Below are 55340 nucleotides of genomic sequence, written 5' to 3'. Positions count from 1 at the left end.
CAGCTGTCGGCGCTCGCCCCGGCGGATGCGCGGGAGCATCTCCGGGGTCTGCGGAGAGCGCTGCGCGCGCCTCTTGCGTCCGGCGCAGAAGATACAGGCCTCACCGGGGGGCGCGTCCGGGTCGATGGGCGCCCCGGGGTGCTCGGAGCATCCGGAGGCGTTGCGGGGGCGGGAGAGTTCGCGGGCGACGATGAAGGCGCGGTGCAGGTCGTCGGCGATGCGGACGAAGTCCTCGGCGGGCGAGGACAGGCTGAGGTGGAAGCGCTGGTCCTCGACGGTGCGCAGCCAGGTGCGCAGGACGTCGAGGGTGTACGGGGGATCCGGCACGGGGTAGCCGAGCCGGCGCTGTTCCCCGGGGGCCGGGGCGGCGGCCTTGCGGGCGCTGTGGCCGCGCAGTCCGAGGCGGCGCCGGTCGTTGCACAGGAGGCAGCGGCCCCAGCCGTCGGGGGCCTCGGGGTCGAGGGCTCCGTCGGGGTGCTGGGGGCAGCCGGTGTAGCTCCTGGCGGGAGCGAGCCCGGCGGCGGTCCGGAAGGCCACGTAGAGGGCGTCGGCGATCCCGTCGTACTCGGCGGGGTGGGCGCCGTCGTACAGCTCCCGCAGGTGGTCGCCGAGGCTGCCCAGGCTCGCCTGCAGCTCCTTGAGGGCGTACGGCCGCCCGGTGGGGACGGAGTACCCCCTGCTGCCGTGCTGATCCTGTGGACTCATGCGTACGAGCGTCCCATGAACGGCTGACAACGGGGAAAGGCGCAGTACAGGGGCTTGTACGTCAGCGGCCGGGCCCCCGTGCGGAGGGCCCGGCCGCTGACGTACGTCCACCGCGTACCGGCGGCGGGGTGGCGCGTGGGCGCAGCCTAGAAGGCGGCCTCGTCGAGCTCCATGAGGGAGTTGTCGACGACCTCGGCCAGCTGGCGCTGGACCGAGACGCCCGGCAGGACCTGCGACGCGAAGAACTTCGCGGCGGCGATCTTGCCGGTGTAGAAGGGCACGTCCTTCGCGGAGGCCGTGGCCAGCTTCTCGGCGGCCACGGCGGCGCCCTTGAGGAGCAGGTATCCGACGACCACGTCCCCGGAGGCCATGAGCAGGCGGGTGGTGTTCTGGCCGACCTTGTAGATGTTCTTCACGTCCTCGCCGGTGGCGGTGAGGTCGACGATCATCTGGCCGACGATGGCCTCCAGGTCGACGGCCGCCTTGGCGAGCGCGTCGCGCGCCGGGGCGAGGTCGTCGCCGCCGGCCGCCTCGGCCAGGAACTTCTTGATCGTCTCGGAGAGGACGTTCAGCGAGGCGCCCTGGTCGCGGACGATCTTCCGGAAGAAGAAGTCCTGGCCCTGGATGGCCGTGGTGCCCTCGTAGAGGGTGTCGATCTTGGCGTCGCGGATGTACTGCTCGATCGGGTATTCCTGGAGGTAACCGGAACCGCCGAAGGTCTGCAGGGACTGCGCGAGCTGCTCGTAGGACTTCTCCGAGCCGTAGCCCTTCACGATCGGCAGGAGCAGGTCGTTGAGGCCGATCTCCGCGGAGGCGTCCTCGCCGGCGGCCTGCTTGACCTGGATCGCGTCCTGGACGGAGGCGGTGTAGAGGACGAGGGCGCGCATGCCCTCGGCGTACGCCTTCTGCGTCATGAGCGAGCGGCGCACGTCGGGGTGGTGCGTGATGGTGACCTTGGGCGCGGTCTTGTCCATGAAGTTCGCCAGGTCGGGGCCCTGCACGCGCTCCTTGGCGTACTCCAGCGCGTTGAGGTAGCCGGTGGAGAGGGTGGCGATGGCCTTCGTGCCGACCATCATCCGGGCGAACTCGATGATCATGAACATCTGGCGGATGCCGTCGTGCTTGTCACCGATCAGCCAGCCCTTGGCGGGGTGCTGGTCGCCGAAGGTCATCTCGCACGTGTTGGAGGCCTTGAGGCCCATCTTGTGCTCGACGTTCGTGGCGTAGACGCCGTTGCGCTCGCCCAGCTCGCCGGTCTCCCAGTCGAAGTGGAACTTCGGGACGAGGAAGAGCGACAGGCCCTTGGTGCCCGGGCCGTGGCCCTCGGGGCGCGCGAGGACGTAGTGGAGGATGTTCTCCTCCATGTCGTGCTCACCGGACGTGATGAAGCGCTTCACGCCCTCGATGTGCCAGGAACCGTCCGCCTGCTGGATCGCCTTGGTGCGGCCGGCGCCGACGTCCGAGCCGGCGTCCGGCTCGGTGAGGACCATGGTGGAGCCCCAGCGCTTCTCGACGGCTATCTGGGCGACCTTCTTCTGCGCCTCGTTGCCCTCTTCGAAGAGGACGCCGGCGAACGCCGGGCCGGAGGAGTACATCCAGACGGCCGGGTTCGAGCCGAGCAGCAGCTCCGCGTAGCTCCAGATCAGGGAGCGGGGCGAGGTGGTGCCGCCGATCTCCTCGGGCAGGCCCAGGCGCCAGTACTCCGAGTCCATGAAGGCCTCGTAGCTCTTCTTGAAGGAGGCCGGGACGGGCGCGGTGTTGGTGGCCGGGTCGAAGACCGGCGGGTTGCGGTCCGCGTCCTCGAAGGAGGCGGCCAGCTCGTTCTCGGCGAGGCGGGCCAGCTCGGACAGGACGCTCTTGGCGGTCTCGGTGTCCATCTCCTCGAAGGGACCGGTGCCGTACAGCTTGTCGCGGCCGAGCACCTCGAAGAGGTTGAACTCGATGTCGCGGAGATTCGACTTGTAGTGCCCCATGGCGACGGCTCCGTTAAGGCTCGGGGAGACAGGTTCCTCGTACATACCAATCGGTAACGTAATGATGCTACCCGCCGGTAATAAGGGCAACCCTTGCCGGGCAACTGTGACCAGGGTCAAGCCTGGCGCGATTGCGTGCCTGCGGGCCGGGGCCGGTCGGTAGGCTTCGGTCCATGTACGGCTACGACCAGAACGTGAGCGCAGGGCAGCAGTACGCGCCCCCGCAGCAGATGGCAGGGGGGTACGGCGAGCAGCCGCTGTACCCCGAGCCCTCGCCGCCGTCGCTCGCCGACGCGGTACGGGCCTTCACCACCGGGTCGCTCTCGGCCGAGGACTTCCAGCAGATCTTCGCGACGTCGAAGGTCTACTGCCCGCGCGGCGACACCCCGGGCTTCCTGGCCCTGCACAACACGCAGCAGCCGGTCATCCCCATGTTCACCACGCTCAAGGAGCTGCGCCGGTACGCCGGCAAGGAGTCCAAGTACTTCGTGATCACCGGCGCCGAGGTGATCGACCTGCTGCCGACCGGGTACGGCTTCGTCCTCGACATGGAGGGCGACCACCGCATGGTCTTCGACGCTAAGGCGGTCGAGCAGATGGTCGACTACGCGATGCGCCGCATGTACGGCTAGACGCCATGTGCTGCGCAGGCGGCCGGACGGCCTCGTCGCGCAGACGGCGGACACCGTTCCCGCGCCGGCGGATGGGCGGGCCCGACGGCGGGGGGTGATGCGTGCTCAGGGTGCACTTCGGTGCGGAGGACCTGCTCGACGTCACCTTCGCCGCGGAACCGCTGCCGCTGCTCGAACCGAGCCTCGCGCTGGTGGCCGGCACGGCACGGCCTTCGCGGTGCCCGGGCCGCCGCACTTCGAGGCCGGACGGGGCGGCCGGGGGCTGGGCGGGCGCCGCCCCGTCCGGCGGCCCTCCCGGCGGGACCGGGTGATCCTTCGGGCAGGGCCGAAAGGGTGACGGGGGTCCCGGCGGCGGGACGCGGCGTACGCGGCGTACGCCGCGTACCTGCGGGCCCTGCCGGTCAGGCGGGGTCCGGCCGGCCGCCGGCGCGGCCGGCGCGGTGGTGGAACCATGCGGCCTGGCCGATCCAGGCCACGGCGGCCAGCAGTGCGACGGCGGCCCCGGCGGCCAGCGGGTCCGGCTCCGGGCGGAAGCCGAGGGCGAGCCGGGTCCCCATGAAGACCAGCAGGAAGCCCGCCCTGCCCGGTGCGTGGACGGGGATCCTCGCCGCGGCCCCGCGCAGCAGCCCGGCCACGACGAGACCGGCGGCGCCGCACGCGGCGAGCAGGGCCCAGGGGGAGCCCGGGGCGGCGCTGGGGATGCCGTACTCGGGGGGTCCCAGGCGGAAGACCGACGCGACCCAGCCGAGGGCGAGCCCGCAGAGGGTGACGCCCAGGGCGTAGAGGGCGTGCCGCCACAGGGGGCCCGACCTGAGGCCTTCCCCCTGCTCCTCGCGGTCCGTCGTGTCGTCTGTTCCGAGCGGGTCGATCACGACGGGTAGGACGCGGGATCGCACGCGGAGGTTGGGTCCGTCCGGGAATTCTCCCGGCACCCGTCCCGTTGAGCGCAGGTGTGGCAGAAAGTTCGAGTTTCAACTAAACTCGTTGCCAGAAGGAGGTCCTGACCATGCCCGCAGTGACTGTTGAGAACCCGTTGACGCTCCCCCGTGTGGCCGAGCCGCAGGCGGTCGTCCCGCGCAAGGTGCTGGCCGTCACCACCGCTCCCGGTGGGTTCGAGGGCGAGGGATTCCCGGTGCGCCGCGCCTTCGCGGGGATCAACTACCAGTACCTCGACCCGTTCATCATGATGGATCAGATGGGTGAGGTGGAGTACGCGCCGGGCGAGCCGAAGGGAACCCCCTGGCACCCGCACCGCGGCTTCGAGACCGTCACCTACCTGATCGACGGCACCTTCGTCCACCAGGACAGCAACGGCGGAGGCGGCGTCATCAACGGCGGTGACACGCAGTGGATGACCGCCGGGTCCGGCCTCCTGCACATCGAGGCCCCGCCGGAGTCCCTCGTCGTGTCCGGCGGCCTCTTCCACGGCCTCCAGCTGTGGGTGAACCTCCCGGCCTCGGACAAGATGATGCCCCCGCGCTACCAGGACATCGGCGGCGGCCAGGTCCAGCTGCTGTCCACCCCGGACGGCGGCGGCCTGCTCCGCGTGATCGCCGGTGAGCTGGACGGCCACCAGGGCCCGGGCATCACCCACACCCCGATCACGATGGTCCACGCCACCGTCACGCCGGGCGCGCAGATCACCCTGCCGTGGCGGGAGGACTTCAACGCCCTGGTGTACGTGCTGGCCGGGCGCGGCTCGGTCGGTGAGGAGCGCAGGCCCCTCCACACCGGGCAGACCGCCGTCTTCGGCGAGGGCGGATCGCTCACGGTACGGGCGGACGCCTCGCAGGACGCGAACACCCCGGACCTGGAGGTCGTCCTCCTCGGCGGGCGTCCGATCCGGGAGCCGATGGCGCACTACGGGCCGTTCGTCATGAACAGCAGGCACGAACTCCAGCAGGCCTTCGACGACTTCCAGGCGGGCCGGCTGGGCACCGTCCCGACCACCGCCCGCGAGCGGACCAAGTCGGCGGAGCAGCACTCCTAGTAGAGCCCCTCCAGGACCGTTCCCGGCGCCCCTCCCGGGACCGTTCCCGGGACCGCTCCGGGGCCGAATCCGTCACCTCCCCCGGAGGCCCCGCCTCCTGCCCGTCGGGCGGCGGGGGGTGCCGCGGGGCGGACGGGTCCCGCCGTCCTGACGGAACGGCTGCGTCCGCGGGCAGGGCCGGGCCACAATCCGAGGAGAGCCCGTCCCGGAACGCCCCGGCCCTGAGGAGCAGTTGGTGTCTGCGCAGGAAGTCGACGTGACGATCACTCCGCAGCAGGCGGCCCACGGGGTGATCCTCACCGTCACGCTCCCGACCGGCCCGGCGCGGCTGCGCATCCCGTCCGGCACCCGGGACGGCGAACTCGTCCGCGTGCGGGCCGGCGGTGGCGAGGTGCCCGTGCGGGTCAGGGTGTCGGCGCCCGCGGCACCGGCACCCGCAGGGCCGACCCCCGCCCGGCCGGAGCCGAGGACCACTCCCCTCCCGGCGGTGACGCCGACGCCCCGGCCGGCGCCGCCGGGCGGTGGCAATCCGTTCGCGACGCCGACGCAGCCGTCGGCTGCCCGGCCGGGCGGCGGCGACCCCTACGCCACGGCGCCGGCCCCGCCGCGCACAGCCCGCGGCGGCAGGCCCGCCGCCGGGTGCCTGGTGGCGGCCGGCATCTGCGCGGCCGTGCTCACCGGCATCTTCGCGTTCGGCTCCGGCGACGGCGCAGACGGCAAGGCGTCCGGCTCGGCGTCACCCACCTGGTCGGCGAGCCCGGAGCCGTCGGACTCGTCCGACAGCCCTTCCTACAGTCCGGCCCCGGCCCCCGCCCCGCCGACCTACAGCGCCCCAGCCGAGGTGCCCGAGCCGACGCAGGAGGCCGCCCCCACCCCGTACGACAGGGGCACCTGCCTCAACGGCACCCTGCCGGACTCGACGACGGCGCAGCGCGTCGACGACGTGGAGGAGGTGCCCTGCTCGGCCGCCGACGCGCACTACCGGGTCATCGGAAGCATCCCGATGACCTCCGACATGGACCGCTGCGATGACTACCCCAAGACGCAGTACGCCTTCTCCCACCGCTACACCCTCAACGGCTCCGTCATCAACGAATACGTGTACTGCCTGGTCGGCCTCGGTTCCTACGCACGCGACTAGGCCGAGGCGCACCGTCAGGAGTCGGGCCGCTTGGAGCGCTCGTAGAGCTCGAACCAGATGGACTTGCCCTCACCGCGCGGGTCCACGCCCCAGGTGTCGGCGAGCATCTCCATGAGCAGGACGCCGCGGCCGCTGGAGGCCATCTCGCCCGGGTGCCGCTTGTGCGGGAGCTCGTCGCTCCCGTCGGCCACCTCGACGCGCAGCCGCCGCTCGCCCAGCTCGCCCACGGCCTCGGCCACCAGCAGGGCGTCGCCGTCCGTGTGCATCAGCACGTTGGTCACCATCTCGGAGACCATGAGCACCGCCGAGTCCACCTGTTCCGCGTCCGCCCAGTCGTGCAGCAGCTCGCGGATCTGCTGCCGGGCGCCCGCGATCCGTGCCGGTTCCGCCTGGGCCACGGTCAGCATGGTGCGGCGGGCCGGCCGGGACGGGTGCTGCGGGGTGCCGCAGCCGCAGTCCTCGCTCTCGCGCCACAGCAGGACCACGGCTATGTCGTCCTCGCGCCGGTCGGCCAGCGGGCCGGTGGTGTGGTGCGAGGAGGGCCCGTGCACGGCCTGGACCAGCAGGTCGGCCAGCTTCTCCAGGTGCCCGGCCCCGGGCCGCGCGGATTCGGCGTGGCCCGGCTCGCCGTGCCCCGGCGCCGGGCTCCCGGCGCCCGGCGGCTGCGACTCCAGGACGGCGCGCAGCCGGGCCCAGCCCGTGTCGAGGTCGTGGCCGCCGGTCTCGATGAGCCCGTCGGTGCACAGCATCATCGTCTCGCCGGGTTCCAGGGTGAACCGAGTCGTCGGGTAGTCGGTGTCCGGGACGATGCCGAGGGGCAGCCCGCCCGAGGTGGGGCGCATCAGGACGGTGCCGTCCGTCATCCGCACCGCGGGGTCGGGGTGGCCGGCCCGGGCCACCTCCAGGACCCCCGTCTGCGGGTCGCACTCCACGTACAGGCACGTCGCGAAGCGCGGGCTCTGGAAGTCCGCGTCCGCCTCGGCGGCCCCGCGTCCGTTCCCGTACGCGTCGCTCTCCTGGGAGGAGCACAGGCCGGCCAGGAAGCGGGAGGCGCGGGAGAGCACCGCGTCGGGCCGGTGGCCCTCCGAGGCGTACGCGCGCACCGCGATCCGCAGCTGCCCCATCAGCCCCGCCGCCCGCACGTCGTGGCCCTGTACGTCGCCGATGACCAGGGCGAACCGGCCGGAGGGCAGCGGGATCATGTCGTACCAGTCGCCACCGACCTGGAGGCCGCCGCCCGTCGGGACGTACCGGGCGGCGATCGTCATGCCGGGGATCTCCGGGCCGAGCTGCGGCATCATCGAGCGCTGCAGGCCGGTGGTCAGCTCCCGCTCGGACTCCGCCACCCCGGCCCGCTGGAGGGCCTGGGCCAGCATCCGGGCCACCGTCGTCAGGACGGAGCGCTCGTCGGGCGAGAAGGACACCGGGTGCTTGAAGGCGGCCATCCAGGCGCCCATGGTCCGCCCGGCCACGATGAGCGGCAGGAAGGCCCAGGAGGCCCGGCCGAAGCGCTGTGCGAGCGGCCAGGTGGCCGGGAAACGCCGTTTGTACTCCTCGGGCGAGGGCAGGTAGATCGCCCGGCCGGTACGGACGACCTCCGTGGCCGGGTAGTCCGTGTCGAGCCGCATCTCCGCGAAGGGCCCCTCGTCCCCGGGGCCGTGCCCGTGGTGCCCGATGAGCGAGAGCCGTTCCCCGGCCACGCCGAAGACGGCCAGCCCGTCGGGGCTGAAGCCGGGCATGGACAGGGAGGCCGCGACCCGCAGCACCTCGGTCGTGGACCGGGCCTCCGCCAGGGCCCGGCCCGCGTCCAGCAGGAAGGCCTCGCGGGAGCGCCGCCAGTCGCCGGTGATCGGGGTGTGCACGGCCGTGGTCCCCGGCTGTGGCTCCGCGATCTCCTGGATCGTGCCGATCAGCTCGTAGTCGACGCGCCCGTCGGCGGTCCGGTTCTCCAGCGGCTTCGAGCGGCTGCGTACGGTCCGCAGGACCCGCCCGTCCTCGTCCATGATCCGCAGCCGTGCCTCGGCGAGGGTGTCCTCGGCCACGGCGAGGGTGACGATGCCGTTGATCTCGTTCCAGTCCACCGGGTGGAAGCGGGAGCGCACGGCGACCTCCGGCAGCACCACGGGCTCCGCGGGCAGCCCGAGCAGCCGGGCGGCCTCGCCGTCGAGGGTGACCGTCCCGGAGGCGTTGTCCCATCGCCACAGGCCGGTCGCGATGGCGGCCAGGACGTCCTCGGTGCGCACCCGGTCATCTTTACAGGTCATCCCCCCGTGGTGCCTCTCCAGCGGGGCCCGGCGGGCGTGCCCGACCGGCCCCCCGCCCGGACGGTAACCTTGTGAGGGTTGAATCCACCCTGGTATCGCGAAGAACTGGATGACTGATGCATCGGTACAGGTCCCACACCTGCGGCGAGCTCCGCGCCTCTGACGTCGGCTCCGACGTCCGGCTGAGCGGCTGGCTGCACAACCGTCGAGACCTGGGCGGCATCCTCTTCATCGATCTGCGTGACCACTACGGCATCACGCAGCTCGTCGCCCGGCCCGGCACCCCGGCCGCCGAGGCGCTGGACAAGCTCTCCAAGGAGACCGTCGTCCGCATCGACGGCAAGGTCGTCTCCCGCGGCGCCGAGAACATCAACCCCGAGCTGCCCACCGGCGAGATCGAGATCGAGGCCGCCTCGGTCGAGGTCCTCGGCGCGGCCGCCCCGCTGCCCTTCACGATCAACACCGACGACGGTGTGAACGAGGAGCGGCGTCTGGAGTACCGCTTCCTGGACCTGCGCCGCGAGCGCATGCACCGCAACATCATGCTGCGGTCCGCCGTCATCGCCTCCATCCGCTCCAAGATGGTGGCCCTCGGCTTCAACGAGATGGCGACCCCGATCCTCACCGCGACCTCCCCCGAGGGCGCCCGTGACTTCGTGGTCCCGTCCCGTCTGAACCCGGGCAAGTTCTACGCCCTGCCGCAGGCCCCGCAGCAGTTCAAGCAGCTGCTGATGATCTCCGGCTTCGACCGGTACTTCCAGATCGCGCCCTGCTTCCGCGACGAGGACGCCCGCGCCGACCGGTCGCCGGGCGAGTTCTACCAGCTCGACGTGGAGATGTCCTTCGTCGAGCAGGAGGACGTCTTCCAGCCGATCGAGCGCCTGATGACCGAGCTCTTCACCGAGTTCGGCAACGGCCGCGAGGTCACCTCCCCCTTCCCGCGGATCCCCTTCCGCGAGTCGATGCTCAAGTACGGCAACGACAAGCCGGACCTGCGCGCCAAGCTGGAACTCGTCGACATCACCGACGTGTTCGAGGGCTCGGAGTTCAAGGCGTTCGCCGGAAAGCACGTCCGCGCGCTGGCCGTCCCGGACACCGCCGGGCAGCCGCGCAAGTTCTTCGACGGCCTCGGCGAGTACGCGATCTCGCTCGGCGCGAAGGGCCTGGCCTGGGTCCGCGTCGGCGAGGACGGCGCCCTGACCGGCCCGATCGCCAAGTTCCTCACCGAGGAGAACGTCAAGGTCCTCACCGAGCGTCTGGGCCTGGTCCCCGGGCACGCCGTCTTCTTCGGCGCGGGCGAGTTCGACGAGGTCTCCAAGATCATGGGCCCGGTCCGGGTCGAGGCCGCCAAGCGCGCCGGCCACTTCGAGGAGAACGTCTTCCGCTTCTGCTGGATCGTCGACTTCCCGATGTACGAGAAGGACGAGGACACCGGCAAGATCGACTTCTCCCACAACCCCTTCTCCATGCCGCAGGGCGGGATGAAGGACCTGGAGGAGAAGGACCCGCTCGACATCCTGGCCTGGCAGTACGACATCGTCTGCAACGGCATCGAGCTGTCCTCCGGTGCCATCCGGAACCACGAGCCCGAGGTCATGCTCAAGGCGTTCGCGATCGCCGGTTACGAGGCCGAGACCGTCGAGCGCGAATTCGCGGGCATGCTGCGCGCGTTCCGCCTCGGCGCCCCGCCGCACGGCGGCATCGCCCCGGGCGTGGACCGCATCGTGATGCTGCTGGCCGACGAGCCGAACATCCGCGAGACCATCGCCTTCCCGCTCAACGGCAACGCGCAGGACCTGATGATGGGCGCGCCGACGGTGCTCGAGGAGACCCGCCTGCGCGAGCTGAACATCGCCCTGCGCAAGCCGGTGGAGACGAAGGCGTCGGACGCCAAGCCGGTCGCCGAGGCCGTCCACCCGGACGCCGCGCGCTAGACGCCCCGGTCGTGACGAAGGGCCCGGGATCCTGTGGATCCCGGGCCCTTCGTCCGTGTCCGGACTAGAACCGCTCCAGGATGCCCTTGAGGAGGGCGGCGGAGGTCAGTTCGGCCGGGGCGGGGCCGGCGTGGAAGAAGCCGGCGTTGTCGGCGTCCAGCTTGCGCAGGAAGTCGAAGGCCTTGGCGTCGTGGTCGCCGAAGGCGACGAACTGCCAGTGGATGCCGGGGGCGGCGGTCGCCGCCTCGGCCAGGGCCGCCTTGGCGGGCTGGCGGTTGTCGGGGGCGCCGTCGGTCTGGAAGACGACCAGGGCCGGACCCTCGCCGCCGTCCTTGCGGTAGCGCTCGACGACCGCTTCCACGGCCACGTGGTAGCTGGTGCGGCCCATGCGGCCGAGTTCGGCGTGGCGGACCTCGACCCAGGCGGCGTCGTGGCCGCCGAGCGTCAGGTCGGCGGTGCCGTCCAGCTCCGTGGAGAAGAACACCGTGTGGACGGTGGCCTGCTCGTCGAGGTGCGCGGCCAGGGCGAGGGCGTGGTCGGCGAGGTACTGGGCGCTGCCGTCCTTGTAGAACCCGCGCATGGAACCCGACCGGTCCAGGACGAGGTACACCTTGGCCCGCGCCCCGGCCCTGTCCTTGGCCCGCAGCACCTGCCCGGCGGCCTTGTAGGCCCCCGCCACCCCGGGAGCCTCCCGCTTCACCAGGGCCAGCGCGTGCGCCGGCCCGGCCCCGGCGGCGACGGGCTCCGGCTCGGCGACCGGCTCGGCCTCGGCCACGACGGCCTCCGGCTCGGCCACCTCGACGGCCACGGCCGCGACTTCGGCCTCCACGGCGACGGGCTCAGCCTCGACGACCGCAACGGGCTCGGCCACTGCGACGGGCTCAGCCTCGACGACCGCAACGGCCTCATCCGCGACCACGGCAACGGGCTCGGCCTCAGCGACCACGGCGACGGGCTCGGCCTCAGCCTCGACCGCCACGGGCTGGGCTTCGACCACGGCAACCGGCTCGGGCTCGGCCTCAGCGACGACGGCCACGGGCTCGGCCTCAGCGACCACGGCGACGGGTTCGGCCTCAGCCTCGACCGCCACGGGCTGGGCTTCGACCACGGCAACCGGCTCGGGCTCCGCCTCGGCGACGACGGCCACGGGCTCGGCCTCAGCGACCACGGCGACGGGTTCGGCCTCAGCCTCGACCGCCACGGGCTGGGCTTCGACCACGGCCCCGGGCTCCGCCTCGGCCACGGCAACCGGCTCCGCCTCGGCCACAGCGGCCGGCTCGGGCTCCGCAGCGGGGGCCTCGGAGGCCGGCTGCGGGGCGGGGTCGGCGACGGGCTCCGCCGCGGGGGCCGGGGCGGGCTTCGCCGCGGGGGCGCGGCGGGCCTCCGGGACCGTCGGGTCCGCGGTCGCGGCGGGGGCCGGGGCCGTCAGGACCGTACCCGGCTCACGGTCCCGCGGAGCGGACTGCGGCGGAACGGTCGGGTTGTCGAAGGACGCCGCCACCAGTTCGGCGGCCGCGTCCAGCGGGGTGCGGTCCGCCTGGCTCGGCAGACCCGCGGAAGGGGCGTCCGAAGTCTCCGGAACCGGTTCCGGAGACCGTCCGAACACCTTGCGCAACAAGCTCCGAATACCCATGGGCCAGGCCTTTCGCATGAGTGCGTGAGTCATTTGTCCGTGCTGCGCGGATGATCCCTGCCCAGAGTGGACACGTAAGGTTATCGGCCGCCTGGCTGGATCTTCGGCAGGGGCACCTTTCGTGGCGTCCGGCTCCCGAACACCCTCACAGCAGGCCCGCACCGTCTCCCGAACTGTCGCTCCGACGTGCCGGGTTCACCGATCGTTCATCCCCGCGCCGCCGCTTCGGCGCAACCCGCGCCTACCGTCACGGCTGGATCGTTCCGACACGTTGTCGGCGCCCAACGCAGCTACTCGGAGGACATTCGTGCGCAAGCTCCTGCCGCTCATCGGCAACCCGCATGGGGGCGGCCGTTCCGCCCTCACCTGTCGCTACCGCTGTGGCGACGCCTGCTTCCACGAGGTGCCCAACACCAGCGACAACGAGTACGCCGGTGACGTCATAGCCCGCGCCTACTCCCGTCGCTCGATGCTGCGCTCGGCCGCCGTCGTCACGGTCGCCACGGCCGCGGGCACCGCCGTCACCCTCGGCGCCGCGGGCGGCGGGCAGACCGCCGTGGCCACCGAGCCGGCCGGGGGCACCAAGGACGCGGGCCAGGCGGCCCGCGGCCTGCGCTTCAAGCCGGTCGCGCCGAACACCGACGACAAGGTCACCGTCCCCGAGGGCCACGAGCAGAACGTGGTGATCCGCTGGGGCGACCCGATCGTGAAGGGCGCCCCGGGCTTCGACCCCGACCGGCAGACCGCCGCCGCCCAGGCCGGTCAGTTCGGCTACAACAACGACTTCCTCAGCCTGCTCCCGCTCGGCGACGGCTACGAGCGCCAACAGCTGCTCGTGGCCAACCACGAGTACACGGACGAGCAGCTGATGTTCAAGGCGTACGACCCGGCCAACCCGACCCGCGAGCAGGTCGAGATCGCCTGGGCCGCGCACGGCCTGTCCGTGGTCGTCGTGCAGGAGGACCACCGCAGCGGCAAGCTGACCGCGGTCTCCCGCCACCAGCTCAACCGCCGGCTGACCGCCACCAGCGAGTTCCGGATGACGGGCCCGGCCGCGGGCGGCGCCCTGCTGAAGACCTCGGTGGACCCCACGGGCACCAAGGTGCTCGGTACCCTCAACAACTGCGCCGGCGGCACCACTCCGTGGGGAACGACCCTCCACGGCGAGGAGAACTTCAACCAGTACTTCGCCAACGCCGGCCAGGTCACCGACCCGGCGCAGGCGGCCCGTCTGAAGCGCTACGGAGTGAGCGCCGGGGCCACCGAGCGCAAGTGGGAGCGGTTCGACAAGCGCTTCGACGTGGCGCAGGAGCCGAACGAGTCCCACCGCCACGGCTGGGTCGTCGAACTGGACCCGTACGACGTGAACTCCGTCCCGCGCAAGCGCACCGCGCTCGGCCGCTTCAAGCACGAGGCCGCCCAGCCCCGCCTGACCGAGGACGGCCGTCCGGTCGTCTACATGGGCGACGACGAGCGCTTCGACTACTTCTACAAGTTCGTCTCGTCGAAGCAGATGAAGAAGGGCAGCTCGCGGGCGGCGAAGGAGCACAACCTGACGCTGCTCGACGAGGGAACCCTGTACGTCGCCAAGCTGACCGGTGACTCCCCGGCCGCGGCCCTCGACGGTTCGGGCAAGCTGCCCGACGACGGCGAGTTCGACGGTTCCGGTGTGTGGATCAAGCTGGCCACCGGCAACGTCTCGCACGTCGAGGGCATGACCGCCGAGGAGGTGTACGTCTTCACGCGCCTGGCCGCCGACAAGGTGGGCGCCACGAAGATGGACCGTCCCGAGGACGTCGAGCCCTCCCCGCGCACCGGCCGCGTCTACGTCGCGCTGACCAACAACACCGACCGCGGCAAGCCGGGCAAGGAAGGCGCCACCGAGGCCAACCCGCGCAACCTGAACAAGCACGGCCAGATCCTGGAGCTCGCCGAGAACTTCGACGACCCGGCCGGCGACGGGTTCGCCTGGCGGCTGTTCCTGGTGGCCGGTGACCCGAACGACCCGGCGACCTACTTCGCGGGCTTCCCGAAGGACAAGGTCAGCCCGATCTCCTGCCCGGACAACGTGGCCTTCGACCCGCACGGCAACCTGTGGATCTCCACGGACGGCAACCAGCTCGGCTCCCACGACGGCCTGTTCGGCGTCGCGACCGCCGGTGAGCGCCGCGGTGAGCTGAAGCAGTTCCTGACCGTCCCGCGGGGCGCCGAGACCTGCGGCCCGATCATCCAGGACAAGCGCGTGCTGGTGGCCGTGCAGCATCCGGGCGAGCTGGACGGGGCGTCCGTGGAGAAGCCGCAGTCCGTGTGGCCCGACGGCCCCGGCAAGATCGTCCGTCCGGCGGTCGTGTCCGTCTGGCGCAAGGACGGCCGCAACATCGGAGTCTGACGGGTCAGGTCCCGGATCGGCTCCCGCTGACCGGTCCCCACTGACCGTCCGCACCGCCTTCCGGCGGGCCGTGTCCCGCGTGTACCCCGTGTCACGCGGGACACGGCCCGCCGCGGTGCGCGGCCCCCGGCCGAGGCGGTTCACTGCGCGTCCGGCAGACGCCCGACGGGCAGCCGGAGCGTGGTCACGGCGCCCCCGCCGGGGGCGTTCGCGAAGTCGAGGGCGATCTCCAGGACCGCGGCCTGTCCGGCCACGATCGTCAGGCCCAGCCCGTGGCCGCGCCCGCGTCCGGGATCGCCCGTACGGAACCGCTGCGGTCCCTGTTCGATGAGCTCGGGCGGGTAGCCGGGGCCGTGGTCGCGGACGACCACCACCGGCCCCTCCACGGTCACCTCGACGGGCGGTCCGCCGTGTTTGTCCGCGTTGACCAGCAGGTTGGTCAGGATCCGGTCCAGGCGCCGCCGGTCGGTGAGCACCACCGCGTCCCGGACCACCCGTACGGAGGCGGCCACCCGGGTTCCCCCGACGGCCCGTTCCACCGCCCGTCCGAGCTCCACGCGGGCCAGGTCGGCCTGCTCCACGCCCGCGTCGAGCCGGGACATCTCCAGCAGGTCCTCGGTGAGCAGGTGCAGGGCCCTGAGCCGGTCGTTGATCATCTCCTTGGGGCGGCCCTCGGGCAGCAGCGCGGCCGCGGCCAGTGAGCCCGTGAGCGGGGTGCGCAGTTCGTGCGCGACGTCCGCGGTGAAGCGCTTCTCGGCCTCCAGCCGCTCCTGGAGGGAGCCGGCCATCGAGTCGAGCGCCCGCGCCACGTCCCGTACCTCGTCCCGGGACGGGGACGGCCCGTCGGGCCCGTCCGGCGGGTCGGCGGCGTCGGCCGGGAAGTCCACCCGTGCGTCGAGGTCCCCGGCGGTGATCCGGCGGGCCACGGCGGCGGTGGCCGTCAGGCGCCGGCTGATCCGGTTGGCCAGGAAGAGCCCGGCCAGCGCCACCACTCCGGCGGCGACGGCCGCCGAGGCGAGGATCGCGGTGTCGATCTCCCGGAGCCGCGCCCGGGTGTCCCCGTACGGGATCCGCACGGCGAGGGCCTCGTCGTCGGCGGGTCCGGCCGCCCACATGACGGGTTCGCCGCCGTGTTCGCCGACCATGCTGCCGGTCATCCCGCGGGCGACGAGCTCGCGGAGCCGGCGCGGCAGGCCGGGCGGGTCGAGTGCGGCGTCCACGTCGCCGTGCGCGGTGCCGTACTCGTAGTGGCCCAGGGCGTGGTCCAGTTCCGTCTGCGCCTCCTTGCGGACCTCTCCGACGATCTGCCGGGCGACCACGTTGTGCACCAGGATCCCCAGCACGGCGGCGACCGTGCAGCAGACCAGGGTGGTGGTCAGGGCGATCTTCCAGCGGAGGCTGCTCAGCGCGCGCACGGCGACCGGTCCGCACTCAGGGGGGAGTCCGGCAGGGCCCGGCAGTCGTCGAGCGTCAGCTGTTCCAGGTTCATGCTCCCGGTCTCCGGGTCCCACACGTAGTCGGCGACGGCGACGTACTTCGGGTTCGAGGACGGCTCGCGGACGGCCAGGTGCTCGGCGGCCACCTCCACCCCTTCCAGTACGGCGCGCCGGGACAGGATCCGGACGATGCTGCCGTCGTCGCGGGCGGTGTAGACGCGCAGCTCGCTGAGCCGGCCGTCGATGTCCAGAGCGGTGATCAGCTCCTCCCGGCCGTCGCCCGTCAGGTCGTGCAGCACGCGGGGGCGCACGGGGCAGCCGGGGCCGCCGTCCACAGCCTGTGTGCACAGGGCGAGCCGCTGGACCGCCCGGGGGTCGACGAGCCGCCCGGTCCCGCCGTCCTGGGCGGCGGCCGCGGTCACGTCGGCCCGTACGACGTCCAGGGCGTCCACGCCCCGCATGGACCGCTGCGCGACCGCGGGGAGCCCCGGCACGACGGCGGCGGTCCCGGGCTGCTGGCCCCGTTCGGGCGGGGCGGGGCGGAGGTTCTTCCACAGGGTCCGCGGGGCGTGCACCGTGCCGAGGTCGCCCTCGCTCTGCAGCCCCTCCACGTCGGCGCACCCGGTGGCCGGGGCCGCCAGAACGGCGGTGAGGAGGACCACGGCCGGGGTGCGGTGCATGTACCGATGCTCTCCCGCGGGGACGCGCCCGGCCCGGGCACGGGGCCGTCCGGGTGACCCGCGGCGCCCGCCCCCGGGGCGTCCTGCCGGTCGGGGCACCGGCCCCGGGTCAGACCTCCGGGTGGACGACCGCGCGGGCCGCCGCGACCTCCTGGCACACGCGGGCGAGCACGCCGGACCCGTCCACCGGAAGCGCCGCCGCCCGTACCGGGGACGGGCGGCCGTCGCGCACCGCCGCGGCCAGGGCGCGCAGCTGCCGGGTGAGCCCGTCGACCTCGGCCGCCGCGGGCGCCGGCGCCCCGTGGTCGACCCGGACCCGGGCGGCGGTGGTCGCGTCCACGATCCGCTCGACGGCGACCACCAGCGGCCACCAGGCGGCGGCCCGGGCCCCGGTCGGCGGCGGTTCGGTCAGCGCCCGCTGGAACTCGCTGCGTACGCCCGACAGCTCCCGGTAGATCCGCCGCCGGGCCTGGAGGCGGGCGGTGCGCGCCGCGAGGCGGTCGGCTTCGCCGGCGACGGGGGCGAAGGCCCGTTCGAGGTAGTGGGCGGCGTCGTCCACGGTGTCGGCGAGGCGGTCGCCGATGCGGGTGCGCCAGCTCTCCGGCCACAGCAGGTAGCCCGCGACGAGGGCGATGGCGCAGCCGATCAGGCTGTCCAGGAGGCGGGGCCGGATCAGGTCGAAGCCCTGGTGGTTGAGCTGGTCCGACAGCAGCAGGATCACCGGGGTGATCGCGGCGGTCTGGAAGGCGTACCCCTTCGCCGAGAAGGCCGGGATCAGCGCGGCGAGGGCCGCCAGCACGGGCACGTCCCACCAGCCGCGCGGTACCTCGGCGAGGACGGCGGCGGCGAGGACCAGCCCGGCGGCGGTGCCCAGCGCGCGCAGCACGGCCCGGGAGAACACCGAGCCGAAGTCGGGCTTGAGGACGAAGGTGACCGTCAGGGCGACCCAGTAGGACCGCTCGACCTCGATCAGCGAGACCAGCGACTGCGCCATCCCGATGCACACGGCGAGCCGCAGCCCGTACCGCCAGGAGGCCGAGGACAGGACCATCTCGCGCAGTGCGCGGCGGGCCCGGACCCGCAGTGCGGCGGGCCGGCCGAGCTTGTCGTCGACGGCGTCGTTTCCCACTCGGTACACGTCCTGCTCGGTGAGGTGCACGACGGCTGCCGCGTGCCGCAGGGCGGAGTCCATGGCACGCTCCGCCGGGGTCTGCGGCGCGGGCAGGTCGAGGTCGGGGGTGCCGGTGCGGCCCTCCTCGACGGCCGCGGCCAGATCCCGCACGGCGGCCGGGATCTCGGGCGGCAGGGGCCCGCCCCGCAGGTGCAGGGCGGGCGCGGCCTCCACCAGCGGGATCACCACGTTGAGCTGGGCCAGCATCCGCACCAGCGAGCGGCTGCGCCCGTGTTCCCGGGCCCGCCGGCCCAGCACCAGGTCGTAGGCCTGGTTCAGGGACTGGGTGACCTGGCGGCGGCGCTCGTCGTACGCGGGTTCGCCGGCGGCCTGGAGGGCGTCGGCCAGGGCCCGGTAGGTGGCGGCGACGGCGGTGCGCTCGGGACGCCGGCCGCGCAGGGGCCAGCCCAGCAGGGTCAGCGCCAGGACGAAGAGCCCGCCCGCGCTCATCAGCAGGGGGGCCGTCCACCAGGGCTGGGGCAGCGGCAGTCCTGCGCCGATCACGGCGTTGAGCAGGAGCAGCAGTCCGGAGACGGAGGCGATCGTGCCGATGGAGGAGATCATCCCGGAGAGCAGGGCGATGAGGGCGAGGGCGCCGACGGCCAGCCAGCCGTGTCCGAAGACCAGGGTGCCCAGGGTGACGCCCACGGCGCCGAAGAACTGCGGTACGGCGATGTTCAGGATCCGCATCCGGTAGGCGTCGGCGGTGTCGCCGATGACCCCGGACAGGGCGCCCATCGAGACGAGCGCGCCGTACTGGGGCTCGTCCAGGGCGAAGCCGACGGCGAGCGGCGCGGACAGGGCGACGGCGGCGCGCGCCACGGCGGCCCAGGGGATCGGGGCGGTGGCCGGCCGGAGCCCGTTGAGCAGCCAGGAAGGTGGGGCCAGCGGACGGTGCCGGGAGCGCCGGGCCGTCTGTTCGGTGCGTTCGGTGCTCATTCCGCTTCCGTGCCGCCGCTTGCGAATCGGTTCTGCTGGGTTGTTCTGCGTCGTTCTGCCTACGTTGGATACCTTCCGAGCTTATGGGGTGCGGCGTAGCCGCCCGGTCAGCCAGGCGGCGAGTGCGGCCACCAGCCCGGCCGCCAGGATCACCCGGGCGGTGGTGCGCAGGAACGCGGTGAGCGCGTCGTACACCGCTCCGGCGGCCGCCCGGTCGATGTCGGCCGGCAGGTCGTCGAGGGTGAGGCGGCGGCACAGGGCCACCGCGATCCACAGCAGCACGGCCCCGACGGCGAGCCCCAGTCCGGTGGCCACCACGGCGCGCCGCCGGCGGACGGCGACGGCGATGGCCGTCGCGGCCAGGACCAGGGTCAGCAGGGGGAGCCAGACGCCGGCGACCTGGAGCATGCGGAAGCCCTTCCTGAGCGCGCCGAGGCCGTCGTACTCCATCACCTTCACGGAGAGATGGGTCTCCGGGATGCGGTCGGCGAAGGGCACGCCGTCGGCGACGAGGTCGCCCTTGACCGAGGCGATGACGGGGGCGAGGTCGATGGTGACGGCGTCGCCGTGGCCGGTGGTGAGCGCGTCGAGGAAGGCGGCGTGGGCGGCGCGGTTGGCCGCCTCCCAGGCCGTCCGGTAGGCGGGGGTCCCGGTGAAGGAGCGCATGGCCTCGCCCAGGAGCACCTCCACCCCGCCCTGGAAGGGGCCCGCGTCGATCTGCCCGGCGAGGGCCCGGGTGACCTGGGTGACGACCACGCCCTGGACGGCGGGGTCGGAGGCGAGCGGGGACATGGCGGCGGTGTAGCGGTCCGCGTCGCCCAGCTCGCGGTCGGCCCAGTACGCGACGGCGCTCGCGGGCACCAGCAGGGCCACGAGGACGATGAGTACCGCCGACAGGATGGTGCGCACGTCACCAGGGAAAGGGTCCGGGGAACAGGGCGCGAGCGCGGCTGCTGCGTGCGGGTGCGCCGGTTCCCCCGTGCGGGCGAGATCCAGCCCGGGGGGCCGGGGCCGGCCGGGGCCGGACGGGTGATCCACTTGCTGGTCGGGAGCGGCGGGTGTGCCCTGGATGATGGGAGAGAGGAGCCCGTCATGGCACATGCGGCACCCACCGCCTCCCGGCGGCACCACTACCGCTCGACGGCGGACACCGGCCACACCGTCAGGAACGCCCTGACGCGGGCGTTGCTCGCCGGACTCGTCTACGGAGTCTGGGCCGCCTTCATCAAGCGCCAGATGGGCCCGGTCGACGCCGGGAACGTCTTCTACGGGATCCTGTGCGGTGCTCTCTTCGCCGCCTGCATGTTCGTGCTGGGCCGTGTCGGGCCCCGGCTGAAGCGGGAGGTGCACGCCGCCGCCTACGGCGTCTTCGCGGGTATCGCCGCAGGGTACCTGCACAGCCTCACCCACTCGTCCGTGCTGCGGGCCACCGTCATCGGCCTCTTCGTGGGCATCGGCGTCGGCGCGGCCGCCTTCTACCGCTACTACACGCGCGAGGACTGAGCCGCCGGAGCGGTGCCCGGCCGTACTTCCGGCCGGGCAGACTCCGTCCCTCCGGCCGGGGCGGCAGGGCCCTGCGGGGCGGACACTGACAGGGGCGCCGGTTCCCGTGCTCGGTGGTCGTACTTCACGTGACCACAACTCCGTTGCCGAGGGCATGGGAACCGGAGCCTCTTCCACCCCATGGGGAGCGGCTAGTTGGCCGGCTCGGCCGCGGCCCGCTGCGGTTCGCTGTCCGACTCGGCGGAGGCCGCAACCTTCTTCGCGGCGGCGGGCTCGGCCTGGCGGGCCGGCGGGGTGAAGCGGGCGGCCTCGGCGCGGAGCATGGCGTTCAGGGCGGCGTAGGGGTCGATGGGCATGACGGAACCTCACGGTGCTCGGGGGTGTGGGGTACGTGCTGCGGAGCCCGGCGGGGAGCCGGGGCCGGACCCGTCAGCAGCGCAGAACCACACTCCGTACCGCCCGCGGTGACGGCACCGGCCAGGGCGTCCCGAACGGCGTCCGGCAGGCGGGCACGGCCTCGTGTTTCACGTGAAACACCGGCAGGGGCCTCTGCCGTACGCCCGGCACCCCGCGCGCGGCCGGCCGTACGGCGGTCCGCGCCTCGGGGTCCGTCGCCGGATCCGACTGCCCTTCCGTGGGTTCCGCGGGCGCCGTGGAACCCGCACGGGGCTCGGCGGCCGTCGCGCCCGCGGGGCCGGCGCCGAACACGCACAGCAGCAGGACGCAGGCCACGGTCAGGGCCCGGGTCAGCACCGGCCGTGCCGTCCGTGTCGACGTCCGCACGCATCGCGTCGCGCTCATGCCGGGGGTGTGCCCCGACACGCCGGGGCGTTCCCCGAAGCGCCCGCAGAAGCCTCCGACCGGGGGACGAAGACACCCCCGCACGGCAGACACCGCGGGGGCGCGGCAGGGTCCGCCCGCAGGTCACCGGGGTGGGAGACGGGCCGGGGAGGAGCGGGGGCCGGGGCTCAGACCACCACGAGAGTGGCGGCCGCCGCGCCCATCAGCGCGGCGGCGAGGTGGATGGCCGGGTGCCCGTAGTCACCGAACCACAGGTGGCGGGCCAGCCCGCCCAGAGCGGCCAGGGCGGTGATGACGCCCATCTGGGCGAGGAGGGTGACGGCGGTGAAAGGGGCCAGGAGCAGCAGGACGGAGTTCAGCCAGAACGGTGCCGCGCCCGTCCAGCCCCGCCACCGCCAGATCGCCGTCGGCATGTGCTATCGGCCCCTTCATCGTCAACTCATCGGCTGCACAGCCTCCTTGGCTCCGGAGGCGGGCACAAGGGAGCGTTCGGCTAGATAACCGGAGGCCAGGCCGAAAGTCGCCCACAGGGCGGTCTGATGAGGAGACGGCGACCGCGCCACGAAGCCCGCACCGGCGACGGTGCCGGCGTTCCAGTTGCCCACGCGCGGCGCGAGGCGCCGGCCCAGGATCAGCCGGCCCGCGGCCGGTGCCGATGGCCTCGCCGTGGTCGTGGCCGTGCGCGGCGGCCTCCTCGATGGCGATGACCGCGTCCACCTTCGGCTCTCCGAGGAGGTGGGCGACGAGGAAGGCGGCCGGCCGAACCTGCTCGTGGGACGGCCGGACACGGACCGCGGCTGACCGCACGCCTCCGGCCCGGCCGCCTGCCGGGTCTCCGCCCCCCGTTGCCGCACACCGCAACGGACCGCGAACGTTCGTACGGAGAACCGGCGGCTCCGGCTGTTGCGGACGCCTGAACCCGTTCGGCGCAGCGGCGGAGGGCGGCAGGGGTGCCGACGACGGCGGGCGCGAGGCCCGCCGGCCGCGGTCCTGCCACGGGTGCCACGCCCTCGCCCGCCCGCCCTCGTCAACACGGATTGACCGGTGGCCTCCGCAAGGGAGCGTTACGGATATGTCCGGATAAGGCAACACGGGCCGAATTGGCGGCGTTTGAGGATGGTTGGGCGCCAGAGTGTGGCTTCCCGGCAGGACGCCGGGACCGTTCGGAGCCCCCCGGTGCGCACGCGGACCGGGCCGGGCCGACTGTTGAAGGGGTCACGCTCTTGTCTGCTTCTCCCACCCTCCGTCGCGCTCTCGCCGCAGTCCTGGCCGCCGGCGCCCTGGTCGGCGCGACCGCCCTGCCCGCCGTCGCCGACGACCACCGGCGGGGCCACCGGTCCGCGCACTCCCCGCTCGTCATCGGTGACGTCCAGTACGACAGCCCCCGCGGGAACGACCGGTCCAACCGTGCGCTGAACCGCGAATGGGTCGAGGTCAAGAACACCGGCCGCCGCGCCGTCGAGCTGCGCGGCTTCACCCTCACCGACCGTCAGGGCAACCGCTACCGCTTCTCCGGCTTCCGCCTGGACGGCCGCTCCAGCGTCAAGGTCCACACCGGCCAGGGCCGCGACACCCGTCGCGACGTCTACCAGGACCGCCGCCACCAGATCTGGGACGAGCGCGACAGCGCCACCCTCCGCGACCAGCGCGGCAACGTCGTCGACACCGAGTCCTGGGGCCGCCGCGGGCCCCGCTAGGGACCGACGGCAGGCAGGGCAACGGCCCGGACCCCGTGAGGGGGCCGGGCCGCGGTCGTCGGCGGGAGCCGTGCGCTACGCGACGATCCAGTCGGAGGTCGCGATCACCGGCTGCACCCCGTCGCGGTGGATGGTGCCCTCGATCAGGCCGTACATCCGGTCCGCAGCGAAGTAGACCTCGTTGTCGTTCTTCAGCCCGAAGGGCTCCAGGTCGACGAGGAAGTGGTGCTTGTTGGGGAGGTTGAGGCGCACCTCGTTGACCTTGGGGCAGTTGTCGAGCACCCGCTCGGCCATCTGGTTCAGGGTCTGCTGGAGCGAGTACGAGTAGGTCTCCGCGAAGGCTTCCAGCATGTGCTTGCGGACCTTCTTGTACGACTGGTCCCAGTCGTACGAGGCGTCGTCGGCAGCGAGCGCCGAGTGGGCCCAGCGGGCGGTGACCTTGGTCGCCAGGATGCGGTCGTACGCCTCCTGGAGGGTCGTGTACTTGTCCTTGATGTAGCCGTGGAACTCCGAGTTGGTCGAGTTCATCACCGTCAGGTCCTTCAGGCCCGAGATGACCTGGAGCCCGGTGGTCTCGCTGTAGGTGATCTGCGCCGTGCGCACCTCCTGGCCCTTGCGGACGAAGGAGTGCTGCTCCTTGCGCGTCGGGACCGGGATGCGGTCCCACACGTACTCCTCGATGCGGATCTGCGCCTCGCGGATCGGCTGCTGCGAGGAGACGAAGTGCTTGGCGAGCAGGATGCCGAAGGCCTCGGGGGAGTCGATCCCGTGTTCCTTGCCGAAGGCGTACACCGTGTTCTTGGTGGTGTCGGTCGGCAGGCAGTTGCCGTTGTCGCCGCTCAGGTGGACGTCGCGGAACTCGCCGCGGAGCGCGACCGAGACGTTGAGGTCGCGGATCTCGTGCCAGGAACCGTCGTTGCCCTTGCGGGTGACCTTGACGATGCGGTTCTCGGCCTTGCCGTACTGGTTCTGCGCCAGGACGTGCTTGCTCATGCTGTCTTCCTTCGGGTACTCGGGAACACGGAGTCCGGTCGTCTGGATCCCGTACGCCCGGCGTCCAGCGGTCGGCCCGCTCCCCGCCGTTCGGTCCCGGAGGACCGCCCCGGGACTGACGTGCATCCCGGTCCGTAGGTGCTTGGTGCTGGCCTGCGGTTGTTCGTACAGGCCTGCACGGATTGCAGCATGTGTGCGGGGGGTTGACCACCGCACCGATCGTCCGAACACCCGCACCCACGGATTGGGCGACCGTACAGATGTGCAGGTCAGACCGTGTGCGCGTCCGCCACCGAGAGGGCCTCGTCGAGGATCTCCAGCCCCTTGGCGACGTCCTGCGGCGCGATGTTGCAGGCCGGCGCGACGTGGAGGCGGTTCCCGGCGACGAGCGGCCACAGCCCGCCCTTCTTGCAGGCGGCCGCGAACTCCGCCATCGGTGCGTTGTCCGCCCCGGAGGCGTTGTAGGGCACGAGCGGCTCCCGCGTCCGGCGGTCCCGGACGAGCTCCAGCGCCCAGAAGGTGCCCAGGCCCCGGACCTCCCCGACGCAGGGGTGCCGCTCGGCGAGCGCGCGCAGGCCGGGTCCGAGGAGCTCCGCGCCGGTACGGGCGGACTGCTCGATGGTGCCCTCCTCCTCCATGACGTTGATCGTCGCCACGGCGGCCGCGCAGGCCAGCACGTGTCCGGAGTACGTCAGCCCGCCCGGGTAGGGCCGGCGGGCGAAGGTGGCGGCGATGTCGGCCGAGATCGCCACCCCGCCGAGGGGGACGTAGCCGCTGGTCACGCCCTTGGCGAAGCAGAGCAGGTCGGGGACGACGTCCCAGTGCTCGGAGGCGAACCACTTGCCGGTGCGCCCGAAGCCGACCATGATCTCGTCCAGGACGAAGACGATGCCGTAGCGGTCGCAGAGCGCCCGCACCCCGGCCAGGTAGCCGTCCGGGTGGACCAGGACGCCCGGCGCGCCGCCGACCGTCTCCAGGATGATCGCGGCGATGGACTGCGGCCCCTCGAAGACGATGGTGTCCTCCAGGTGGCGCAGGGCCCGCTCGCACTCCTCGGCCGCGGTCGCCGCGTAGAAGGGCGAGCGGTAGGCGAAGGGCCCCCAGAAGTGCACGACGCCGGCGGTGGCGGTGTCGTTGCCGAAGCGCCGGGCGTCCCCGGTCAGGTTGATCGCCGTGGAGGTGGCCCCGTGGTACGAGCGGTACGCGGACAGCACCTTGGGGCGTCCGGTGTGCAGCCGGGCCATGCGGACGGCGTTCTCGACCGCCTCGGCGCCCGCGTTCGTGAAGAAGATCTTGTCGAGGTCGCCCGGTGTCCGCTCGGCGATCAGCCGGGCCGCCTCGGAGCGCGCGTCGACGGCGAAGCCGGGGGCGACCGTGCACAGCCTGGCCGCCTGCTCCTGGATGGCCGCGGTGACCTTGGGGTGCTGGTAACCGATGTTGGTGTAGACGAGCGCGCTGGAGAAGTCGAGGTAGCGGTTGCCCTGGTAGTCCCAGAAGTACGAACCCTCGGCCCCGGCGACGGCGAGCGGGTCGATCAGCTCCTGTGCCGACCAGGAATGGAAGACATGCTTCCGGTCGGCGTCTTTCACGGCGGCGAGGTCGTCGGCTGCTGCGTTCATGAAACGAGGGTAGTTGTCCAGGATGTGGACCCCGGGCTGCCTCCGGCGGGGTCGCCGGGGCGCCCGGGACGGCCGTCGCGGGGCCGTGGGCGCGCGGGCGTCAGACGATGTGCCGGCCGCCGTCGACGGTGAGGACGTCGCCCGTCGTGTAGGCGGCGTTGACGAGGTGGAGGGTGGCGTCGGCGACGTCCTCGGGGGTGCCCACGCGGCGCAGCGGGGTGTTCTCGGTGATCCAGTCGCGGGAGCTCGCCCAGACCTGCTCGGCGTCCTCGTACCAGGGGGTGTCGATGAGTCCGGGGGCGACGGCGTTGACGCGGACGGAGGGGCCGAGCTGCGAGGCGAGGAGGCGGGTCATGTGGTTGAACGCCGCCTTGCTCACGGCGTAGGGCACGGAGCTGCCCAGGGCCCGGGTGCCGGCGACCGAGGAGACGTTGACGACGGAGCCGGCCCCGGAGGCGCGCAGGTGGGGTGCGGCGGCGGTGATCATCTGCCAGGCGCCGATCACGTTGACGTCGAAGATCCGGCGCCAGGTGTCGGCGTCCGCCGCCTCCAGGTCGTCCAGCGGGACGAACCGGGTGACGCCGGCGTTGTTGACGAGGATGTCCAGCCGGCCGAAGGCGTCGACGGCGCTCTGGACGACGCGCCGCGCGTCGGCCGCGTCGGAGACGTCGCCCCGCACGTACACCGCGCCGGGCAGCTCCGCGGCCAGTGCCTGCCCGGCGCTCTCGCTGCGGGCGGAGTTCACGACGACGCGGATGCCCTCGTCGCTGAGCCTGCGGGCGATCGCCGCGCCGATTCCCGAGGAAAAACCGGTGATCAGTGCGACGCGGCTCTCGGCCATGGCTCTCCTCCTGGAGTTCTCGATCCCCCTCGGGCGGGGCGAAGAGGACCGGCGGGGCGAACGGGACCGCAACTTACCGCATCGTGGAAGCTGAGTTCCGTTCTATGGAATGCGACGGGAAATCGTCGGGGGCTCGTGGACGTTCCCGGCGTGTCCGGCCCCTAGGATTGGCCTCCTTCGACGGGGGTAGGCGCGGCGCGGAGACAGGAGGCCCTGTGACCGAGCAGACGCGGAGGCTGGTGTTGGGCGGTGCCACCGCCGGGGTCGTGAGCCGGTGCCGGGACTTCACCCGGCAGGCACTGGCCGACTGGCAGTGGCAAGGACGGCCCGAGGCCGTGGAGGACGTGCTCCTCCTGGTCTCCGAGGTGGTCACCAACGCCTGCCTGCACGCGGGCGGGCCGCGCGAGCTGGTGCTGCGGCACGGCCCGGAGGGCCTGCGCGTGGAGGTCAGCGACGACAGCCCCGAGGCTCCCCGCCGCCGCCCGCCCGGCGACCGGGCGCTGCCGGGAGGCCACGGTCTGATCGTGCTGGAACGGCTCGCCCGGAACTGGGGCTCGGTGCCGTCGGCGGACGGGCGGCCCGGCAAGACGGTCTGGCTGGAGGTTGCGGCGCGGAGCCGCCGGCCGGGCGGTCCCCAGGAGCCGGACCCGCAGCCCTAGTCGTCCGGCCGGGAGCCGTTCCGCCGGGGGCCGCCTCGTCCTGGGCCGACGTGCCCTGGACCCTTGCGCCGTGGGTCGTCGCGTCGTGGGCCGTCCGGCCGGTGGCCGCCGTCCCTTCGGGCTGCTCGTCGTCGGTCAGCAGGCCGGTCCGCAGCCGCGTCAGGGTCCGGGTCAGCAGTCGCGAGACGTGCATCTGGGACAGGCCCAGCCGGTCGCCGATCTCGGACTGCGTGAGCTCCTGCCCGAACCGCAGCGCGAGCAGGGTGCGCTCACGGTCGGGGAGCCCGGCCAGTATCGGCTTCAGCGACTCCAGGCACTCGATGCGGTCGTACGCCTCCTCGTCCTCGCCGAGCGAGGGCCGCGCCGAGGAGGCGTCCCGGTCGGTTCCGTCGTCCTGCACCGGTGCGTCCAGGGAACGCGCGGAGTACGCGTGCGCCGCCTTCCGGCCCTCCGCCAGCTCGGCGGGGGTGACCTGCAGGTGTTCCGCCAGCTCGGCGTCCGTCGGCTCGCGGCCGAGGTCCTGCTCCAGGGCGTCGTGCGCCTTGGCCGCGTCGATGCGCAGCTCCTGGAGCCGGCGGGGGACCTTCACGGCCCAGCTGGTGTCCCGGAAGAACCGCTTGATCTCGCCGCTGATCGTCGGCAGTGCGAAGGAGGTGAACTCCACCCCGCGGGCCGGGTCGAACCGGTTGATCGCCTTGATCAGACCGACCGTCCCGACCTGGACGATGTCCTCCATGGGCTCGCTCCGGCCGCGGAACCGGCGGGCCGCGTACTTCACCAGGCTCAGGTTCAGCTCGACGAGGGTGTTGCGGACGTACGAGTACTCCGCGCTGCCCTCCTCCAGCTCGGCCAGTCTCCGGAACAGGGACACGGACAGGGTCCTGGCCTCGTGGGTTGCGACGTCTGTGAGTTCTGTACGGTGCATGGCCTGCGCTCCTCGGACGGCGGAGCCCCGGCGGTGCCGGGTTGCGTCGTCGCGCTGTCCCAGGGGATATACCCGGACGAACCACCTGGTACCCATGCAAACCTCCAGCCCGCCCGGACCGCCGGACGGGCCGTTCAGGTCAGGGCGTCCCCGTACAGGCGGAACAGCCGCGGGCCTCCGGCGGGGGCGGCGGCCCGGAGCCCCGCCCAGGCCCGCGCGGCGGCCTCCCGGGCCACCGTCCCGGCCCACGGCTGCGGCAGCAGCTCCGGCGGGAGCAGGGGATCCGGAACCATCGCCTCGGACAGCGCGGCCGCCAGCGCCACGGCCCGCGCCACCACGGCCCCGCCCGCGCCGGAGCCGCCCTCGGCCGGGCCGCAGCCGCCCGCCGCCGAGGGGTCCGGCCGGCGCTCGGCGAGGGCGCGCAGGGCCTCGTACCGCTCCGCGATCTCGGCCAGCGGCCACAGCCGAGCCGCCAGGGCGACCGGGCCGGCGGTCCCGCCCACCACGAGGTCGCGGGTGCTGAGGCAGCTCAGCGCCTGCGCGACCCCCAGTTCCGCCGCCCGCGCCCGTACGTACGGCCCGATCGCGTTCGGCGTCACGTACAGCCCGCCCTGCACCGGGGCCGCCCCGAGCCCTGTCAGCGTGTCCCGCAGGGCGTCGCGCGCGCCCCGGGCGGACTCCGGGACCGCGAAGGCGAAGGCGTGCCAGACCCCGTCCCACGGCTCCAGGCCCCTGTCCTGCCGGTAGGCGAGGCGTACGAACTCCACCGCCTCCGGCACGGACGCCGGGTCCGCGCCGGCCGACCCGGCTCCGGCAGGGACGTCCGCGGGCCGCAGGACGGACCTCCGGCCGCGTCCCTCCAGCCGGAAGCGGCCCTCCGCCACCAGCCGCTTGACGCACAGCCGCACCTGCTGGTCGGTCATGCCGAGGAGCCCCGCGACCTCGTACAGCTCGGCCCCGTCCACCGTGCCGTCCTCCCGGACCAGCGCGTGCACGACCATCCGTGTGGGGACCGCCGGAGCTGCCGGGGCTGCCGGGGCTGCCAGGGCTGCGGGGGTCGCCGGGGCAGCCGGGCGGGCCGGGGACGTCGGCGCCGTTCCGTCCGCCGGGGTGGTCGCGTTCACCGCCGCACCGCCTTGTGCATCGTCGTCACGGCCCCGATCCCCAGCACGTCCCGCAGCCACGGCGTCCGCCGCACCTGGACCGCCCGGAACCCGTGCCGTTCGTACAGGGCCTGCGCGCGCGGGTTCTCGGCGACCACGTCCAGCCGGATCCGCCGGCAGCCCTGTTCCCCGGCGATGGCGTCGATCTCCCGCAGCAGCAGGCCGCCGATGCCGCGGCCCCGCTCGGCGGGGTCCACCGCGATGCCGTCCATGACCAGTTCGCCCCGGGCCGGGGTCCGCTCCAGCAGGGCCAGCAGGAACACCCGGTACAGGCCCCTGACCCGCCCGTACGCGGCCCTGACCGCCGCCGCGTCCCCACCGACCAGGCCGCGCCCGGCGAGCTGGTAGCCCGCCACGCCCAGGACCCGGCCGTCCGGGCCGCCGGAGAGCGCGGTCACGGCCCGGTCCGGGTTCAGGTGCCCCGCCAGGAACCGGCGGCCGGCCTCCGCGGGGCCGAGCGCGGCGCCCAGCTTGCCCTCGAAGGCCTCCCAGTACAGCTCGGCGACGCGCGCCCCGGCCCCTTCGGGCACCCCGCGTCGCAGCTCCACGCTCTCTGTCGTCATACGCACAAGCATAATACGTTCATCGACGATACGATCGTTTTTGAAACGAGCGAAATGGGAGTCCTGCATGACCGAGCCCCGCCGCACAGCCCGCCCCCTGCGTACCGCCCTCCTCCTCGGTCTCACGACCGTCCTCCTGCTGGCCGCCGCGCTCACCGGCGTCGTCCTGTGGCAGCACACCTACGACCTGGACGAGCGGCGGGTCACCGTCCCGGCGGCCGGCCGCACCCTTGCCGGCGTTCTCGCCACCCCCGCCGGAAAGGGGCCGGGGCCCTTCCCGCTCGTGGTCTTCGTGCACGGGGACGGCGAGGTCGACGCCACCCACGACGGCTTCTACCGGCCCTACTGGGAGGCCTTCGCCCGCGCCGGGTACGCCTCGCTCTCCCTCGACAAACCCGCCGACTGGCTCGCCCAGTCCATGGACGACCGGGCCCGCGAGACCGCGGACGCCGTCGCCTGGGCCCGGACCCGGCCCGGAATCGACGCCGGCCGGATCGGCCTGTGGGGTGCCAGCCAGGCCGGATGGGTGATGCCCAAGGTGGTGTCGCGGGTCCCCGCCCCCGGCATCCGCTTCGTCATCGCGGTCGGTACCGCGGTCAACTGGGAGCGCCAGGGGGAGTACCACCTGCGCGCCGGACTCCGCGCGGACGGGGCCGACGCCGACCGCACGGCAGCCGCCCTGCGCGTGCGGGAGGCCGGCCTGGCCCTGCTGAGGCGCGGAGCCCCGTACGAGGAGTACCGCGCGAGCCCGGGCGCCGACCCGGAGATCGGCCCGGAGCGCTGGTCGTTCATCAGTCGCAACCACACAGCGGACGCGACCGCGGACCTGGAGGCGATGCCCCCGGTGCCGGTGCTGCTGATCTCGGGCGCCGACGACCTGAACGTGGACGGGGCCGAGACGGAGGCCGTCTACCGGACCCTGCTCGCGCCCGGCACGCTCACCGTCCGCCGCTACCCCGCCGCGACGCACGCCCTGCTCCGCACGGATGTCGAGCGCTCCTCGTGGCGGCTGCCCCTGACGGCCGTGTTCGCCCCGCGCGCGGTCTTTCCTCCGGGTCTCCTCGCCGATCAGCGGGCCTTCCTCGAAGGACTGTCGTAGGGGCCCGGCGGTACCCCTGCGGGAGCGGCCGGCGGACCGGAGACGCGGCTCTCACACCGGGTGGGGGGCCGTGGGCGAGCCGGTCCGGCGAGGCAGTCACGTGTCCGCACGACGGCGACGCCACGGTCAACTGGACGCCCGAGCCGGGTGTTTCACGTGAAACACCGCTCCGGGGGACCGCTCGCCGGTCAGCTGTCGAGGGTGACCCGGGCGAGCTTGCGCAGGCTCCGGTTCCCGCCGCGCCCCGTCGTACCGTCGACCCTGTGGGCCCGGGTACTCCGGGAACTCCGGGTACGCCTCACCGAGGGCGGCGCGCGTGCTGCCCCTCCACCCGCCGTGCGTGGACAGGTCCGGCCCGCCCCGGTCCGCGGCGCCGACCAGCGTCCATGCGACGGCCGGCGCGTGCACCGTGCCCAGCGCGCGCCCCCCGCTTCGGCGCGGGGGCCCGGGAGGCGTGCGTCCCACCTCCGCTCGGCCGCGTCGAGACGGCCGAACGAGCCCAGCGCCATCGCCTCGAAGGCCGGATGGACCGCTACGTCCTGGAGGGCCTCACGAGCCAGGGCGGGTTCGGCCCGGGCCTCGGCCGGCTCCCCTCGCCGGCGCGCCGGTTCGGCCTGGCCGTGGGCGCGCCACAGCGCCCGCGCCTCCCGCAGGGTCCGCGCGGCGGTGGCGGTGTCACCGGCCGGCGAGGCGTGCCGGGCCGAGGCGAGCGGACCAGGTCCACGTCCTCGGGCCGGCCGCAGGCCGGTACCCCGCGGGATGCGACGCGACGTCCACGGCGGGCAGGGCCCGCCGCAGCCGTGAGCCAGGGCCTGCGGGGTGTCGGCCGTGCGGGCCGGGCTACTTGTCGGAGTAGCTGAAGTCCCCGACGGTCCAGGCGCTCACGTCCCTGACGGCGATCCGGTACATCCCGCCGGTCTCCGGGATCCCCAGGGTGCCCTGGAGGATGCGGGCGACGTGGAAGTGCAGGTGGGAGGGGGGCCCCGCCGCGGGCCGGTCCGGGCCTCCCTGTTCGGTGTCCCGGAAGATCCCGGCGAACGGGCCCAGTTGTTCGGAGTCCCGGAGGACCTCGGCCACGCGCTGGCGCCACACGCTCTCGGGGGCCAGCCGGCCGGTGACGACGGCGCCGTGCACGACGACGGTCAGGGACATCTGAGTGGTCTGCTCCGACTCGACCATGGAGGCGATGTCGAGGAGCAGGTCGTCAGGAATGGACATGGGCAGTGACTCTAGCAAGTGGTGCCGGGTGTCAGCCCGGAACGCGACGAGCCGGGGCCCGCACCCTGAAGGTGCGGACCCCGGCCCCTGTGCGCGTCGGCGTCAGGCGGGAACGATGTTCTCGGCCTGCGGGCCCTTCTGGCCCTGCGTGACGTCGAAGGTGACCTTCTGGCCTTCCTGAAGCTCACGGAAGCCGGAAGAGGCGATGTTCGAGTAGTGGGCGAACACGTCCGCGCCGCCACCCTCCTGCTCGATGAAGCCGAAGCCCTTTTCCGCGTTGAACCACTTCACGGTGCCAGATGCCATATGAATTCTCCTTCGGGGCATTGCCCGGAATCGCACCGTGCGATTCCGGAGTCGCTGAGATGTCGCCCCGGCCGGAAATGCACCGGCAAATAAAAAGTGCGCCCACCTGAAATCAGGTGAGAGCACTTGTAAGTTTTTTGGGAACCACAACTGCAACTGGGATCAGAGTAGCACGGGGGCAACCGGTCGGCGCGGGAACTTTCGCGCTCCGGATCCCGGCGCGTCATGAAATTTCTCGGCGCGGCACCGGTAATTCTGTCGCCGCGACGACAGATATGGACGTCGGAAAGTCGTACGAATGAGCCGTCCGTTGGCATGCGGGGGACGCCGGTCCGGTGGTGGTGCGGGCCGTCCCTTCGGCTGGACGGGTGGACGGCCTGCCCCGGTCGGCCGACGGGGGAGGCGCCGCTGCGCGGATCCAGTCAGGTATGCATATTTTGTCGGTTGCGCCCGAAAGATCCTGTGCGTCAGTCTCTGTCCCGTTGAGGAAGGCCCTTCCATGAAGCGATTCCCGGTGATCGGTGTGTTCTGCGTCAGCGCGGTGTTCGGTCTCTCCGCGTGCTCCGACGACAGCTCGCCCGCCGAGGAGGCCACCCAGGCCGCCGCCGATGTGTGCACCGACCTCGGCGCACTCAAGGCCGACAACGCGAAGCTGAGGGCCCTCGATCCGGCCGTAGCGACCAAGGACCAGGTCAAGGACGCGTACGAGGCCGTCCAGAAGGACTGGGACGGGGTCAAGGACAACCTGTCCAAGCTGAGGGAAGCGGAGCAGGCCGCGGTCAAGGCGGCGGCCGAGGACCTGAAGAAGGGGTACGAGGGTCTGCCGGGCGACACCACCGGCCAGGACGCGCTCACGAAGCTCCAGCCGCAGATCATGAAGCTGGACGAGACCACGGCCGCCGCGTCCACCGGCCTCAAGTGCTGACAGGCCCTGCCGCGGCCGGGGCTACGGAACCCTGGCCGCGGTCTTCGCCGCGCGCCCGGGCGGCAGCAGCTCGCTGACGACGAAGGCGACCACGGCCGCCAGGATCACCACGGGCATCATGGCGGAGCTGCCGAGGACCAGCGTCACGAGGACCACGCTGCTCACCGGCAGCCGCATCACGGCGGCGAGCGCCGCGGCCATGCCCGCCGCGAAGCCGGGTACGACACCCAGTCCCGGCAGGGGCGACAGGAGCACGCCGGCCGCCGCCCCGAGGAAGAGCGCCGGGAAGATGGGTCCGCCGCGCAGGCTGCCGAGGCAGAGCGTGTACGCGGCGCCCTTGAACAGCAGGACGGCGATCAGCGCCCCGATGCCCCAGGAGTGCGGGTCCGTCGCCAGCCCGCCGAGCGCGGCCTGCCCGGAGGAGGCGACCTCGACGGGGGTGCGGCCGGTGGTCAGCGCGTAGAGGGCGGCGCAGGCCGCGGCGCCGAGGGCGCACTGCACGGTGCGGGCCAGCGGCCTGCCGTGGACGTACGAGGCCACCGACCGCGCCCCGGCCAGGACGAAGTGCAGGACCACGGCGAGGGCCACGGCGATGACCAGTGCCCAGAGCACGTCCCCGACGTCCAGAGGGGGGTCGGGGAGGGCCGAACCCAGGGAGAGGTTGCCGGTCGGCAGGCCGGTCCAGTGTCCGAGGCCGGTGAACACCAGCGAGCCGATGCCGCTGGACAGCAGGGCGGGCAGCATGACGGCGAACAGCTGGGGTCCCCCCACGCCCGCCACCTCGATCAGCAGCACCGCGGCGATCAGCGGGTTGCCGAAGATGGCGGCGATGGCGGCCGCCGCCCCCGCCGCGCCGAGGAGGGCGGTGCTCTGCGCGGTCGCAGGCGCCTGCGCCAGGTCCCGGAACAGCAGGGCCAGGCCGCCGCCCAGCGCGATCAGCGGAGCCTCCGGACCCAGCACCGCGCCGAAGGGCAGGGCGGCCAGCGCCGCGACGATCACCCCGGGCAGGGCGGCCGGGGACGCGCCGCCGGTGTGGAGTCCGGCGGCGGGGACGTGCCCGCCCGCCCCGGGCAGGTGGGCGACGACCAGCCCCACGACGGTTCCGGCGACGAGCAGCAGCGGCAGCGGCCACCACCAGGGCGGTGCGTCCCAGCCCAGCGCCTCCGGGAGGTCCGCCCACAGGACGTGCTCCAGTTCGTGCAGCACGACGAGGAACCAGAAGGCGGCGAGGGAGACCGGGATGCCGATCAGCCCGCACAAGACGAGCACCTTGAGGTAGCCGGGCCCGCGGAGCACGTCCCGCAGGACGACCGCTTCCTGTGGCCCGGCCCCGCTGACGGGCGGGGGATCGGATCGAGGGCGCGGCTCCGTCATGGGCACCTCCCTTTCCTCACGATGTTCCACCCGGACGGGTGCCTTTGCCGCCGGGGCGGGCGGGGCGGAGGGGGCCGTTCACGGTTCGTCCTCCCCGGGCGGGGGAGGGGTGCCGCGCCTGCGCATCCCGACCCGGACCGCTCCGAAGAGGGCCTTGCCGATGAGGCCCACCACGATCAGGTCGGCGGCCATCTGCACGGTGGCCAGCGCCCGGCCCGTCTGCGTGAGGGGCACGATGTCCCCGAATCCGACGGTCGCGAACACCGTGACGGTGAAGTACAGCGCGTCGGTCCGGTCGAGGGGCTCGGAGAAGGTCTGCGGAACCGCCTCGGCCAGCAGGAAGTACGTCGCGGCGAACAGCACCAGGAACAGCGGGACGGCGGTGGCCAGTGCCTCGACGGCACGCAGCCTCGGATACTCCGCCCGGGTGATGGCCAGGGCCTGGAGGGCGACCGCCGCGCCGAAGACCAGCAGGCCGAGCAGGAGCAGGACGACCGTGAGGACGCCGAACCCGCCGTCCAGCGGGGCGAGGTAGAAGAGCGCGGTCAGCAGGACGACCGAGGCGGTCGAGCGGAGCAGGCATCCCACGACCGCGGCCCGGCGGCCGCGGGCCGCCGGGCCGGCCGGGGCTCCCCGTCCGGGTGCTGTGGGATCCATGGCTTCAGAAGAAGGCGGCGGGCCGCATTGCGCGACCGGAGACCCGGTTTCCGGGCCGCGGCGGGCGCCGGCTCGGAATGCGTACCCCTTGCACCGGCGGTATGAAGGAAGGACCGCCGTCATGATCGGAGCCGGGCATGGACGATTACCCCCTTCTCAACCTCTTCTGGACGATGTTGTGGCTCTTCCTGTGGATCATGTGGTTCTTCCTGCTCTTCAAAGTCGTCACGGACGTCTTCCGCGACCACGAACTCGGAGGCTGGGGGAAGGCGGGCTGGCTCGTTCTCGTCCTCCTGCTGCCGTACCTGGGCGTGCTCGTGTACCTCATCGTGCGCGGCAAGAGCATGGGCCTGCGGGAGGCGAAACAGGCCAAGGAGCACGAGGCGGCCTTCAAGGCGTACGTCCAGCAGGCGGCCGGGGGCGGCGGCGGTTCGGCGGACGAGCTGCACAAACTCTCCGCCCTGAAGGACAAGGGTGATATCACCCAGGAGGAATTCGACCGGGCCAAGGCCAAAATCCTGGCCTGAATTCCCGACCCGGGAGCCGCGGGCCCCGTCCTGTCCGGGCGGGGCCCGTTCCGGTGCCGCGGCGGCCGGGCGCAGGATCCCGTACGGACGCATACTGGGCCATATGAGGCCTGATCGTACGGTGTTGGTCTGCGTCGCCGCCCTTCTGGCCACGGTCTTCCCGGCCGGGGCGGCCACCGCCGTTCCGTCCGCTGCCGTTCCGTCCGCCGCCGTTCCCGCCGGGCCGGCGGGAACGTACGCAGCCCCGCAGGACTGCGTCAGTTCGCCGGTGCCGGCCCCGGCGGCGGATCAGGGGGCGGCCGGACAGGTGCTCGCCGTCGCCCGGCAGGCCCAGCGCGAACTCGGTCTGAACGCCGTGGTCCTGCGCGTCGAGTCCGGTGGGGAGCAGGTCCTCACCGCCGCACTCGGCACGTCGGTGACGGGCGTCCCGGCCCGGCCCGACATGCACTTCCGGTCGGGATCGGTGGCCATCGCGTACATGACGACCGTGCTGCTCCAACTCGTCGACGAGGGGCGGGCGGAGCTGGACGACCCCGTCGCGCGCTGGCTGCCGGACCTTCCGCACGGGTCCGAGATCACCCTGCGCATGCTCGGCAGCTCCACCTCCGGCCTGCGCGACTACGTCACGGACCCGAAGTTCCTCGCCGAGCTCGAAGCGGCCCCCTTCCGCCAGTGGACTCCGGAGCAGGTCACCGGGATGGTCACGGGCCGCCCGCTGCTGTACGAGCCGGGCACCAACTGGAGTTACTCGCACGCCAACTTCCAGTTCCTCGGAGCGGCCCTGGAGAAGATCAGCGGCCGCCCCCTGGGCGAGCTGCTCACCGAACGGGTCATGGGCCCGCTCGGACTGGACCAGACCCGCAACGGCGTCACCCCGGAGATCCCCGTGCCCGCGCTGCACTCCTTCACCTCCGAGCGCGGCCCGTACGAGGAGTCCACCTACTGGAACCCGTCGTGGACCACCGCGCCCGGCGCCGTGCAGACCACCGACATCTGCGACCTGGCCCGCTCCGCGCGGGCCATCGGCACCGGGGAACTGCTCTCCCCCGAGGCGTTCAGGACGCAGCTCGACCCGGGCACCGTCGGACTGGGGACCCCCACGGACGACTGCCCCGCCGCCGTCTGCCTGAAGAACACCGAGGCCCGGCACTTCGGGCTGGGCGTCCTCGTCGTCGACGGCTGGATCCTGCAGAACCCGTCCTTCTCCGGCTACGCGGCCCTGCAGGCCTACCTGCCGGAGCGGCAGCTCTCCCTCGCGGTCACCACGACGGCGGGTCCCGGGAGCCCCGAGGGCAACACGGCCCAGACGGTGGCGGAACGCATCAGCGCGGTCCTCGCCCCCGGGAACGTGCTGAAGATGAAGTGACCCGTCCCGGAGCGGGTGTCAGGCGCCGGCCGGACCCGCGGCGGTGGCCGGGTCGAGGGAGTCGACGTCCTCCATGAAGCCCAGCATCCGGGCGTTGACCAGGTCCGGGTGGTCGATCTGCGGTCCGTGCCCGGTCGCGGCGACGATCTCGGCACGGGCCCCGGGGATCACCCGCGGGATGCGCTCCAACTGCCGCCGGGGGTGCACGAGAAGACTGCGCTTCCCCATGATCAGGTAGAACGGCGTCCGGATCGAGCCCAGTTCGGCGTCCGACAGCGGCAGCGGGGCGGGGCGTCGGATCCGGAAGGCCTTGACGCCCGCCTGGATCCAGGCGCGCAGCTCCGGGACGACGATCACCGGCTGTTCCAGCCACTTGGCGAGGCGGGGACGCCACGCCTTGGGGGCGTAGGTGGCGAAGAGGCTGGCGAAGATCCAGACGAAGAAGCGCAGGCCCACCTTCTCCAAGCCGCCCGGGTCGAGGGCGGTGACGGAGGCGAGCCGGCCGGGGCGCAGGTGCACCTGGTTGATGACGAGCCAGCCGCCGTAGGAGGAGCCGACGAGGTGGACGCGGTCGAGGCCGAGGGCGTCGAGCACCTCGTCCATCCACCGGGCGGCGCGCTCGGGCTGCCACATGGGTGCGCGATGGACGCTGCGGCCGGGGTCACCGGGGGTGTCGAGGGCGTAGACGGGGCGGTCGGCGCTGAGTGCGGGGGTGTTGGGGTACCACTGTGCGGAGCAGCCGCCCGAGCCGTGGATCAGGACGATCGGCGTACGGGACTCCGCGGCGGGGTCCGCGGGCCCGTACCGGTAGACGTGCGTGGTGCCGAAGCTGGTCTCGACGTCCGTCTCGGAGCGGGCGGGCGCACCCATGGCGTAGAGCGCGTCGCAGGCGGCGAAGTAGCGGTCGCGCAGGGTGTCGCTGACGTAGTGGCCGATGTCGCGGCGCACACGGGGCGTGGTCTCGGGCACGGGGCACCTCCGGGAAGATCCGTCTTCGTGATACGACCGTACCATGATGTTGATACGGCGGTACCATGAAAGGGTCCGGGGCAGGCCGGACCGTGAATCCACCACCGACGGGCGGAGACCCGCTTCATGCCCAAGCGCGTTGACCACGAGGAACGGCGCGTCCAGATCGCCGAGGCGCTCATCCGTGTCGCCGGGCGGCGCGGACTGCACGCGGTGGGGATGCGGGACGTGGCGGCCGAGGCGGGCGTGTCGCTCCGGCTCGTCCAGTACTACTTCCAGACCAAGGAGAAGCTGCTCTTCTACGGGCTCCAGCACCTCACCGCCCGCTTCACCGCACGGGTGGGCGCCCGCCTCGCGGCCGCCGGACCGGACCCGGGCCCCCGGGCGACCGTCGAGGCCCTGCTGCTGGCCTCACTGCCGACCGACGAGGAGAGCCGTACCTTCCATCTGCTCTACAGCTCGTACGCGATCCTGTCCGTGACGGACGGGGCGCTCGCCGCCCAGCCCTTCGTCGAGAACCCCGACGCCGCCGAGGACGCCCTGACCGGCCTGTTCGTGCAGGCTCAGGAGTCCGGCCTGGCCGACCCGCGGGCCGAGGCGCGCACGGAGGCGATCAGCCTGCTCGCGATGGCGGCGACCCTGGGGACCAGCATCCTGGTCGGCCAGCGGAGTCCGGAGTCGGCCGTCGCGGTGCTCCGCCACCACCTGGACCGCATCTTCACCCCGCCGTCCTGACGGGGGCGCCCGGCCGGCGGAGGGTGTCCGGCGCCGCGCGTGCGGGTCAGGGGGAGGGGTCGGGCGGTGTGGAGGAGGCCCGGCGGTATGCGGCGTTGAGGCGCTGGGCCTCTTCGAGCTGGTCCTCGAGGATGACGATGCGGCAGGCGGCCTCGACCTGCATGCCCTGGTCGACGAGTTCCCGGGCGCGCGCCGCGATGCGCAGCTGGTAGCGGGAGTAGCGGCGGTGGCCGCCCTCCGAGCGGAGCGGGGTGATCAGACGCGCCTCGCCGATGGCACGGAGGAATCCGGGGGTGGTGCCGAGCAGCTCTGCAGCCCGGCCCATCGTGTAGGCGGGGTAGTCGTCGTCGTCCAGTCGGCCGCCGAGGGCGTCATCCGCTGTCATCTGCACCTCTTCCTGGGGCCCTGATGGAATTCAACACCATCGTCCCGCCCCGGTGCGGCGCCGACCTCCCCTTTGCGCCCCCGGCTCCCCGGGACCCCGTGTGCACCACGCACGGGGAGGGCCCCACCGGCACGTGCCGGTGGGGCCCTCCCTGCTGTTCTTCCGCGGCTGCCGCGCAGCCGGACCTGTTGCTCAGACGGACACGGGGGTGCCCAGCATCGCGGACGCCCGCTGGAGCGGGTCGAGGACGCGGGCGGGTGCGGGGGCCTCGGGCAGGCCGCGCAGCGTGAAGCCGAGCTGGGCCATCGCCCGGACGACCTCGCCGACGCTGAAGTCGCGCCGGTCCTGGCGGGTGATGACCTGCCCGACCTGCTTGACGGGGTAGAGGCGGCGGCCGATGATCACCGACTCGCCCACGACGGGTTCGGGCTTGACGCCCTTCATCGATTCCAGCACGCCGGACTTGGTGAGGTCGAACGGGAAGCGGGCGATGACACAGCGCATGGCACCTCACAGGGAGAGGGGGAGGGGAGCCGGACCGGGGGAGGTGGTCCGGCGGGCCGTCGACGGCGCGGGGAGGGCAGGGGAGCCGGGAGGACGCCGGGCGACGGGAGGACGCGACGCGTCACCGGGGCCGGGAGGCCGCCGGGACGCACCGGGCCCGGGGCCGTTCTAGGCCGCGGCGTCGAAGGTCGACTGCGGCCGGCCGGTGCGGCGCGGGGCCTGCGACGGGCGCCGCCGGCCGCGGGAGGCGGCGCTGCGCTTGGGACGCTCGCTCACCGGCGCCGTGATGACGACCGGGACGCCGGAGGGGGTGCGGGCGCCGGTGATGCGCTGGAGGTCGGCCTCGCCGGAGCGGACCTGGGTGGTCAGGGGGGTGATGCCGGCGGTGGCCATGAGGCGGGTCATGTCGCGCCGCTGGTTGGGGGTGACCAGGGTGACGACGCTGCCGGACTCGCCGGCCCGCGCGGTACGTCCGCCGCGGTGCAGGTAGTCCTTGTGGTCGGTGGGCGGGTCCACGTTGACCACGAGGTCCAGGTTGTCGACGTGGATGCCCCGGGCGGCGACGTTGGTGGCGACCAGCACGGTCACGTGACCGGTCTTGAACTGGGCGAGGGTGCGGGTGCGCTGCGGCTGGGACTTGCCGCCGTGCAGGGCGGCGGCCCGTACGCCGCTGTTCAGCAGGTCCTGGGTCAGCCGGTCGACGGCGTGCTTGGTGTCCAGGAACATGATCACGCGGCCGTCGCGGGCGGCGATCTCCGTCGTCGTGGCGTGCTTGTCGGCGCCCTGGACGTGCAGGACGTGGTGTTCCATCGTGGTCACCGCGCCGGCCGAGGGGTCGACGGAGTGGACGACGGGATCGCTGAGGTAGCGGCGCACGAGCAGGTCGACGTTGCGGTCGAGGGTCGCGGAGAACAGCATGCGCTGCCCGCCCGGACGCACCTGGTCGAGCAGGGCCGTGACCTGGGGCATGAACCCCATGTCGGCCATCTGGTCGGCCTCGTCCAGGACGGTGATGTCCACCTGGTCGAGGCGGCAGTCGCCGCGCTCGATGAGGTCGGCGAGGCGCCCGGGGGTCGCGACGACCACTTCGGCGCCACCGCGGAGCGCGCCGGCCTGCTTGCCGATCGACATCCCTCCCACGACCGTGGCCAGCCGCAGCTTCACGGAGCGGGCGTACGGGGTGAGGGCGTCGGTGACCTGCTGCGCGAGTTCGCGGGTGGGGACGAGCACCAGGGCCAGCGGCTGGCGGGGCTCGGCGCGCCGGCCGGCGGTACGGGCCAGCAGGGCGAGGCCGAAGGCGAGGGTCTTGCCGGACCCGGTGCGCCCGCGACCGAGCACGTCACGGCCCGCGAGGGTGTTCGGCAGGGTCGCGGCCTGGATCGGGAACGGGACGCTCATGCCTTCCGCGCCGAGCGCCGCGAGGAGCTGGCCGGGCATGTCCAGATCGGCGAACGCCTCGGTCGGGGGCAGCGCGGGGGTGACCGTCACGGGCAGGGCGAACTCGCCCTGGACGGAGGAGGGCCGGCGGCCGTAGCCACCGGAGCGGGACTGCCCGCCCGACCGCGGCTGACCGCCCGAGCGGCCGGAGGCCGGGGAGGCATAGCGGTTTCCGCGCCCCGAGGCGGCGGAATAGCTGCCGCCGGCGCGGGGGGAGCGGTTGTTCGTGCGTGTGCGGTTCATGCGGAACCTTCCTCGATGCGGCGCATATCAAGGAATTCCCGCAGCAATGAGCGGCACGGAGAATTGCGAGAATGGGCCGAATGGAATGCAAGAGCGAAACTGGCCGGCGTAAGCAGATGCGGGCACAGGTGGTGTGACGGGTGACACGCTGCGGATGTGTATCCGGGTGTCGGGCGGGATGCGGCCGACAGGCCGCAGAATCCTCGGTCCGTCCCGCAGGTGGACCCACTGCGGGGGAAATGCGTGCAACTGAGGCCCGCACCCCGAGGGATGCGGGCCCCAGCTACGAAGTACGCGTCAGCGTCAGGCGGGAACGATGTTCTCGGCCGTCGGGCCCTTCTGGCCCTGCGCGATGTCGAAGGTGACCTTCTGGCCTTCCTGGAGCTCGCGGAAGCCGGAGGCGGCGATGTTCGAGTAGTGGGCGAACACGTCAGCGCCGCCACCGTCCTGCTCGATGAAGCCGAAGCCCTTTTCTGCGTTGAACCACTTCACGGTACCAGCAGCCATGTTTTTCTCCTTTGGGGCAGTAGACCGTGATCCGCACCGTGCGGACCTCGGGTCGCCGCGATGATTGCCCCGCCGGAAATATGACCGGAAATTCACAAGCCCTCTCAGTGGCGTGAGCCGACTGGGTGCCTGAAGTTTTGGGAACCACAACTGCAACTGAGATCGACAGTAGCACGCCATGACGCCGGGAGTGCGTGCAACATTTCCATCCTCTTCGACACCATAAAAACCCTCAGTGCGCGGCCCGTTAAATTCTCACCCCGCTGGCACAGATATCCGGTCAGCCCGTGAGTGTCGCGTCCGCCGGCCGGCGGGACGTTCTGGATCGAGGAGCTGACCGACGGGTGCGCCCGGCTCACGGGCGTAGCCGGGCCCGGGGAGGGGGCGGGGCGCGGGGAGGGACCGGTCGTCGGCGGCGGGCAGGGACGTCCCCGCCGGTCCGGGCGGGGCGAACAGCCGCTCCCGGAACTGCTGGGCCAGGGGACGGCCGCCCGCCTTCTCGGCGACGAGGCCCAGGAGCACGTCATCGGTGTTGCTGTACTCGTAGGACGCGTCCGGCGCGAAGTCGGGCGGCTGCCGGAAGGCGAGCGCCGGCATCTCCTGTGGGGCCCGGACCTTCCCGGCTCGGCGTCCATGCTCGCCGCGAGCTCGCGGGAGTCGGTGCAGTCGTAGAGCCCGCTGCGCATCTTCAGCAGGTCGGCGACGGTGATGCGGTCGCCGTCGGGCACTCCGCAGACGTACGCGGACGCCGGGTCGTCCAGCCGGACCCTGCCGTCCTGGGCGAGGAGCATGATCAGCGCCGAGGTCATGGTCTTGGTGTTGGAGGCGATCCGGAAGTGGTCGGCGGTGGTGGGCGGTTTCCTGGTGTCCAGTTCGGTCGTGCCGGCGACCGCCCGGAAGGTCCCCTGCGGGGTGCGGAGCAGGACGGCGCCCCCGGCGATCAGCAGGGCGGCGCACGGGGCGAGCAGTGCGGCGCGGCGGGCGGCGCGCGATGCCGCGGAACGGCCGTCCCCGTGGTGCGCCCGGTGCGGGGCGCCGTCAGTGGGTGCCTTCCCCCTGCCGGCCTCACGGCCCTCGTGATCGGCGGCCCGGCGTCGCGGCCAGGGGTGCAGCGGCGGCACCGAGCCCGTAAAAGATGACAAGCCAGCCCATTTCACCTCTCCACCCCTCCCGTGCCCCGGCTGGTGAAGCCTCGGCAACGGTCGCGAGCGGGTGTCCGGGGCGGGTGAGCCGGCGGCCGGTCCGACGGTGCGGGGAGCACGTGTGCGGCGGGGCGCGGCAATGGCGCGAAAGTGTTGTCCGAAAGTCAGAAGCATGGCCGTGGAACGATCACCGCACTATCATCCGATTTTGCTTGGGCTTGACCAGAAGCCCAGGTGAAAGCGATGCGGGGGAATCACATGCATCACGACCGATTGGTTCGGCTCGGAGTAGAAGAAAGGCCGGAACAGGCGTACAGAGGCCTGTTGCGCTGCACACGCGCCACGCCCCACACCCTGGCGGTTCATCTCGGTGGCGACGACACCGAGGCCGTGGAATCCGTGTTGAAGACACTCGTAGCCATGGGCATGGCCACCGTCGACGGGACCGAGGTCTACCGGCCGGTCGCCCCGAGCACGGTGGTCGCCCGGCTCGTGGAGCGGCGGCTCAAGGCCCTCCACGAGGAAATGCGGTATGTCTCGGAGACCCGGGACCTGCTCGAATCCCTGCTGCGCGAGCAGGAATTCGAGAACAAGGGCCTGTACCCCGACTCCCAGGCCGAGGCGCCGCTCATCGAACGGCTCGAAGGGGTGGGCAAGGTCCGGGAGAAACTCGACGAGTTGTCGTTCTTCTGCCGGACCGAACTGCTCTCCACCCAGCCGGGCGGGCCGATGACGAAGGACAACATCACTGCCGCCCGGCCGCTCACCGAGCAGTTGCTGCGGCGCGGGGTCGCGATGCGCACCATCGTGGAGAGCGGCGCCGTCGCCGACCTGGCCACCGCCGCCTACCTGCAGGAACTCACCACCAAGGGGGTCAGGGTCCGGGTCGTGGAGCGGACCGCCGAACGGCTGCTGATCTTCGACCGGCAGACCGCGCTGGCACCCATCGACCCGAACGACTCGACGCAGGGAGCGGTGGCCGTCCGCGAGCCGGGGCTGGTCGGCGGCATGATCTCGCTCTTCGACCGGATCTGGGCCGAGAGCCGCGAGCTGGACGAGGTCGTCGGCAGCCCCGTGGAGGGGGAGGGCGCCGGGGGCGGGCTGTCCGAACTGGAACGGCAGATCCTGGCCACCATGCAGATGGTCGACAAGGACGAGATCGGCGCCCGCGAGGTCGGCGTCTCCGTCCGCACCTACCGCAAGTACGTGGCCGCGCTCATGGGCCGGCTGGAAGCGGCCAACCGCTTCCAGGCGGCGCTGCTGGCCCGCGACCGCGGCTGGATCTGACGGCAGCGGGATCCGGCGACGGCGGAACGCCGACGACGGCCGGATCCCGCGAGGCCGGGGACGCCCGGGTGCCGCGTCAGCGGCCCGGGCTGTCCTCGGGGTCGAGCAGCCACTCCCACCCGGCCAGCCCCGGGTCCTGCCACAGCTTCCGCAGCTCAGCGGTGACCGTGGCGGCGGCCGTCGCCTCCGGCAGGACGACGGCCAGCGAGAAGCCCACCGCGAAGAACTGCACCGTGCCGCGCCATCCCGGCGGCAGCAGGGACGCCACCCGCACCGCCGTGGTCTCCGGCGCCCCGGGCCGCGCGCGGCCGGGCGCGGGCGCCGCCCCCGGGGACGGCATCACCAGGACGCGCAGGAAGGTCAGCGCACCGGCGTCCCGCGGTGCGGACTCGTGAGGGCTGTCCGTCATGCCGCCCGACCGCCCGTCAGTTCCCTCGCCACCGCGTCCGTGCTCCCCGCGTCCGTGCTCCCCGCGTCCGTCCGTACGGCCAGGGCCGTCAGCGGCCGCTCCGCGAACATCCGTACGGCGGCACCGGAGACGTCGGCGAGCGGCGCCTCGCGCAGCGCCCGGGGCAGGCGCATGAGCCAGGTCGCGTCGTGCCCGTAGGCGGCGGTCTGGCACAGCATGTCCGCGAGCGTCTCCTGCGTGTCGAACACACTCAGCACCTGGCCCGCGCAGAAGACCCGCGTGGCGTCCGCCTCGGCCGCCGTGAACGGCTCGCCCGCCAGCCGGCGCACCCGCTCGCGCAACTCCCGTACGGTGTCGGGCCGGTGGGGCCCGGCGTACCAGGCCCGCAGGTAGGCGCGGTGTCCCGCCGCGGCCGTGTCGCGGCCGGTGATCACCGTCAGTCCGGGGGTACGGCCGACCGCGAGCCGGGACCCGAACCAGCCGCCCAGCGCGGCCGTTGCCAGGTAGTCCGCGGCCTCGGTCGCGGTGCTCATCGCCGCGGGCGCGCACAGGGTCACGTGCGCCTCGGCGGCACCCGGCCGGTGCAGGGTCAGCAAGATGTCCTCTCCGTACGCGTTTGCGGTCCCCGGCGCCGCCCCCTCGGCCGTGCCGGCGTCGGCGGCGCTCCACCCGGCGAGGGTACGGGTCACCCACTCGGCCGTGGCGTCCGGGTCTCCGGGACCCGTCACGACGACCACGGCGCCCGCGGGTCCGGGCAGCGCGGCAGCGCCCCCGGCCGCCGGGAGCAGCCGCAGCCGCAGCGCGGCGTCGGCGGTCCGCTGGAGCGCGGTCGAGGCCGGGGCGGGGAACGCCGCCTCCGCAGGCCCGTCCGGCCCGCCGGTTCCGCCGGTACCCGCGGCCAGGACCGTCCCGACGACCGTCCGCAGCCAGTCACCGGCCCGCTCGGCCGGTGCGTGACCGGTCACTTCCAGCCACTGGTCGTCCGTGGTCACCTGGACCGCGCCGAAGTGGCCCGTGGCCCGCCAGGCCGCGCCCGCGCGCAGCTGGGCCTCGTACGCCAGCCGCCGGACCGGGCCCGGGGCCCGCCAGCCGCGCGGGCCGAGCGGCGCCTTGATCCGCAGCTCGGCCAGCGGCGTCCGGTCGTCCCGGTAGCAGACCACGCGGGTGCCCGCCGGGGTGAGGGACTCGGCCCACGCGGGTACGACCGGTTCGCCCGCGGCGCGGGAGGACCGGACCGGGGCGGCGGCCGGGGCCTCGTACGGCGCCGGGCGCGTGCGCTCCGGGCCCGGGGTCAGCACCAGCACGGCCCGCGCCGCCCCGCGCAGTGCCCGCGCGGCCCCGGCCACCTCGGCGGCCCCGACGCCGGCCAGCAGGCCGGGCAGCTCGGCGAGGAGTCCGGGGCGGCCGAACAGCAGCTCCAGCCGGCCCAGCGCGCGGGCTCGGGTCTGGAGGTCGTCGTGCCGGCGCACGTGGTCCAGCGCCAGGTCGCGGACGGCGGCGCGGACCGCTTCGCCGTGGCCCGGCGCGCCCGGCTCCGCCCAGTGGGCCAGCCCCGCCTCGACCCGTTCCACGAACCGCTCGGGCGCGGCGTCCGGCGCAAGCAGACCGGTGACCACCAGGGTCTCGGGGGCCAGGGCGTCGAGCGGGCCGAAGAAGCCGCAGCTCGTCTCGACGGGACCGCCGCCCTGCGGACCGGTGGCGCGCAGCAGCCGGGCCAGCACGGTGTGGGCGAGGTACCCGGCCAGGTCGGATGCGGGGTCCGGCAGCCGGTAGCCGAGCGCCACGGCGGTCGCGGGTACGCCCGGCTCGGTGCCGTACGCCCACCGGTCGGCCTCGGGCGCCTCCTCGCGCAGGTCCGGGCGGGCGGGCACGGGCCGTCCCGGGATGTCCCCGAAGTGCCGTTCGACCAGCGCCCGGGCCTCGGCCGGGTCGAACCCGCCGACGAGCGTCAGCACGGCGTTGCCGGGCGCGTAGTGCTCGGCGAAGAAGGCGCGGCAGTCGGCGACGGTGGCCTCGCGCAGCCGCTCCGCGTCCCCGTACCCGTCGTGCGCGTTGGCGTACGAGCGGTAGAGCACGGCGGGCATCAGCGGCCAGGGGAAGCCGCCGTACGGGCGCTCCACCGTCGTCCCGTGTATCTCCAGGGCGACGCCCTCCAGCTGTTCCGCGAGGGCCTCCTCGGTGAACAGCGGCGCCCGCATCCGGTCGGCTTCCGCGAACAGCGCCCCGTCGAGGGCGGAGGCGGGCACGGCCTGGTAGTAGTCCGTGTAGTCCTGGTGCGTGGTGCCGTTCGCGGTGCCGCCGAGCCGGTGGATCCGGTCGTAGAACTCGCCGCCGGTCAGCTGCTCGCTGCCCTGGAACATGAGGTGCTCGAAGAGGTGCGCGAAGCCTTCGCGGCCGGGGGGTTCGGACCGGAACCCGACCCCGTAGTGCACCGCCACCGCCACCCGGGGGTGGCGGTGGTCGGGGGCGAGCAGCACCCGGAGCCCGTTGGGCAGGGTGAACCGGTGCATCAGTGGTCTCCTGGTGCGGTGGGACCGCCGAGTCCGGTGAGGTAGCCGAGGAAGCCGGCGAAGCGTTCGACGGTCTCCGGCTGCCAGCCGACGTAGGCGGTGTAGTCGTGCAGGTGCAGGGCGATGCGCAGGGCCGCCAGCCGCGGCCGCAGCGGGCCGAGGGGACGCCCGTACCCCTCCTCGACGGCGTCGACGAGGCGCTGCCAGGCCTCGCTGTCGCCGCCGAGCTGCCAGGCGAGCTCGGTGAGTTCGCCGACGGCCCAGCCGACGTCGGAGTACCAGGGGGCGAGGCAGACGTCCTCGCCGGTCAGCAGCTCGACGGGGCCGCCGCCGGGGTCGGCGACGAGCGAGCCGAGGCCGGGCGCGCCGTGGGAGACGACGCCGGCGGAGTCGGCGGCGAGTGCGGCGGTCCAGTCGCGCAGCCGGTGCCAGCGCTCGGCGCCGAGCCGCTCGCGCACCACGGACGCGGCCTGTGCGGCCCAGACCTCCGGCGCCCGGCCGGCGAGCCACGCGTCGAGCCGGTCCCAGCCGCGCGAGGCGGTACGCAGGGCCGGCGCGCCGGCCGGGACCGGGGCGGTGTGCAGCGCGGCGAGGGCGCGGCCGAGGGCGTGCAGGGCCGGGCGCAGGCCGGGGTGCGGGCCGTGCCGCAGCAGGTGGCCCGCCACGGACTCGTCCCCGGACAGGCCCCGGTAGGCGCGCGCGCCGCCGGGCAGTTCCTCCCCGTGCACCAGGCGCACGCCCGGGGTCCGGGGGATCTCGGAGACGGTGGCCGGGAGCGGGTGGAAGGCGGCGGGCGCGAGGGGGCCGGGCTCCCGGACCCACAGGCCGCCGTGGACGGTCGTGCGCAGCAGCCCGGTCCCGAAGCGGACAGGGCCGGCGGCGACGGCCTCGGTGGCGGCGGCGGTGGTGGTGGCGGCGGTGGTGGCGGTCACAGGGTGCTCCCGGGCGGCGGGAGGGGCGAGGCCGCTGCGGCGGCCGCGGCGGCCGCCAGTTCCCTGCGGCGCTGCTCGACCATCGCGAGGGCGTCCGGCAGCGGCGCGGGCGCCCAGGCGTCCTCGCGGCCCGTGGTCATGGAGAGCCCGGGACGCGGCGGCAGCACGGCCACGTTGGGCCGGGCGGCCAGGGCCGCGTGGTGGGCGCGGTAGGCGGCGCTGTGCAGTCCGCCCGGCGGCAGCGCGGGCAGCAGCACCACCGGGGCGGTGGTGCACTGCGCGGCCAGCAGCGCGGGGCTGTCGGCCAGCCCGAGGGCCAGGCGCGCCAGGAAGTGCAGGGTGGCGGGGGCGACGACCACGGCCTCGGCCCACTCGGTCCACAGCACGTGCCGCGCGTGCACCTCGTCCTCGGCCCACCGGTCCGGCAGCACCTCGGCACCGCTGTGCCCGGCGAGCGTGACCCGGCTGACGAACCGTTCGGCGCTCGCGGTCACCCCGATCCGCAGCTCCAGGGCGGGGTAGGTGCTGCGCAGCCAGCCGAGCCAGTACGGCAGTTCGGCGGCGGCGACGGCCCCGGTCACCACGAGCAGCAGCCGCGAGATGCCGAGCGGGGGTGCCGGTACGGCGGCCACGGAGGCTGCAGCGGGGGCGGACGAAGCGGACGGTGCCGACGGGGCGGACAGTACGGACGGTGCGGACGGTGCGGGCTGAGCCACCGGACCAGCCGTCGGTGCAGCTGCCGGAGCAGCGACCGGAGCAGCCGTCGGAACGGCCGGAACGGCCGCCGGGGCCGGCGCGACGGCGGTCGCGACGGCCGGCGTGCCGGCGCTCACCGGGTCAGCTCCGGCAGCATCGCCCGCAGGTCGGCCAGCGCAGAGGGCAGGCCCTCCACCTGGCACACGCCGGTCAGGTTCAGGGCGATCTCGTCGACGCCCACCGCCGCGTACTCCACGAGCCGGTCCCGGACCTCGCTGATGTCGCCGTGGACGAACGCGCCGCCCTCGATGACGTTCTTCGCGACGGCCGTGGGGTCGGGCTGGTCCACGTCGATGCCCGAGCGGCGCAGCATGTCCTGGTAGTGCGGCATCGACAGGTGCCCCGTGTTGCCCGCCAGGACCAGCTTCGCCGGGTCCCGGCCGGGCGCGGTCAGCGCCACCGGCACCATCGCCACCAGGCGCGGCATCGGCCGGCCCGCGGCCTCCGCGCCCGCCCGCAGCTCGGGGACGATGACGTCCCGCAGGTACTTCGGCGGGGTCAGCCACGTGATGGCCACGTCCGCCACCTCACCGGCCAGCCGGGCCATCTTCGGCCGCAGCACCCCGGCGCCGAGCTCGACGCGCGGCCCCGGCAGCGACGGCAGCCCGATGCGGCAGTCGAAGTACTCGCCCCGCAGCTCGACCTCGCGGTCGGCCAGCAGGCCGCCCATGATGGTGAAGTACTCGCGGACCGCGCCCAGCTGGCTGCGGTAGGGGGCGCCCAGCACGTTCTTCTGGAGGATCGCCGCGCCCGGCCCGATGCCCGCGACCACCGGGTGGCCGGTGGTCACCGCGAGCGACTTGGCCTGGAGCGCGGCCTCGATCGGGTGCCGGAAGGGCATCAGCGTGACCGCCGTGCCCACCGGGATCCGGAATCCGGAGGCCGCCGCGTACGTGAAGGTCTGGTACGGCTCGGACATCAGGGCCTGGCCCTGCCACAGCCGGTCCGCGGCGCCGGAGGCGACCAGCGCGGCCAGCGGGAGCGCCTGCTCGTGCCGCGTCGGCATGAACGGCATCATGATCGAGTACTTGGTCATGCCGGGACTTCCTTCGTGGACGGGGCGGCCGGGGCGACGGCACCACTGAGCAACTGGGCGCTGACCAGTTCGAGGTAGGCGGGGCTGGAGTCGAGCAGTTCGTCGTGCGTGCCCTCGGCGATGACCCGGCCGCGGTCCATGACGACGACCTTCGCGGCGTGCCGGACGGTGGACAGGCGGTGGGCGACCACCAGGACCGCCCGGTCCTCGGCGAGGGTGTCGACGATCTGCCGCAGCCGCTGCTCGTTGACGCTGTCGAGCTGCGAGGACGGCTCGTCGAGGAGGAGCAGCCTGCTGTCCGCGAGCACCGCACGGGCCAGGGCGACCCGCTGGCGCTGACCGCCGGAGAGGTCGTGGGCCCCGCCGAGCACGGTGTCCAGGCCGTCGGGCAGGGCCCGTACGGGGGCGTCGAGGCCGACCGCGGCCAGCGCCGCGTACAGCTCCTCGTCGGTCGGCACCGCGGCCAGGCCCAGGCTCAGGTTGGCCCGTACGGTGTCACCGAGCAGGGTGAACGCCTGGTCGACGAAGGCGATCCGGCCGCGCAGTTCGGTCAGCGGCAGGCTCGTGGCCTCCTCGCCGAACAGGTGCACACGGCCCGACTGCGGTTCCATGAAGCGTTCGATGAGGGCCAGCGCGGTGGACTTGCCGGCGCCGGACAGACCGACGACTGCCGTCAGGCCCCGGGCGGGCACCTCGAAGTCCACGCCGCGCAGGACGGGTTCGTCGCCGTAGCCGAAGGTCACGTCCTCGAAGCGGACGGCGGGGGCCGGACCGGGGGTGTTCCGGCCGCCCGCCGTCCCCGCCGGCTCCGCCGTGCCGGGAGACAGGTCCTCCACCGGCAGGGCGAAGACGTCGTTGAACCGCTGCCGGGAGGTGAGCCCGGCCTGGATCTGCGCGGCACCCGAGGCCGCCATGATCAGGGGAGCGGTCAGCTGGAGCAGGTAGAGCAGGAAGGCGACGAAGTCGGGGAGGGCGAGGTCGCCGGAGACGAGCCGGGCACCGCCGCCGAGCAGTACGGTCAGCAGGGCGATCTGCTGGCCCAGGTTGATGACGGGGACGACCAGCGACTCCATGCGCGCCGCGTCCACGCCGAGCTTCTCCAGCCGCCGCGCGTGACCGTCGAGGGTCCGCCCCACGCGCTCCTCCGCCCGGTACGCCTTGATGACGACGAGGGCGTCGAGCGCGGTGATGAACTGGTGGGTCAGCGTGCCGATGTCGTCCTGCATGTTCTGGTACGTGCGCCGCAGGCCGCGGATCACGACGGCGACGATGACCAGGGCGAACACGAACCCGGCCAGGGTGATCAGCAGCAGCACCCAGTCCAGGAGGCCCATGATGACGATGGTGCCGAGGAGGGTGATCGCGGCCATCGGCAGCTGGATCGGCCCGATGTTGATGGCGCCCTTGAGCTGCATGGCGTCGGCGGTCAGCCGGGTGGCGAGGTCGCCGCTGCCCAGCGCCTTGGCGTCGGACAGGCGCATGGCGAGGCCGCGCCGCATCGTGGTGATGCGCAGCCGGCGTACGAGCTGCTCGCCGAGGCGGGACAGCAGGAACGCGGCGAGCGCGCCCGCCAGGGCGGCGCCCAGGCCCGTGCCGATCATCATCAGGGCGGGCCGGGTGAGGCCCTGGCCCTGCTGCACCTGCTGGACCAGCTCGGCGACGACCAGCGGCAGCGCGAGGGTGGCGGCGGCGGAGACCGCCGCGAGCAGGGCGACCGCGGCCATCTGGAGCCGGTTGCCCGGCCGGAACAGCTCGCGCAGGATGCGCAGTTCGCCGTCCCAGGAGTCGGCGGCGCGGTCGGCGGCGGCTCGGGCCGCGGCCTCGGCCGCATCGGTCTCGGTGGTGCCGGTCATGACATTCCCCCCAGTCGGGCGTTGCGCAGGGCGGCCCGCGCCTTGACGATGCCGCCGTGCTGGAGCAGGCCGCCTATGTAGATCCGGCCGCCGACGCGCAGCAGCGCGGCGATCGCACCCAGCAGCAGGACCGCGGCCAGGGCGATCTCCCACCACGGCACGTTCTCGCTCGCCATCCGGACCGGCATCACGGCCGAGGACAGACCCGGCACCAGGGAGAACACCCGGGTGAGGGTGTCGCTGATCCCGGTGAAGGGCGCCAGCGCGGCCATCAGGCTCAGGGTCTGGAGCATGCTGACCGGGCCGGCCGCGTGCTGGAGGTCCTCGGCCCGGGAGGCCAGGGCCCCCGCCACGGCCCACAGGGCGGCGAAGCCCAGGAAGCCGGGGACGAACCAGAGCACCACGGACACGCTGGTGCCGATCGCGTCGGACGGCGCGTCCACCAGGTCGGCGGCGACGGCGACCGTGACGCCGCCTGCTGCCATGGCGCTGATCTGCACGAACGCCACGAGCCCGATGCCGAGCACCTTGCCCGCCAGCAGCTGCCAGGCGTGCACCTTGGCCAGCAGCACCTCCACGATGCGGCTGGACTTCTCCTCCAGGACGCCCTGGGCGATGCCCTGGCCGAACATGAAGGTCAGGAAGAACAGGGCCATCACGCCGATGGCGGCGGTCATGGTCCGCTGGGTCGTGCGGTCCGCGTCCGGGTCGAGCGCGGACACGGTCAGCGGCTGTACGGCCAGGGCCTTCGCGATGGCCGGGTCGGACAGTCCGTCGTCCCGCAGCCGGTCGGTGGTCTGCGCCGTGCGGTGGGCCTCGTACAGCGGGCCGGCCAGCGGTTCCGGGAGCTTCTCGCGGACCAGGACCCGGCCCACGCCGACCAGCGCGGCGTCGGCCTTCTCGTCCCGTACGGCGGCCTCGGCCGCCGCCTCGTCCTCGTAGGAGACGACCTCCACGCCGCCCGCGCCACCGTCGCCGGATGCCCCGGCGGTCTGCGCGCGCAGCGCTTCGGTCAGGTCCCGCTGTTCGCCGACGACGGCGAGGACCGGACGGTCCGCCGCGCCGGTGAACACCTTCTGCAGCCCGAGGGCCCCGCAGAACACCAGGATCATCATGACCAGGGAGGCCCACAGTTCCTTGCGCTGGAACTGCGTGACGATCTCGCGCCAGGCGACGAGCCCGACCAGGGTGAGCGGCCCGTGCGGGGTGGCCGGCGCGGGGCGGGGGCCCCGGGTGCCGGTGCCGGCCGCGCTCGTCGTGTTCTTCGTGTGCGTGCTGCTCTCGGTGGTCTGCATCGCCGTCTCGTTCTCGGTGCTCCGGTTCATGCCGTCACCGCCTCGCGGAAGATCTCGGTCAGGGACGGCTCGCGCCAGGCGAAGTGCACGATGTCCCCGTGGGCCTGGGCGGCCGAGAGGATCTCCCGTACGGAGACCTGCTCCTCGACGTCCAGCGTGTAGCGGTCGTGCCGCGCCTCGACGACGCGGGCGCCCGCAACGGCCGACGCCCACCCGGCCGGAGCGCCTTCCAGGGCGATCTCCAGGCGACGGGTGGTGCTGCCGCGCAGTTCCTCCACCGTCCCCTCGGCGACCAGGGCACCGTCGCGGACGATGCCCACCCGGTCGCACAGCCGCTCCACCAGGTCGAGCTGGTGGCTGGAGAAGACGACGGGGACGCCGTCGCGGGTGAACTCCGTGAGCGCCTGTGCCATGGCGTCGGAGGCGACCGGGTCGAGGCCGGAGAACGGCTCGTCCAGGATCAGCACCCCCGGGCGGTGGATCAGCGCCGCGATCAGCTGGACCTTCTGCTGGTTGCCCAGCGACAGCTTGTCCAGCACGTCCTTGGGGCCCATCTTGACCCCGAGACGCTCGATCCACTCGTCGGCGTGGGCCTTGGCCTCGCGGGCTCCCATGCCGCTGAGGCGGGCGAAGTAGACGAGCTGGTCGCGGGGGCGCATCTTCCCGTACAGGCCCCGCTCCTCGGGCATGTAGCCGATGAGCCGGCGGCTGGTGCTGTCGACCGGGCGGCCCTCGAAGCGGACCTCGCCGGTGTCGGCGGCCAGCATGCCGAGCGCGATGCGCATGGCGGTGGTCTTGCCGGCGCCGTTGGCGCCGCAGAAGCCGTACAGCTCACCGGGGCGGACCTGGAAGGACAGTCCGCGCAGGACCTGCTTGTCGCCGAACGCCTTGGTGAGCGCGTCGAACTCAAGCACCGGCCACCTCCAGGACGCGGTCCCCGGCGACGGCCGGGGAGAACTCGACGACGGAGCGGACCTGGGTGACCGGCCCCTGCCAGGTCGGGGTGAGGCCGGCCCGGCCGGCCAGGTCCTTGACGGCCTCGACGGTGCGGGCGGGGACGGGGACGGTGGCGGCGACGCGCAGTGCGGCGTCGGCGGCGGCCAGGCCCGTGCCCATCTCGGGCAGGTTGATCTCGGCGAGGAGGACCCGCCCGCCGGGGCCGGCGGCCTCGGCGACGCGGCGCAGGATGGCCACGGACTTCTCGTCGCTCCAGTCGGCCAGGATCCCCGACAGCAGGTAGACGTCGTGGCCCGTGGGCAGTTCCTCGAAGAAGCTGGCGGCGACGGCGGTGCCGCGGTCGGCCAGGCCCGCCTCCTCGATGCGGCGGGCGGCGATCCCCGCGACGTTGGGCAGGTCGATGACGGTGCCCCGCAGGTGCGGGTGGGCCCGCAGCAGCTCGATGAGCAGGGTGCCGTTGTTGCCGCCGACGTCGGCGACGCTGCGGACCGTGGACCAGTCGTACGCCCGGATGACGGTGTCGGCGTCCCAGCCCGCCTCGGTCGGTCCCTCGGCCTCCAGGGCTCTGACGTAGACCGGGTCGGTGTTGATCTCGTCCCAGTAGTCGCGGCCGAAGACGGCGGCGTGGGAGGCCTCGCCGGTGCGCACGGTGTGCAGCAGGCCGACCAGTCCGAGGGTGACCCGGCCGAACAGGCCCTCCATGCTGAGGTACTGGGCCAGGCTCGGCTCGTTGCTGCGCAGCAGGGGGCGGGAGAGGTCGGTGAGGGCGTGGACGCCGTCGGCGTCGACCGTGAACAGCCCCAGCTCCACGAGGTAGCGCAGGAGTTTCGCGAAGACCTCGGGGTGCGCGCCGGCCCGTTCGGCCAGCGTCGCGGCGGTGCCGCCTCCTTCGGCCACCAGGTCGGCGATGCCGAGGGTGGCGGCCACGCGGACGGCGTTGGGCTTGAGGAGGTCGGCCATGTCGAGGAGGGTCTGGGTGTGCGCGCTGTTGTCGGTCATTCGCCTGGGCTTCCCGTTGTGGAGGTGAGGGGAGTCGATGGGCACGGGGCCCGGAAGTGGGGCGGGCCCGGTGCCCGGAAAGTCAGGTGCGGGCGTGGGCGCCGGGGGCCGGGACGCGGGGTCCCGGACGGGACGGCAGGTCCCGGGTCGCGGGGCCGTGACGGCCCCGGGGGGCGGCGGGTGCCCGGTGATGGGCACCCGCCGCGGGCTGTTTAGCCCGGCCCGTTGGTGGTGACGTAGCTGAGCGCGAAGCTCGCGACG

At 73.3% G+C, this 55340-nt stretch carries 50 protein-coding genes and 2 pseudogenes (1 of these 52 cut by a window edge); 15 read left to right on the top strand and 37 right to left on the bottom strand.

The features are described from left to right. On the bottom strand, positions 1-705 hold the 5' portion of the coding sequence (locus tag ACFWUZ_RS27920; RefSeq protein WP_384378558.1) for a hypothetical protein. Its footprint begins 30 nt before the window's first position; the window shows 705 of its 735 coding nt (coding positions 1-705); the start codon lies at positions 703-705; the stop codon falls past the left edge of the window. Positions 706-851: 146 nt separating this feature from the next. After that, on the bottom strand, positions 852-2678 hold the full coding sequence (locus ACFWUZ_RS27915) for an acyl-CoA dehydrogenase (RefSeq protein ID WP_384378649.1): 1827 nt from the start codon (positions 2676-2678) through the stop codon (positions 852-854). Positions 2679-2851: 173 nt separating this feature from the next. Here ACFWUZ_RS27915 and ACFWUZ_RS27910 point away from each other — a divergent pair, with 173 nt between their 5' ends. Both ACFWUZ_RS27910 and ACFWUZ_RS27905 read left to right on the top strand, forming a co-directional pair. Continuing rightward, complete coding sequence (locus ACFWUZ_RS27910) at positions 2852-3310, top strand: SseB family protein (RefSeq protein WP_384378555.1); 459 nt, start codon at positions 2852-2854, stop codon at positions 3308-3310. Between the two features lie 101 nt (positions 3311-3411). Next, positions 3412-3621 carry a hypothetical protein gene (locus ACFWUZ_RS27905; protein ID WP_384378552.1) on the top strand — a complete coding sequence of 70 codons (210 nt, stop codon included), beginning with the start codon at positions 3412-3414 and terminating at the stop codon, positions 3619-3621. Between the two features lie 90 nt (positions 3622-3711). Here ACFWUZ_RS27905 and ACFWUZ_RS27900 read toward each other — a convergent pair whose 3' ends face one another. Further along, positions 3712-4182 (bottom strand): hypothetical protein, encoded by a 471-nt coding sequence (locus ACFWUZ_RS27900; RefSeq protein ID WP_384378549.1) that lies wholly within the window; start codon positions 4180-4182, stop codon positions 3712-3714. 134 nt (positions 4183-4316) lie between these two features. Here ACFWUZ_RS27900 and ACFWUZ_RS27895 point away from each other — a divergent pair, with 134 nt between their 5' ends. Beyond that, positions 4317-5300, top strand: coding sequence for a pirin family protein (locus tag ACFWUZ_RS27895; RefSeq protein ID WP_384378546.1), 984 nt, complete (start codon positions 4317-4319; stop codon positions 5298-5300). Between the two features lie 235 nt (positions 5301-5535). After that, entirely contained in the window at positions 5536-6441 is a 906-nt protein-coding gene (locus ACFWUZ_RS27890) for a hypothetical protein (RefSeq protein ID WP_384378543.1), read from the top strand. A 14-nt stretch (positions 6442-6455) separates the two neighbouring features. Here ACFWUZ_RS27890 and ACFWUZ_RS27885 read toward each other — a convergent pair whose 3' ends face one another. Next, entirely contained in the window at positions 6456-8684 is a 2229-nt protein-coding gene (locus ACFWUZ_RS27885; protein WP_384378646.1) for a SpoIIE family protein phosphatase, read from the bottom strand. A gap of 137 nt (positions 8685-8821) precedes the next feature. Between ACFWUZ_RS27885 and aspS the strand changes: the two genes are divergently transcribed. Further along, complete coding sequence (aspS, locus tag ACFWUZ_RS27880) at positions 8822-10639, top strand: aspartate--tRNA ligase (RefSeq protein WP_384378540.1); 1818 nt, start codon at positions 8822-8824, stop codon at positions 10637-10639. 64 nt (positions 10640-10703) lie between these two features. Here aspS and ACFWUZ_RS27875 read toward each other — a convergent pair whose 3' ends face one another. Further along, positions 10704-12272 (bottom strand): VWA domain-containing protein, encoded by a 1569-nt coding sequence (locus tag ACFWUZ_RS27875; protein ID WP_384378536.1) that lies wholly within the window; start codon positions 12270-12272, stop codon positions 10704-10706. A gap of 307 nt (positions 12273-12579) precedes the next feature. On the opposite strand from ACFWUZ_RS27875, the gene ACFWUZ_RS27870 reads away from it, so the two are divergent. Continuing rightward, positions 12580-14661, top strand: a complete 2082-nt coding sequence (locus ACFWUZ_RS27870) for a PhoX family protein (protein ID WP_384378533.1) — start codon at positions 12580-12582, stop codon at positions 14659-14661. Positions 14662-14801: 140 nt separating this feature from the next. Here ACFWUZ_RS27870 and ACFWUZ_RS27865 read toward each other — a convergent pair whose 3' ends face one another. The 4 genes from ACFWUZ_RS27865 to ACFWUZ_RS27850 all read right to left on the bottom strand — a co-directional run bounded on the left by ACFWUZ_RS27865 (position 14802) and on the right by ACFWUZ_RS27850 (position 19796). Further along, positions 14802-16076 (bottom strand): sensor histidine kinase, encoded by a 1275-nt coding sequence (locus ACFWUZ_RS27865; protein WP_384378530.1) that lies wholly within the window; start codon positions 16074-16076, stop codon positions 14802-14804. Beyond that, complete coding sequence (locus ACFWUZ_RS27860) at positions 16064-16777, bottom strand: hypothetical protein (RefSeq protein ID WP_384378527.1); 714 nt, start codon at positions 16775-16777, stop codon at positions 16064-16066. The genes ACFWUZ_RS27865 and ACFWUZ_RS27860 overlap by 13 nt, the downstream gene beginning before the upstream one ends. Positions 16778-16886: 109 nt before the next feature. Next, positions 16887-18887 carry an FUSC family protein gene (locus tag ACFWUZ_RS27855; RefSeq protein ID WP_384378524.1) on the bottom strand — a complete coding sequence of 667 codons (2001 nt, stop codon included), beginning with the start codon at positions 18885-18887 and terminating at the stop codon, positions 16887-16889. Positions 18888-18968: 81 nt separating this feature from the next. Then, entirely contained in the window at positions 18969-19796 is an 828-nt protein-coding gene (locus ACFWUZ_RS27850) for a hypothetical protein (protein WP_384378521.1), read from the bottom strand. Between the two features lie 183 nt (positions 19797-19979). On the opposite strand from ACFWUZ_RS27850, the gene ACFWUZ_RS27845 reads away from it, so the two are divergent. Next, positions 19980-20390: a hypothetical protein gene (locus ACFWUZ_RS27845; protein ID WP_384378518.1), complete on the top strand. Its 411-nt coding sequence runs from the start codon at positions 19980-19982 to the stop codon at positions 20388-20390. 191 nt (positions 20391-20581) lie between these two features. On the opposite strand, the gene ACFWUZ_RS27840 is transcribed toward ACFWUZ_RS27845, so the two are convergent. Next, entirely contained in the window at positions 20582-20746 is a 165-nt protein-coding gene (locus ACFWUZ_RS27840; RefSeq protein WP_384378515.1) for a hypothetical protein, read from the bottom strand. A gap of 612 nt (positions 20747-21358) precedes the next feature. Continuing rightward, entirely contained in the window at positions 21359-21604 is a 246-nt protein-coding gene (locus ACFWUZ_RS27835; protein WP_384378513.1) for a hypothetical protein, read from the bottom strand. Between the two features lie 810 nt (positions 21605-22414). Between ACFWUZ_RS27835 and ACFWUZ_RS27830 the strand changes: the two genes are divergently transcribed. Next, positions 22415-22888 carry a lamin tail domain-containing protein gene (locus ACFWUZ_RS27830; protein WP_384378510.1) on the top strand — a complete coding sequence of 158 codons (474 nt, stop codon included), beginning with the start codon at positions 22415-22417 and terminating at the stop codon, positions 22886-22888. A 75-nt stretch (positions 22889-22963) separates the two neighbouring features. Here the strand turns inward: ACFWUZ_RS27830 and pucL are convergent, their stop codons facing one another. From pucL to ACFWUZ_RS27815, 3 genes are all read right to left on the bottom strand, one after another. Further along, positions 22964-23881: a factor-independent urate hydroxylase gene (gene pucL, locus ACFWUZ_RS27825; RefSeq protein WP_384378507.1), complete on the bottom strand. Its 918-nt coding sequence runs from the start codon at positions 23879-23881 to the stop codon at positions 22964-22966. A gap of 269 nt (positions 23882-24150) precedes the next feature. Further along, positions 24151-25500 (bottom strand): aspartate aminotransferase family protein, encoded by a 1350-nt coding sequence (locus tag ACFWUZ_RS27820; protein WP_384378504.1) that lies wholly within the window; start codon positions 25498-25500, stop codon positions 24151-24153. A 100-nt stretch (positions 25501-25600) separates the two neighbouring features. Continuing rightward, positions 25601-26341, bottom strand: coding sequence for an SDR family NAD(P)-dependent oxidoreductase (locus tag ACFWUZ_RS27815; protein ID WP_384378500.1), 741 nt, complete (start codon positions 26339-26341; stop codon positions 25601-25603). Positions 26342-26445: 104 nt separating this feature from the next. Between ACFWUZ_RS27815 and ACFWUZ_RS27810 the strand changes: the two genes are divergently transcribed. After that, positions 26446-27000, top strand: coding sequence for an ATP-binding protein (locus tag ACFWUZ_RS27810; protein ID WP_384378643.1), 555 nt, complete (start codon positions 26446-26448; stop codon positions 26998-27000). A gap of 115 nt (positions 27001-27115) precedes the next feature. On the opposite strand, the pseudogene ACFWUZ_RS27805 reads toward ACFWUZ_RS27810, so the two are convergent. From ACFWUZ_RS27805 to ACFWUZ_RS27795, 3 genes and pseudogenes are all read right to left on the bottom strand, one after another. Further along, a pseudogene (locus ACFWUZ_RS27805) lies at positions 27116-27988 on the bottom strand (SigB/SigF/SigG family RNA polymerase sigma factor); the annotation flags it as partial. Between the two features lie 71 nt (positions 27989-28059). Further along, entirely contained in the window at positions 28060-28926 is an 867-nt protein-coding gene (locus ACFWUZ_RS27800) for a PaaX family transcriptional regulator C-terminal domain-containing protein (protein ID WP_384378640.1), read from the bottom strand. 119 nt (positions 28927-29045) lie between these two features. Then, positions 29046-29651, bottom strand: a complete 606-nt coding sequence (locus ACFWUZ_RS27795; RefSeq protein ID WP_384378497.1) for a GNAT family N-acetyltransferase — start codon at positions 29649-29651, stop codon at positions 29046-29048. Between the two features lie 67 nt (positions 29652-29718). Between ACFWUZ_RS27795 and ACFWUZ_RS27790 the strand changes: the two genes are divergently transcribed. Beyond that, a complete protein-coding gene (locus tag ACFWUZ_RS27790) occupies positions 29719-30750 on the top strand; it encodes an alpha/beta hydrolase family protein (protein WP_384378494.1) in 1032 nt (343 codons plus the stop codon). Positions 30751-31590: 840 nt separating this feature from the next. Here ACFWUZ_RS27790 and ACFWUZ_RS27785 read toward each other — a convergent pair. Both ACFWUZ_RS27785 and ACFWUZ_RS27780 read right to left on the bottom strand, forming a co-directional pair. Further along, a complete protein-coding gene (locus ACFWUZ_RS27785) occupies positions 31591-31968 on the bottom strand; it encodes a hypothetical protein (protein ID WP_384378491.1) in 378 nt (125 codons plus the stop codon). Between the two features lie 102 nt (positions 31969-32070). Continuing rightward, positions 32071-32274, bottom strand: a complete 204-nt coding sequence (locus ACFWUZ_RS27780) for a cold-shock protein (protein WP_030011983.1) — start codon at positions 32272-32274, stop codon at positions 32071-32073. 499 nt (positions 32275-32773) lie between these two features. On the opposite strand from ACFWUZ_RS27780, the gene ACFWUZ_RS27775 reads away from it, so the two are divergent. Continuing rightward, the gene (locus ACFWUZ_RS27775) at positions 32774-33199 is read left to right on the top strand and encodes a hypothetical protein (RefSeq protein ID WP_384378488.1); all 426 of its coding nucleotides are present in this window, start codon (positions 32774-32776) and stop codon (positions 33197-33199) included. 21 nt (positions 33200-33220) lie between these two features. Here ACFWUZ_RS27775 and ACFWUZ_RS27770 read toward each other — a convergent pair whose 3' ends face one another. Further along, complete coding sequence (locus ACFWUZ_RS27770) at positions 33221-34573, bottom strand: chloride channel protein (protein ID WP_384378485.1); 1353 nt, start codon at positions 34571-34573, stop codon at positions 33221-33223. Positions 34574-34651: 78 nt separating this feature from the next. Beyond that, the gene (locus ACFWUZ_RS27765; protein WP_384378481.1) at positions 34652-35230 is read right to left on the bottom strand and encodes a potassium channel family protein; all 579 of its coding nucleotides are present in this window, start codon (positions 35228-35230) and stop codon (positions 34652-34654) included. Positions 35231-35367: 137 nt separating this feature from the next. On the opposite strand from ACFWUZ_RS27765, the gene ACFWUZ_RS27760 reads away from it, so the two are divergent. After that, positions 35368-35757, top strand: a complete 390-nt coding sequence (locus ACFWUZ_RS27760) for an SHOCT domain-containing protein (protein WP_384378478.1) — start codon at positions 35368-35370, stop codon at positions 35755-35757. A gap of 103 nt (positions 35758-35860) precedes the next feature. Continuing rightward, positions 35861-37123, top strand: a complete 1263-nt coding sequence (locus ACFWUZ_RS27755) for a serine hydrolase domain-containing protein (RefSeq protein ID WP_384378475.1) — start codon at positions 35861-35863, stop codon at positions 37121-37123. 18 nt (positions 37124-37141) lie between these two features. Here the strand turns inward: ACFWUZ_RS27755 and ACFWUZ_RS27750 are convergent, their stop codons facing one another. Beyond that, on the bottom strand, positions 37142-38092 hold the full coding sequence (locus ACFWUZ_RS27750; protein WP_384378472.1) for an alpha/beta fold hydrolase: 951 nt from the start codon (positions 38090-38092) through the stop codon (positions 37142-37144). 126 nt (positions 38093-38218) lie between these two features. Between ACFWUZ_RS27750 and ACFWUZ_RS27745 the strand changes: the two genes are divergently transcribed. After that, a complete protein-coding gene (locus ACFWUZ_RS27745; RefSeq protein WP_384378469.1) occupies positions 38219-38827 on the top strand; it encodes a TetR/AcrR family transcriptional regulator in 609 nt (202 codons plus the stop codon). A gap of 46 nt (positions 38828-38873) precedes the next feature. On the opposite strand, the gene ACFWUZ_RS27740 is transcribed toward ACFWUZ_RS27745, so the two are convergent. The 6 genes and pseudogenes from ACFWUZ_RS27740 to ACFWUZ_RS27715 form a co-directional block, all read right to left on the bottom strand. Then, positions 38874-39212: a MerR family transcriptional regulator gene (locus ACFWUZ_RS27740; RefSeq protein ID WP_384378466.1), complete on the bottom strand. Its 339-nt coding sequence runs from the start codon at positions 39210-39212 to the stop codon at positions 38874-38876. 192 nt (positions 39213-39404) lie between these two features. Further along, positions 39405-39716, bottom strand: coding sequence for an SCO5918 family protein (locus tag ACFWUZ_RS27735; protein ID WP_384378463.1), 312 nt, complete (start codon positions 39714-39716; stop codon positions 39405-39407). Between the two features lie 168 nt (positions 39717-39884). Continuing rightward, entirely contained in the window at positions 39885-41396 is a 1512-nt protein-coding gene (locus ACFWUZ_RS27730) for a DEAD/DEAH box helicase (protein WP_384378456.1), read from the bottom strand. 303 nt (positions 41397-41699) lie between these two features. Continuing rightward, positions 41700-41903, bottom strand: coding sequence for a cold-shock protein (locus ACFWUZ_RS27725; protein ID WP_384378453.1), 204 nt, complete (start codon positions 41901-41903; stop codon positions 41700-41702). A 255-nt stretch (positions 41904-42158) separates the two neighbouring features. Next, positions 42159-42500, bottom strand: coding sequence for a serine hydrolase (locus ACFWUZ_RS27720; protein ID WP_384378451.1), 342 nt, complete (start codon positions 42498-42500; stop codon positions 42159-42161). A 95-nt stretch (positions 42501-42595) separates the two neighbouring features. Further along, positions 42596-43219 (bottom strand): annotated as a pseudogene (locus ACFWUZ_RS27715) (serine hydrolase); the annotation flags it as partial. Between the two features lie 228 nt (positions 43220-43447). On the opposite strand from ACFWUZ_RS27715, the gene ACFWUZ_RS27710 reads away from it, so the two are divergent. Continuing rightward, positions 43448-44332 (top strand): helix-turn-helix transcriptional regulator, encoded by an 885-nt coding sequence (locus ACFWUZ_RS27710; RefSeq protein WP_384378448.1) that lies wholly within the window; start codon positions 43448-43450, stop codon positions 44330-44332. A gap of 76 nt (positions 44333-44408) precedes the next feature. Here the strand turns inward: ACFWUZ_RS27710 and ACFWUZ_RS27705 are convergent, their stop codons facing one another. The 9 genes from ACFWUZ_RS27705 to ACFWUZ_RS27665 form a co-directional block, all read right to left on the bottom strand. Beyond that, positions 44409-44741, bottom strand: a complete 333-nt coding sequence (locus ACFWUZ_RS27705) for a hypothetical protein (RefSeq protein ID WP_384378445.1) — start codon at positions 44739-44741, stop codon at positions 44409-44411. Next, positions 44738-47251 (bottom strand): insulinase family protein, encoded by a 2514-nt coding sequence (locus ACFWUZ_RS27700; protein WP_384378442.1) that lies wholly within the window; start codon positions 47249-47251, stop codon positions 44738-44740. Before ACFWUZ_RS27700 ends, ACFWUZ_RS27705 begins: the two co-directional genes overlap by 4 nt. Beyond that, on the bottom strand, positions 47251-48183 hold the full coding sequence (locus ACFWUZ_RS27695; protein WP_384378439.1) for a hypothetical protein: 933 nt from the start codon (positions 48181-48183) through the stop codon (positions 47251-47253). Before ACFWUZ_RS27695 ends, ACFWUZ_RS27700 begins: the two co-directional genes overlap by 1 nt. Then, entirely contained in the window at positions 48180-48815 is a 636-nt protein-coding gene (locus ACFWUZ_RS27690; protein WP_384378436.1) for a flavoprotein, read from the bottom strand. The genes ACFWUZ_RS27695 and ACFWUZ_RS27690 overlap by 4 nt, the downstream gene beginning before the upstream one ends. 197 nt (positions 48816-49012) lie before the next feature. Next, on the bottom strand, positions 49013-49975 hold the full coding sequence (locus ACFWUZ_RS27685) for an LLM class flavin-dependent oxidoreductase (RefSeq protein WP_384378433.1): 963 nt from the start codon (positions 49973-49975) through the stop codon (positions 49013-49015). After that, on the bottom strand, positions 49972-51828 hold the full coding sequence (locus tag ACFWUZ_RS27680; protein WP_384378430.1) for an ABC transporter ATP-binding protein: 1857 nt from the start codon (positions 51826-51828) through the stop codon (positions 49972-49974). The genes ACFWUZ_RS27685 and ACFWUZ_RS27680 overlap by 4 nt, the downstream gene beginning before the upstream one ends. Then, positions 51825-53153 (bottom strand): ABC transporter permease, encoded by a 1329-nt coding sequence (locus ACFWUZ_RS27675; RefSeq protein WP_384378427.1) that lies wholly within the window; start codon positions 53151-53153, stop codon positions 51825-51827. Before ACFWUZ_RS27675 ends, ACFWUZ_RS27680 begins: the two co-directional genes overlap by 4 nt. Then, on the bottom strand, positions 53150-54037 hold the full coding sequence (locus ACFWUZ_RS27670) for an ABC transporter ATP-binding protein (protein WP_384378424.1): 888 nt from the start codon (positions 54035-54037) through the stop codon (positions 53150-53152). The genes ACFWUZ_RS27675 and ACFWUZ_RS27670 overlap by 4 nt, the downstream gene beginning before the upstream one ends. Next, positions 54030-55079: a methyltransferase gene (locus tag ACFWUZ_RS27665; protein WP_384378421.1), complete on the bottom strand. Its 1050-nt coding sequence runs from the start codon at positions 55077-55079 to the stop codon at positions 54030-54032. Before ACFWUZ_RS27665 ends, ACFWUZ_RS27670 begins: the two co-directional genes overlap by 8 nt. Between the last annotated feature and the right edge of the window lie 261 nt (positions 55080-55340).

It is taken from the genome of Streptomyces sp. NPDC058646 (assembly GCF_042716875.1).
Taxonomy (GTDB): Bacteria; Actinomycetota; Actinomycetes; order Streptomycetales; family Streptomycetaceae; genus Streptomyces.
This window is presented reverse-complemented; position numbering and strand designations above follow the sequence as displayed.

Coding starts and splice junctions, on each gene's coding strand:
- ACFWUZ_RS27855 (WP_384378524.1), bottom strand. CDS start 18,887: ATGAGCACCGAACGCACCGAACAGACGGCCCGGCGCTCCCGGCACCGT.
- aspS (WP_384378540.1), top strand. CDS start 8,822: ATGCATCGGTACAGGTCCCACACCTGCGGCGAGCTCCGCGCCTCTGAC.
- ACFWUZ_RS27765 (WP_384378481.1), bottom strand. CDS start 35,230: ATGGATCCCACAGCACCCGGACGGGGAGCCCCGGCCGGCCCGGCGGCC.
- ACFWUZ_RS27720 (WP_384378451.1), bottom strand. CDS start 42,500: ATGCCGGCGCTCGCCTTCCGGCAGCCGCCCGACTTCGCGCCGGACGCG.
- ACFWUZ_RS27815 (WP_384378500.1), bottom strand. CDS start 26,341: ATGGCCGAGAGCCGCGTCGCACTGATCACCGGTTTTTCCTCGGGAATC.
- ACFWUZ_RS27795 (WP_384378497.1), bottom strand. CDS start 29,651: ATGACGACAGAGAGCGTGGAGCTGCGACGCGGGGTGCCCGAAGGGGCC.
- ACFWUZ_RS27810 (WP_384378643.1), top strand. CDS start 26,446: ATGGAATGCGACGGGAAATCGTCGGGGGCTCGTGGACGTTCCCGGCGT.
- ACFWUZ_RS27665 (WP_384378421.1), bottom strand. CDS start 55,079: ATGACCGACAACAGCGCGCACACCCAGACCCTCCTCGACATGGCCGAC.
- ACFWUZ_RS27745 (WP_384378469.1), top strand. CDS start 38,219: ATGCCCAAGCGCGTTGACCACGAGGAACGGCGCGTCCAGATCGCCGAG.
- ACFWUZ_RS27700 (WP_384378442.1), bottom strand. CDS start 47,251: ATGCACCGGTTCACCCTGCCCAACGGGCTCCGGGTGCTGCTCGCCCCC.
- ACFWUZ_RS27785 (WP_384378491.1), bottom strand. CDS start 31,968: ATGTCCATTCCTGACGACCTGCTCCTCGACATCGCCTCCATGGTCGAG.
- ACFWUZ_RS27775 (WP_384378488.1), top strand. CDS start 32,774: ATGAAGCGATTCCCGGTGATCGGTGTGTTCTGCGTCAGCGCGGTGTTC.
- ACFWUZ_RS27790 (WP_384378494.1), top strand. CDS start 29,719: ATGACCGAGCCCCGCCGCACAGCCCGCCCCCTGCGTACCGCCCTCCTC.
- ACFWUZ_RS27760 (WP_384378478.1), top strand. CDS start 35,368: ATGGACGATTACCCCCTTCTCAACCTCTTCTGGACGATGTTGTGGCTC.
- ACFWUZ_RS27895 (WP_384378546.1), top strand. CDS start 4,317: ATGCCCGCAGTGACTGTTGAGAACCCGTTGACGCTCCCCCGTGTGGCC.
- ACFWUZ_RS27910 (WP_384378555.1), top strand. CDS start 2,852: ATGTACGGCTACGACCAGAACGTGAGCGCAGGGCAGCAGTACGCGCCC.
- ACFWUZ_RS27915 (WP_384378649.1), bottom strand. CDS start 2,678: ATGGGGCACTACAAGTCGAATCTCCGCGACATCGAGTTCAACCTCTTC.
- ACFWUZ_RS27685 (WP_384378433.1), bottom strand. CDS start 49,975: ATGACCAAGTACTCGATCATGATGCCGTTCATGCCGACGCGGCACGAG.
- ACFWUZ_RS27675 (WP_384378427.1), bottom strand. CDS start 53,153: ATGAACCGGAGCACCGAGAACGAGACGGCGATGCAGACCACCGAGAGC.
- ACFWUZ_RS27840 (WP_384378515.1), bottom strand. CDS start 20,746: ATGCCCATCGACCCCTACGCCGCCCTGAACGCCATGCTCCGCGCCGAG.
- ACFWUZ_RS27835 (WP_384378513.1), bottom strand. CDS start 21,604: ATGCCGACGGCGATCTGGCGGTGGCGGGGCTGGACGGGCGCGGCACCG.
- ACFWUZ_RS27755 (WP_384378475.1), top strand. CDS start 35,861: ATGAGGCCTGATCGTACGGTGTTGGTCTGCGTCGCCGCCCTTCTGGCC.
- ACFWUZ_RS27780 (WP_030011983.1), bottom strand. CDS start 32,274: ATGGCATCTGGCACCGTGAAGTGGTTCAACGCGGAAAAGGGCTTCGGC.
- ACFWUZ_RS27800 (WP_384378640.1), bottom strand. CDS start 28,926: ATGGTCGTGCACGCGCTGGTCCGGGAGGACGGCACGGTGGACGGGGCC.
- ACFWUZ_RS27875 (WP_384378536.1), bottom strand. CDS start 12,272: ATGGGTATTCGGAGCTTGTTGCGCAAGGTGTTCGGACGGTCTCCGGAA.
- ACFWUZ_RS27740 (WP_384378466.1), bottom strand. CDS start 39,212: ATGACAGCGGATGACGCCCTCGGCGGCCGACTGGACGACGACGACTAC.
- pucL (WP_384378507.1), bottom strand. CDS start 23,881: ATGAGCAAGCACGTCCTGGCGCAGAACCAGTACGGCAAGGCCGAGAAC.
- ACFWUZ_RS27845 (WP_384378518.1), top strand. CDS start 19,980: ATGGCACATGCGGCACCCACCGCCTCCCGGCGGCACCACTACCGCTCG.
- ACFWUZ_RS27730 (WP_384378456.1), bottom strand. CDS start 41,396: ATGAACCGCACACGCACGAACAACCGCTCCCCCCGCGCCGGCGGCAGC.
- ACFWUZ_RS27680 (WP_384378430.1), bottom strand. CDS start 51,828: ATGACCGGCACCACCGAGACCGATGCGGCCGAGGCCGCGGCCCGAGCC.
- ACFWUZ_RS27860 (WP_384378527.1), bottom strand. CDS start 16,777: ATGCACCGCACCCCGGCCGTGGTCCTCCTCACCGCCGTTCTGGCGGCC.
- ACFWUZ_RS27820 (WP_384378504.1), bottom strand. CDS start 25,500: ATGAACGCAGCAGCCGACGACCTCGCCGCCGTGAAAGACGCCGACCGG.
- ACFWUZ_RS27705 (WP_384378445.1), bottom strand. CDS start 44,741: ATGACGGACAGCCCTCACGAGTCCGCACCGCGGGACGCCGGTGCGCTG.
- ACFWUZ_RS27735 (WP_384378463.1), bottom strand. CDS start 39,716: ATGCGCTGTGTCATCGCCCGCTTCCCGTTCGACCTCACCAAGTCCGGC.
- ACFWUZ_RS27770 (WP_384378485.1), bottom strand. CDS start 34,573: ATGACGGAGCCGCGCCCTCGATCCGATCCCCCGCCCGTCAGCGGGGCC.
- ACFWUZ_RS27725 (WP_384378453.1), bottom strand. CDS start 41,903: ATGGCTGCTGGTACCGTGAAGTGGTTCAACGCAGAAAAGGGCTTCGGC.